This is a genomic window from Bifidobacterium porcinum (assembly GCF_055378475.1).
Genome location: NZ_AP029603.1, coordinates 807,398 through 865,068, shown reverse-complemented (window position 1 = coordinate 865,068; position 57,671 = coordinate 807,398). Strand labels below are relative to the sequence as shown.

Annotated in this window: 47 protein-coding genes and 1 tRNA gene (2 of these 48 running past the window's edge); 14 read left to right on the top strand and 34 right to left on the bottom strand. The window is 61.7% G+C overall.

Translation table 11 applies throughout. The features are described 5' to 3' along the window. Both ACZ41G_RS03205 and ACZ41G_RS03200 read left to right on the top strand, forming a co-directional pair. On the top strand, positions 1–313 hold the 3' portion of the coding sequence (locus ACZ41G_RS03205; RefSeq protein ID WP_276350178.1) for a hypothetical protein. The gene continues 173 nt to the left of window position 1, outside the view; the window shows 313 of its 486 coding nt (coding positions 174–486); its start codon lies beyond the left edge, outside the window; it ends in the stop codon at positions 311–313. Positions 314–467: 154 nt separating this feature from the next. After that, positions 468–878 (top strand): ImmA/IrrE family metallo-endopeptidase, encoded by a 411-nt coding sequence (locus ACZ41G_RS03200; RefSeq protein WP_464145920.1) that lies wholly within the window; start codon positions 468–470, stop codon positions 876–878. Between the two features lie 198 nt (positions 879–1,076). On the opposite strand, the gene ACZ41G_RS03195 is transcribed toward ACZ41G_RS03200, so the two are convergent. From ACZ41G_RS03195 to ACZ41G_RS03175, 5 genes are all read right to left on the bottom strand, one after another. Next, a complete protein-coding gene (locus ACZ41G_RS03195) occupies positions 1,077–1,979 on the bottom strand; it encodes an LAPAL motif-containing putative phage structural protein (RefSeq protein ID WP_464145918.1) in 903 nt (300 codons plus the stop codon). A gap of 134 nt (positions 1,980–2,113) precedes the next feature. Beyond that, positions 2,114–3,349: a tyrosine-type recombinase/integrase gene (locus tag ACZ41G_RS03190; RefSeq protein WP_464145916.1), complete on the bottom strand. Its 1,236-nt coding sequence runs from the start codon at positions 3,347–3,349 to the stop codon at positions 2,114–2,116. A 205-nt stretch (positions 3,350–3,554) separates the two neighbouring features. Continuing rightward, positions 3,555–4,649, bottom strand: a complete 1,095-nt coding sequence (gene ychF / locus ACZ41G_RS03185; RefSeq protein WP_033505381.1) for a redox-regulated ATPase YchF — start codon at positions 4,647–4,649, stop codon at positions 3,555–3,557. 177 nt (positions 4,650–4,826) lie between these two features. Then, entirely contained in the window at positions 4,827–5,624 is a 798-nt protein-coding gene (gene proC / locus ACZ41G_RS03180) for a pyrroline-5-carboxylate reductase (protein WP_033505379.1), read from the bottom strand. Positions 5,625–5,707: 83 nt separating this feature from the next. Then, entirely contained in the window at positions 5,708–7,054 is a 1,347-nt protein-coding gene (locus ACZ41G_RS03175; protein ID WP_464145913.1) for an alpha/beta fold hydrolase, read from the bottom strand. A 159-nt stretch (positions 7,055–7,213) separates the two neighbouring features. On the opposite strand from ACZ41G_RS03175, the gene ACZ41G_RS03170 reads away from it, so the two are divergent. Both ACZ41G_RS03170 and ACZ41G_RS03165 read left to right on the top strand, forming a co-directional pair. Continuing rightward, complete coding sequence (locus ACZ41G_RS03170) at positions 7,214–9,877, top strand: sensor histidine kinase (protein WP_464145911.1); 2,664 nt, start codon at positions 7,214–7,216, stop codon at positions 9,875–9,877. An 87-nt stretch (positions 9,878–9,964) separates the two neighbouring features. Beyond that, positions 9,965–10,732: a response regulator gene (locus tag ACZ41G_RS03165; protein WP_464145909.1), complete on the top strand. Its 768-nt coding sequence runs from the start codon at positions 9,965–9,967 to the stop codon at positions 10,730–10,732. A 105-nt stretch (positions 10,733–10,837) separates the two neighbouring features. On the opposite strand, the gene ACZ41G_RS03160 is transcribed toward ACZ41G_RS03165, so the two are convergent. The 7 genes from ACZ41G_RS03160 to ACZ41G_RS03130 all read right to left on the bottom strand — a co-directional run bounded on the left by ACZ41G_RS03160 (position 10,838) and on the right by ACZ41G_RS03130 (position 21,093). Then, positions 10,838–13,459, bottom strand: coding sequence for an ABC transporter permease (locus ACZ41G_RS03160; protein ID WP_464145907.1), 2,622 nt, complete (start codon positions 13,457–13,459; stop codon positions 10,838–10,840). Between the two features lie 32 nt (positions 13,460–13,491). Then, positions 13,492–14,301, bottom strand: a complete 810-nt coding sequence (locus ACZ41G_RS03155; protein ID WP_464145905.1) for an ABC transporter ATP-binding protein — start codon at positions 14,299–14,301, stop codon at positions 13,492–13,494. Between the two features lie 210 nt (positions 14,302–14,511). Next, positions 14,512–15,321 carry an energy-coupling factor transporter transmembrane component T family protein gene (locus ACZ41G_RS03150; RefSeq protein ID WP_464145903.1) on the bottom strand — a complete coding sequence of 270 codons (810 nt, stop codon included), beginning with the start codon at positions 15,319–15,321 and terminating at the stop codon, positions 14,512–14,514. After that, a complete protein-coding gene (locus ACZ41G_RS03145; protein WP_464145901.1) occupies positions 15,321–16,898 on the bottom strand; it encodes an ABC transporter ATP-binding protein in 1,578 nt (525 codons plus the stop codon). The genes ACZ41G_RS03150 and ACZ41G_RS03145 overlap by 1 nt, the downstream gene beginning before the upstream one ends. Positions 16,899–16,961: 63 nt before the next feature. Continuing rightward, positions 16,962–17,645, bottom strand: a complete 684-nt coding sequence (locus tag ACZ41G_RS03140) for an ECF transporter S component (RefSeq protein WP_464145899.1) — start codon at positions 17,643–17,645, stop codon at positions 16,962–16,964. A gap of 119 nt (positions 17,646–17,764) precedes the next feature. Continuing rightward, positions 17,765–19,420 (bottom strand): peptide ABC transporter substrate-binding protein, encoded by a 1,656-nt coding sequence (locus ACZ41G_RS03135; protein ID WP_464145897.1) that lies wholly within the window; start codon positions 19,418–19,420, stop codon positions 17,765–17,767. 356 nt (positions 19,421–19,776) lie between these two features. After that, entirely contained in the window at positions 19,777–21,093 is a 1,317-nt protein-coding gene (locus ACZ41G_RS03130) for an O-acetylhomoserine aminocarboxypropyltransferase/cysteine synthase family protein (protein ID WP_321047073.1), read from the bottom strand. A 382-nt stretch (positions 21,094–21,475) separates the two neighbouring features. Between ACZ41G_RS03130 and ACZ41G_RS03125 the strand changes: the two genes are divergently transcribed. From ACZ41G_RS03125 to ACZ41G_RS03110, 4 genes are all read left to right on the top strand, one after another. Beyond that, positions 21,476–22,351 carry a bifunctional hydroxymethylpyrimidine kinase/phosphomethylpyrimidine kinase gene (locus ACZ41G_RS03125; RefSeq protein WP_464146209.1) on the top strand — a complete coding sequence of 292 codons (876 nt, stop codon included), beginning with the start codon at positions 21,476–21,478 and terminating at the stop codon, positions 22,349–22,351. A gap of 109 nt (positions 22,352–22,460) precedes the next feature. Next, on the top strand, positions 22,461–22,925 hold the full coding sequence (locus ACZ41G_RS03120; RefSeq protein WP_464145895.1) for a YraN family protein: 465 nt from the start codon (positions 22,461–22,463) through the stop codon (positions 22,923–22,925). After that, positions 22,925–24,457 carry a YifB family Mg chelatase-like AAA ATPase gene (locus ACZ41G_RS03115; protein WP_321047071.1) on the top strand — a complete coding sequence of 511 codons (1,533 nt, stop codon included), beginning with the start codon at positions 22,925–22,927 and terminating at the stop codon, positions 24,455–24,457. Before ACZ41G_RS03120 ends, ACZ41G_RS03115 begins: the two co-directional genes overlap by 1 nt. Before the next feature lie 216 nt (positions 24,458–24,673). Further along, positions 24,674–26,239: a DNA-processing protein DprA gene (locus ACZ41G_RS03110; RefSeq protein WP_464145892.1), complete on the top strand. Its 1,566-nt coding sequence runs from the start codon at positions 24,674–24,676 to the stop codon at positions 26,237–26,239. Here the strand turns inward: ACZ41G_RS03110 and ACZ41G_RS03105 are convergent. Continuing rightward, positions 26,214–26,555 (bottom strand): MGMT family protein, encoded by a 342-nt coding sequence (locus tag ACZ41G_RS03105; RefSeq protein WP_033505354.1) that lies wholly within the window; start codon positions 26,553–26,555, stop codon positions 26,214–26,216. The two genes, ACZ41G_RS03110 and ACZ41G_RS03105, sit on opposite strands and share 26 nt — an antisense overlap. A gap of 88 nt (positions 26,556–26,643) precedes the next feature. On the opposite strand from ACZ41G_RS03105, the gene ACZ41G_RS03100 reads away from it, so the two are divergent. The 3 genes from ACZ41G_RS03100 to ACZ41G_RS03090 all read left to right on the top strand — a co-directional run bounded on the left by ACZ41G_RS03100 (position 26,644) and on the right by ACZ41G_RS03090 (position 30,344). After that, positions 26,644–28,545 carry an FAD-binding protein gene (locus tag ACZ41G_RS03100; protein WP_464145890.1) on the top strand — a complete coding sequence of 634 codons (1,902 nt, stop codon included), beginning with the start codon at positions 26,644–26,646 and terminating at the stop codon, positions 28,543–28,545. Positions 28,546–28,598: 53 nt separating this feature from the next. Further along, positions 28,599–29,555 carry a succinate dehydrogenase/fumarate reductase iron-sulfur subunit gene (locus ACZ41G_RS03095; RefSeq protein ID WP_412171068.1) on the top strand — a complete coding sequence of 319 codons (957 nt, stop codon included), beginning with the start codon at positions 28,599–28,601 and terminating at the stop codon, positions 29,553–29,555. A 102-nt stretch (positions 29,556–29,657) separates the two neighbouring features. Then, complete coding sequence (locus ACZ41G_RS03090) at positions 29,658–30,344, top strand: O-methyltransferase (RefSeq protein ID WP_464146207.1); 687 nt, start codon at positions 29,658–29,660, stop codon at positions 30,342–30,344. 273 nt (positions 30,345–30,617) lie between these two features. Here the strand turns inward: ACZ41G_RS03090 and ACZ41G_RS03085 are convergent, their stop codons facing one another. The 18 genes from ACZ41G_RS03085 to ACZ41G_RS03000 form a co-directional block, all read right to left on the bottom strand. Beyond that, positions 30,618–31,355, bottom strand: coding sequence for an LOG family protein (locus ACZ41G_RS03085; protein WP_464146205.1), 738 nt, complete (start codon positions 31,353–31,355; stop codon positions 30,618–30,620). Positions 31,356–31,589: 234 nt separating this feature from the next. Continuing rightward, positions 31,590–32,999 carry a Na+/H+ antiporter NhaA gene (locus ACZ41G_RS03080; RefSeq protein ID WP_412171070.1) on the bottom strand — a complete coding sequence of 470 codons (1,410 nt, stop codon included), beginning with the start codon at positions 32,997–32,999 and terminating at the stop codon, positions 31,590–31,592. A 606-nt stretch (positions 33,000–33,605) separates the two neighbouring features. After that, a tRNA-Arg gene (locus tag ACZ41G_RS03075) sits at positions 33,606–33,679 on the bottom strand. Positions 33,680–33,798: 119 nt separating this feature from the next. After that, positions 33,799–35,331: an ATP-dependent Clp protease ATP-binding subunit ClpX gene (gene clpX / locus ACZ41G_RS03070; protein WP_464145887.1), complete on the bottom strand. Its 1,533-nt coding sequence runs from the start codon at positions 35,329–35,331 to the stop codon at positions 33,799–33,801. A gap of 107 nt (positions 35,332–35,438) precedes the next feature. Continuing rightward, positions 35,439–36,110, bottom strand: coding sequence for an ATP-dependent Clp protease proteolytic subunit (locus ACZ41G_RS03065; protein WP_033505345.1), 672 nt, complete (start codon positions 36,108–36,110; stop codon positions 35,439–35,441). Positions 36,111–36,113: 3 nt separating this feature from the next. Then, a complete protein-coding gene (locus tag ACZ41G_RS03060; RefSeq protein ID WP_029576452.1) occupies positions 36,114–36,740 on the bottom strand; it encodes an ATP-dependent Clp protease proteolytic subunit in 627 nt (208 codons plus the stop codon). Positions 36,741–36,961: 221 nt separating this feature from the next. Further along, positions 36,962–38,332 (bottom strand): trigger factor, encoded by a 1,371-nt coding sequence (tig, locus tag ACZ41G_RS03055; protein ID WP_441481679.1) that lies wholly within the window; start codon positions 38,330–38,332, stop codon positions 36,962–36,964. 52 nt (positions 38,333–38,384) lie between these two features. After that, on the bottom strand, positions 38,385–39,650 hold the full coding sequence (locus tag ACZ41G_RS03050) for an HRDC domain-containing protein (protein WP_412171081.1): 1,266 nt from the start codon (positions 39,648–39,650) through the stop codon (positions 38,385–38,387). A 242-nt stretch (positions 39,651–39,892) separates the two neighbouring features. Beyond that, positions 39,893–40,687 (bottom strand): DUF3000 family protein, encoded by a 795-nt coding sequence (locus ACZ41G_RS03045; protein ID WP_464145884.1) that lies wholly within the window; start codon positions 40,685–40,687, stop codon positions 39,893–39,895. 182 nt (positions 40,688–40,869) lie between these two features. Further along, complete coding sequence (gene pflA / locus ACZ41G_RS03040) at positions 40,870–41,781, bottom strand: pyruvate formate-lyase-activating protein (RefSeq protein ID WP_464146202.1); 912 nt, start codon at positions 41,779–41,781, stop codon at positions 40,870–40,872. 158 nt (positions 41,782–41,939) lie between these two features. Next, a complete protein-coding gene (pflB, locus tag ACZ41G_RS03035; protein ID WP_412171074.1) occupies positions 41,940–44,315 on the bottom strand; it encodes a formate C-acetyltransferase in 2,376 nt (791 codons plus the stop codon). A 368-nt stretch (positions 44,316–44,683) separates the two neighbouring features. Continuing rightward, on the bottom strand, positions 44,684–45,166 hold the full coding sequence (locus ACZ41G_RS03030) for a hypothetical protein (protein WP_464145882.1): 483 nt from the start codon (positions 45,164–45,166) through the stop codon (positions 44,684–44,686). A 219-nt stretch (positions 45,167–45,385) separates the two neighbouring features. Further along, a complete protein-coding gene (locus ACZ41G_RS03025) occupies positions 45,386–45,574 on the bottom strand; it encodes a hypothetical protein (RefSeq protein ID WP_015450292.1) in 189 nt (62 codons plus the stop codon). 24 nt (positions 45,575–45,598) lie between these two features. After that, positions 45,599–47,296 (bottom strand): NAD+ synthase, encoded by a 1,698-nt coding sequence (locus ACZ41G_RS03020; RefSeq protein WP_321046470.1) that lies wholly within the window; start codon positions 47,294–47,296, stop codon positions 45,599–45,601. A gap of 45 nt (positions 47,297–47,341) precedes the next feature. Then, positions 47,342–48,493, bottom strand: a complete 1,152-nt coding sequence (locus ACZ41G_RS03015) for a M20 metallopeptidase family protein (RefSeq protein ID WP_321046478.1) — start codon at positions 48,491–48,493, stop codon at positions 47,342–47,344. 67 nt (positions 48,494–48,560) lie between these two features. Continuing rightward, positions 48,561–49,268, bottom strand: coding sequence for a methionine ABC transporter permease (locus ACZ41G_RS03010; protein ID WP_321046471.1), 708 nt, complete (start codon positions 49,266–49,268; stop codon positions 48,561–48,563). Next, complete coding sequence (locus tag ACZ41G_RS03005; RefSeq protein ID WP_464145879.1) at positions 49,265–50,401, bottom strand: methionine ABC transporter ATP-binding protein; 1,137 nt, start codon at positions 50,399–50,401, stop codon at positions 49,265–49,267. Before ACZ41G_RS03005 ends, ACZ41G_RS03010 begins: the two co-directional genes overlap by 4 nt. A 119-nt stretch (positions 50,402–50,520) precedes the next feature. Beyond that, on the bottom strand, positions 50,521–51,510 hold the full coding sequence (locus tag ACZ41G_RS03000) for a MetQ/NlpA family ABC transporter substrate-binding protein (protein ID WP_464145877.1): 990 nt from the start codon (positions 51,508–51,510) through the stop codon (positions 50,521–50,523). Between the two features lie 310 nt (positions 51,511–51,820). On the opposite strand from ACZ41G_RS03000, the gene ACZ41G_RS02995 reads away from it, so the two are divergent. After that, positions 51,821–52,645: a Cof-type HAD-IIB family hydrolase gene (locus ACZ41G_RS02995; RefSeq protein WP_321046474.1), complete on the top strand. Its 825-nt coding sequence runs from the start codon at positions 51,821–51,823 to the stop codon at positions 52,643–52,645. Positions 52,646–52,784: 139 nt separating this feature from the next. After that, entirely contained in the window at positions 52,785–53,324 is a 540-nt protein-coding gene (locus ACZ41G_RS02990) for a peptidylprolyl isomerase (RefSeq protein WP_464145875.1), read from the top strand. Positions 53,325–53,448: 124 nt separating this feature from the next. On the opposite strand, the gene ACZ41G_RS02985 is transcribed toward ACZ41G_RS02990, so the two are convergent. The 3 genes from ACZ41G_RS02985 to ACZ41G_RS02975 form a co-directional block, all read right to left on the bottom strand. Then, positions 53,449–55,740, bottom strand: a complete 2,292-nt coding sequence (locus ACZ41G_RS02985) for a RelA/SpoT family protein (protein ID WP_321046479.1) — start codon at positions 55,738–55,740, stop codon at positions 53,449–53,451. Positions 55,741–55,962: 222 nt separating this feature from the next. Beyond that, positions 55,963–56,442, bottom strand: coding sequence for a dUTP diphosphatase (gene dut, locus ACZ41G_RS02980; protein ID WP_464145873.1), 480 nt, complete (start codon positions 56,440–56,442; stop codon positions 55,963–55,965). Next, a complete protein-coding gene (locus tag ACZ41G_RS02975) occupies positions 56,442–56,732 on the bottom strand; it encodes a DUF4193 domain-containing protein (RefSeq protein WP_015450273.1) in 291 nt (96 codons plus the stop codon). The genes dut and ACZ41G_RS02975 overlap by 1 nt, the downstream gene beginning before the upstream one ends. 160 nt (positions 56,733–56,892) lie before the next feature. On the opposite strand from ACZ41G_RS02975, the gene sepH reads away from it, so the two are divergent. Beyond that, positions 56,893–57,671: the 5' portion of a septation protein SepH gene (gene sepH, locus ACZ41G_RS02970; protein ID WP_464145870.1), read on the top strand. It continues 406 nt past the right edge of the window; only the first 779 of its 1,185 coding nucleotides appear in the window; the start codon lies at positions 56,893–56,895; the stop codon falls past the right edge of the window.

Here is a 57,671-nt window from a genome sequence, read left to right as displayed (position 1 = left end):
CACGTGGAAGCAGACCAACTCCGGCAGCACGGATTCCTGGATGGAGGCCGAGATCACGGCCGACACGATCACCGTCCAGTGGGTCAGCGACAACGGCGATACGAAGAGCCTGTATTGGAAGGGCTCCTACAATGCGCCGGACAAGGCCGGTGACTGGAAGTGGACGAGCCAGGGAGACACCGCGGCGATGCAGGCGTCCCTGCTCGGCTCGCAGGACGCCACCAAGGACTTCACCTACACCAAGGCGGACGGCGTCAGCTGGGAGACCACCGCGATGGGCACCACCACAGTGGTGAAGACCGCCAAGCAGTGAACGGCAATCCGACAGGACACTCTAGACGTTGGGAACATTGGCAATAGGCCATTTTGTTGGCGTCAACAAAATGGTCACAACCTCGATGGGGAAAAGATGGATAGAAACGATATCGAGCAACACGTAAACGCGCTTGACTCCATCATGCATATCGATGACAGCGAAGTTGAATGACAGCATCCTGACATCCTTGGCGGAGTCAATGGGCGTGCGGGTGGAGGAACGTCGGCTGGCCGGAGACAGGTGCGGCATCTACTACGATCCGCTCCGTCTCATCATCATCGACGAACGTCTGGCCGGATTCCAACGCCGCTGCACATTGTGTCACGAGCTCATACACGCCAGACACCACGACCCCGGATGCGGCAGCCAATACGGAATCAAATGCGAGCGCCGTTGCCGTAGGGAGACTGCGTTGGCGTTGATCAGTCCGGTGGATTATGGCATGGCCGAGACGGTGTACGAGGGCAATCCGTGGATGATGGCAGTGGAATTGGGAGTCACCATCCAAGTGTTGAACGACTACCGGCAGATCCTGCATGACAGCGGCGTGGTCTGGCTTTAGTGTGGTGTTTTTGCGTCACATGGGGTTCTTGTGGAATATTTTGCGCCCGGAATATAACACCGGTGGGGCACGGGGCATGGTGCCCATGCCGCGATGTCGTCATGTTTGCCGGTTTGATTTTCAGATCCGAGTTAAAGTCTGCTCCCCGAAAATTAATCTCGCAAGCGAGTCGATGGCGAGCGCATGCGGTGGCTGGTGTCAGAACAGTGTTGGCTGGTCGCCGATGCCACGGTGTTCGAGTACTTTCACGATGGATACGTATTTCGTGGTGAGCCTGTGCTGTTTGTCCAGTGACTTGTCGACGCGCATGACGACACGGTAGATATCGTTGGCTCGCATGGCTTCGGTGCCGTCAAGGACACGTTTCTCGAAGTCTTGGTCCTCGAGGGTGACGAATTGGGTCTTGATGCCGTCGGTGATGCGCCATTTCCCGTTCTCTCGGAATGATACGTCCAACGCCTGCACGATGATCTGGACGGTGTCCTCGGTGTGTTCGGTCTTGTCCGGGTCGTATCCGGATATCATGTCGGCTTCCTCCGAGTTCACCGTTTCGCTTCTGGTGCCGGATTCGAATTGCACGAGATCCACGCCGTCGTTCAACGCCGGGGCGATGGCTTCCTTGACGGCATCGACGAGCTCCGAATTGTTCAACGCTTCGACCGATGCTGCTCGTTCAGTTATCCGGGTGCCGTCCGAGAATGCGATCTCCACGAGTGCGAGACCGTTCTCATCTGTTCCGGCCTCCTTGGTCGTTACGACGGTCACATGGTTTGCCGCCTTCTTCGCTACTTTTATCACGCCGAAGAAGATGCCGATCAGGCCGGATGCGTTCAGGACCGAGTTGACCGGCGTACCGTTCAGGAAGCCGCTGACATCGTTGGCGAGGTGGACAAGCAGATCGACCGCGAAGGAACCTTCTCGAGTTGCCTTCACATTGAGGCTGACGCGAGCATCTGGCTCGACGTCTTTCTGCAGGGCTTCGAACGCCCTCGCCATCGCGAGCAATGCGGGGGCGAGCTGCTTCACTTCCATCTCATGCGAACGCATGGCAGGACCATCATAGCGTACATAAAGAGTGTCGGTGCTTCCGGTGTTATCCACGCCTGTCCCTCCTGCCCATTGCCGATGACGTGATCATCATATCCACGCGAGCCGGCGAGCGCCACCTGTTGGATGGTTTCGTCACAGTGGGTTCACTGTCGATAGCCAATGCCTGGGGCGCCGGTCCGGGCTGTTCACTCGTCGACGATTTCGGCTTCCACTGTCTCGTCGTCCAATGCGGGGATGGCGTTGGCCATCATGGCGGCGAGCGCTTTTGGCTGCCAGTGGGTGTAGCGGGCGGTCGTGGTGATGCTGGTGTGGCCCATGATGCTGGTTCTCGCGTCATCGGGCATGCCGGATTGGGCGGCCATGGTGGCTGTCCAGTGGCGTGCGCTGTGGATGCGCACCTGTGGGAGTCCGGCCGCTTTCAATGCCTGGTTCCAGTGGTAGCGTTCGGTGGATTCGCGGATGGGGTTGCCGAGGTTGTTGGTGAAGATGAGGTCGTGCGGGCCGATGCCGAGCCGGTTGATCCGCTCGTGCAGGCGCGTCCACAGGTCGGGGCTGATGGGGATGAACCGGTCGGCGGCTTCGGTCTTCGGTGTGGTGAGCCACAGGATGCCGTAGAGGTGTTCGGCGTGGAGCCATTTGGGGATGACGGCCTCGCCGGGGAGCCCGTACTGTTGGATCTGCTGGGTGACGTGGATGCCGGGCACGCCGTCGCGTTGTTCCAGTTCGAACGGCATGAGGGCGTACCGTTCACCGGCGCGCATGCCGGCGGCGAACGCGAGCTCGAACAGGAGCGCCCACATGCAGGCCATGTCATGCGGGTCCGCCGGCCCGCGCCGGACGGGTGTCATGCTGCGCGCGGTCTCAATCAGGATGCGTGGCTGTTCCTCGCCGAGGATGTCAACGTTGCCGGTTTCGACGCGCGGCGGCTTGACCCTGCGGCAGGGGTCCACGGGGATGAGCCCCTCGAGTTCGGCCTGGTCGAGCACCATCTTGAGGCTGACGTAATGGTCCTTGAGCGTGCTGGGCGCGAGCCGCTCCCCCAGGACGCGCATGCACCGGCGGATGTGCTCCGGCGTGAGGTCCTTGAGACGGATGTGCCCGATGACCTCGTTGCACGCCTTGAGCCGTCCTTCGCGGGTGCGGTAGGTTGTCGGCTTGACCCGTGTCCGGTAGTCGGCGAGCCAGCGTTCCGTGTAGTCGGCGAGCTCCGGTGACTTGCCTCCGGGAAGCAGTCCGGTGCGTTCGAGTTCGGCGAGTTTCACGTTGAATCGTGCGCGCGCATCCGCCTTGGTGCGGCCTTTGGCACCGACGGTCCTTCGCCTGCCCGTGGCGGGGTCCCGCCCCAGGTCCTTGCGGTAATGCCAGACGCCGTTCGCGTCCTTGAACACGCTTCCAGATCCCTGTGTGCGTCGCTTTGCCAAGTCTGCTCCCTTCGGTGTTTTGGGAGCGCCCGAGCATGTCGGCGAGCGCCCTCGAAAGGGTACTCTAAAGGCACTCTATCGATGGCGACAACCGCCCGGAACGTGTCAGGAACGGCCTGTTTCCGTGCATTCAAAAACGGCGCGATTGCAACGTTTCACAGCTTGGAATCGTTGGAATCGCGCCGTTTTGGCGGGGTGTTGGCGGTTACTTGGATACGTTGAACTTGAACTCGACGATGTCGCCGTCCTGCATCACGTAGTCACGTCCTTCAAGGCGGAGCTTACCTTCCTCCTTGATGGTGTTCATCGAGCCGTTGGCTGCGACGAAGTCATCGTAGGAGACGATTTCGGCCTTGATGAAGCCACGCTCGAAATCGGTGTGGATCACACCTGCTGCCTGCGGGGCGGTCCAGCCCTTGTGAATCTGCCAGGCGTGTACTTCCTTCTCACCAGCAGTCAGGAAGGTCTGCAACCCAAGGATGTCGAATCCGACGCGGGCGAGCTGGTCAAGCCCGGATTCTTTCAATCCGGCGTCCTCAAGCATCTCACGCGCATCCGCCTCGTCAAGCTCGGTCAGATCGGCTTCGAACTGGGCGTTGAGGAAAATCGCCTTCGCAGGGGCCACCAAATCGGTGAGCTTCTTGCGCAGCTGCTCATTGGACAGTTCGGCGTCGTCAACATTGAACACGTAGATGAACGGCTTGGCGGTCAGCAGGTGCAGGTCGTAGATGTCGTCCTTGTTGATCTTGCCTGCCTGGGCCGCGTGGTCGATGGTCTCGCCCGCCTCGAGAATCTTCTTCGCCTCGTTGACTGCGTTGACGTATTCCGGCGTGACCTTCTTGCCGCGCAGTTCCTTCTCAAGCTTCGGCAGCGCGTTTTCGATGGTCTGCAAATCGGCGAGGATGAGCTCGGTGTTGATTGTGTCGATGTCGTCGGCGGGATCGACCTTGCCGTTGACGTGCACGATGTCATCGTCCTCGAAGGCGCGCACGACCTCGCAGATCGCGTCGGCTTCACGGATGTTCGCGAGGAACTTGTTGCCCAGGCCCTCGCCCTCGGACGCACCCTTGACGATGCCGGCGATATCGACGAAGGTGACGGTCGCGGGCACGATCTTCTCGGTGTGGACGAGCTTGGCGAGCACCGGCAGCCGGTCGTCCGGCAGGGGCACAATGCCGGTGTTCGGCTCAATGGTGGCGAACGGGTAGTTCTCCGCCAGCACATTGTTGCGGGTGAGCGCGTTGAACATGGTGGACTTGCCGACATTCGGCAGGCCGACGATTCCGATAGTTAAAGACATGCTTTCCAGTGTAGAGGCATGATGGACGTAATGCATGCCGACGGCACGTCATCGCCCTTGCATGATTCGCGCCGACCGGGAGAACAGCCGTCGGATGAGCCGCCGCGACACGAGCGGCGGCCGGTGCCACGATTTGCATCGTCAACACCGGCCGCCACCGCAAACATCAAGGAACCGTCAGCCTTCCACAGCTTGCACCGCGGAAATCACATCGCCACGGAACCCGTGCTGTTCCAACGCGACCACGCCGCGGATGGTCGCGCCGCCCGGAGAGCAGACCGCATCCTTCATGGCCGCGGGCAGCCGCCCGTCACTGACTTGCAACGCGCCCGTACCCTCGACCATTTTCGCGGCGAGCCGGTACGCGCTGGCACGCTTGAGCCCATACTGCACGCCCGCGTCGGCGAGCGCCTCGATGTACATCGCGGTGAACGCCGGGGCGCAGCTGGAAATGGTGCCCGCTTGGGACATGTGCGCGGTGTCGACGGTCTCGAGCATGCTGACCGGCTCGAGCAGCGCGCGGACAAGCCCCGCCTGATAGTCGGTGAGATTGTGCTTGTCTTCGACGACGCTGACGCCTTGGCCGACAGCGATCGGCGTGTTGGGGATGATGGAGATGTGCGGAGTATGGTCCTCGAGCACGGTTTCAAGGCGGTCGAAAGTCCACCCCCAGGCCACGCATACGATGATGCTGTTGGCCAGTTCATGCAGGATTGGGGTCACGACCTCTTCGATGAGGTTCGGTTTGACGGCGAGGATGACAATATCGCTTGCCGCGGCGACCTCGGTGGCGTTGTGTAACGGACGCACACCAAGCGCGGACGTGCTGTCCACAAGCTTGTCGTAATGTCCTGCGCAGGCGAGAATCTGCCCGCCTTCGAGGACTCCCCCGTCTACAAAGCCTTGGGCCATGGCCTGCGCCATGGCGCCGTAACCGATGAATCCGACGGTGATGTCGCTCAGTTGCTGGGTCATTGGGGTTCCTTTCTTGGGTTATTCGCCGGCGCCATGCCGGCCACGGATGCGTTCGGGCGCGGTTGCGGGCCGCGCCGGGCTGGTCACTTGATGCCGGCGAGGTCTCCCCGCCCCAGGGCTTCCCGGTATTCGCGCGTGAAAACCCGCGGGTCGGTGCGCAACCCGTCATGCTCATACTCGTTGGTCGCCCAGTAGTGGCTGTTGCCGACACGGGACAGGGTATCAAGCTGGAGTGTCGAATCAACGTACATGTCGTCCACGTAGACGGTCGCCTGCAGCGGCACCTCGTTACGAGCGAGCTGGTCGGCGTCATAGATCTTGCCGAAATGCGTGTCCTGCATGAGGATGTCCATCGCTGCGGCGAATGGGCGCAACGCCCGCTCCTGCCGGAACATCCACGGGAAAATCGCCTCCCCGGTGAACAGCAGCGGCCGCGCGGACACGGAGAATTGCGGCCGGGCGTCGTAGGCGCGTTGGGCAGCCCAGTTGACCAGATGTTCGAGCTCGCCGTCGGCGTAAATGAATTCCTGAAGCGGCCAGTACAGGGGGCGGGATGCGGTCGTGTCCATCACATGGGTGAGGAATTCGTCGGACAGCGGTGACGAGCTGTCCGCGGAACCATCGCCGTCAACGAAAGCCTCGTCGAACAGCCAGTGAATCTGTTCGAAACTCGGCTTCATGCCGAACCCGCCGCCCAAAGTCTGCATGCGTTCGACGGTCAGCGGATCGCCGTTGGGCAACGCCACTCCCCCTTGGGCTACCCGGTCGGCAACGGCGGCGACACGCTCGCGGTCCTGCGGATAACGCGCGTAATACTGCATGGTCTTCGATTCCATACGCGGGAAGGTGTGCGCGTACACGTCATCCGGGTCGGCGGGCACATGTGGGATGCCGCCGTTGGTGAAGCATGCAGCCAATCCTTGCGGGAACAGGGACAGGTAGCTCAAGGTCAGGAAGCCGCCGTAGCTTTGCCCGAGGGTGACCCACTTGCGTCCGCCGAACGCGGTCAGACGCAGATGTTCGAAGTCGCGGATGATCGAATCGGCGAGGAAACGCTTGAGATACTCCGCCTGTGCCGGTGCGCCCTCAATACGCCGCATCGCATGCGAATCAACGCGCGAGGAACGGCCGGTGCCACGTTGGTCAGGCAACACAACCCGGAAATGCTTCAAAGCCTCGGCAAGCCACGCGTCCCCGCCGTCATAGCCCATCGGGCGCGGGCCCGCACCGCCCGGGCCTCCTTGCAAGAACAGCAGCAGCGGCAGGTCCTCATGCTCGTGACCCGCCTCGCACACCACCCGGTAGAACAGCCGGATCGTCTCTCCGGACACCGTTTTGCCGGGCGTGTCGCCACGCCAGTCCAGCGGCACATCAATCGCATGATCTTCGATATACCGCCCCGGAACGTAATACTGCGCCAATGCCGTCATCGTGCACCTCCCGACCGTGAATCCGGCCCATCAATCCGTTATGCCCACCATAGCGCCACCCCGGCCTTACTCCGTCTTTCCCCGTCTTTGCTTCGTTCTTCCCGCTTTCATCCTCACGCATGATGGCCGCGGTGCCCGCCCGACGCTAGGGTGAATGACATGCATTGGATGACACGGATGACCTCATGGGCCAAAAGCCACGTTCTGGCGGTGGATACCGCCATGACCGTGCTGGTTGCCGCGCTGTTCCTGGTGATTGTGACCACCACCGGCTCCATTCCCGGCGTGTTCTTCTCCTGCCCGGCAACCGCGTGTGCCCTGTGGCAGATTGCCATCCTCATTCCTGTGGCTACCCGCCGGTGGCATCCGGAACCGAGCGCCTGGGCGATCACCGCAGTTGCGGTCGCCCAGCTCATCATTGGTCCGGCGCTGGTGCCCGCGGACCTGTTCGCGTTGAGCGTCCTGTACGCCGTCATCGTGTACGGCAATCCGAGCCGAAGCCGCCTATTCGCGTGTCTTGCGCTGGCCATCGGCATCCTTGCCTCGCTCGCGCTGGCAATATCTACCAGTGTCGGGCCAGTGTTCGGCGACCCCGGGTCCCCGTATACCGTCTCCCTGTGCGAAGGCAACGACCCCCACACCTGCGCGCAGAATTTCCTCTCAGCGTTCACAGGCGGACTGATTGTCATCACCCTGTGCATCGTCACCGCGATTTTCCTCGGTTACTGGCAGCGTGCACGCAACGTGACTATCACGATGCTGCAAGAACGCAACGAGGCTTTGCAGGCCGGGGAAGACGAGCGACGCCGGATTGCCGCGTTGGCGGAACGAGCCCGGATCGCTCGCGATATGCATGATGTCGTCGCGCACACCCTGTCGATCATCATCGTGCAATCCGATGGGGGCAGGTATGCCGGGGCTTCGAACCCGCAGATCGCCAAACGCACGATGCACACCATCGAACACGAGTCACAGCGTGCGATGCGCGATATGCAGCATCTGCTGGGCGTATTCGGCGAACCCGACCATGCCGACTACCGGCATGTCTCCGCACTGGTCGGCGAAGCCAGACACTCCGCGGCCGACACGGACATCAGCTACACGATCATCGGGGAACCGCATCCGGCGCGGCTGAGCGAAACCGCAAGCACGGCAATGTACCGTATGGTGCAGGAAGCACTGACCAATGTGCGCAAATACGCCGGCCCCGACGTGCACGTGGATATCGAGGAGGCGTGGTCAGACACCGGGTTGACTGTCCGTGTCACCGATGACGGCCGGGGTGCGAGCGCCGCCGCGGACGGACATAAACCCGGCTTCGGTTTGCTCGGCATGCGCGAACGCATCGCGATGGCACATGGCAGTGTCCAAGCGGGACCAAGGCTCAGCGGTGGTTTTGAGGTCGTGGCGAGTGTGCCGTACCAGGACACCGAGCATGAAGCCGAACTACGTGCCACCGCTTCGACCGCAGCTTCGCCGGCACCGGTCGCGGCCGTACCTGCGGCCCATCAGTCACAAGAAGCTCTGACCGGCGCAAGCGAACCAACCATGCCGGCAATTGATCTACAGCACAGTAGTACAGTCGGCGACGAGCTCACCCCCGTCCGGCAGCCACGGCAGAACACAATCGGCGGAGGAAGAACATCAGTGCGACAAAGCATCGCACCCGCATCACTACCGTTGCAGGCGCGCCCTACGCGGATTCCTGACATGCTGCGGCGGTGCTTCAACGACCGCCGTCCGACACTGCCTACTGCGGAAGATCGCACAGACGGCGCCACGAATACGGTCGAGCGCATGTCCATGTGGTGGGAGCGCCACTATCTGGCGTCAGACATCCTGTCTGGTCTCATCTTCATCGCGTTCTTCGGCCTGTCCGGGGTAAACGTGGGCAACAATCTCGAATTCGTGCTCACCGGCAACCAGACACATGCCATCGGCCAAGCCGTCATCTGGGCAGTGACGGTACTGGCCATCCTGCCGTGGATGTTCAGACGCCGTTTCCCACAGGCGAGCGCCATATTCGCCTTCGTTTTCGCCATACTCCAACTGCTGGTTATGCCGTGCATCCTATTCGTCAACATCATGTCTCTCGGCGTGCTCTCCGCCGCAATCCTCTATGGCAATAGGCGCTCCACCAACCAGGCAATCGCCGCGGCCTCAACCGCCACATGCATGTGCGCGCTGTGCGTGTTCTCCGGAGCCATGGGGTATACCTCCCTGCTCGCCATGCTCGCTAATCTTGCACAGCTGCAACGTCCCAGCGGCGCCATACTGATTGAAACGGGCTCCGCCTTCGTCACCGTCGGGCTTATGTGCCTGATCGCCATCGTCGCAGCGATATGGAAACGCACAAGCGGCAACGATGCGCTCGTCTTGCAGGCGCGTGAACAGGCGCTTAACGAGGAGGCCCGCCGGCAGCAAGTGCTCGCCGCGAACGTGGAGCGTGACCGGATCAGCGCGAATATCCAAAGCGAGGTCACCGAAACACTGCAATCCGTGATCGCACGCACTCACGAAGGTCTGTCCATGTTCCAACACGCCGAGCAAGAGGGATCCGAGCCGGATGCGACAGAAGTCGCAGAAGCATTCAGGCAGATCGGGGAACAGGGACGCACCGCACTCGCCCGTATGCGAGAGCTGCTGGGCGTGCTGCGGGAAACCGGGTTCAGCGATGATGGACATGACCGTTCAACGGATATCGCCCCGCTCTCCCCGGTCGTTCCTGCCGCTTCGACCGCCCTGTCGGACGCACCCGCGGACGGCGAAACCGCCGCCACAGACCATCACGACGCCGACCACGATGCCGACGAATCCGTGTAACATCGCGCCGACACGATCATCACTGCAATCGCACGCCAACGGTCTCACATCTGACGCACGCCCCTACCTGCGGTTACAGTGGAAGCCATGCATGAACAGCAGCACATCCGCGTGGTCATCGCCGACGATCAGGAACTCGTCCGCGCAGGATTCGCCATGGTCATCGGCTCCCAACCCGATATGGAAGTCGTCGGGCAGGCCGGCGACGGCGACCAAGCAGTCGCACTCGCACGCAGGCTGCACCCTGATGTCGTCCTCATGGATGTGCGCATGCCGGGTATGGATGGGATTGAAGCGACCCGACAGATCACTGCCATGGAATCAGATCCACACCGCACAGAACACGGCTTCGACGGCGACGACAGCGACTATGCCGCCGGTGCCGGACGTGTCACCCGTGTCATCATCCTGACCACGTTCGATTTGGATGAGTATGTGATGTCCGCGATCAATGCGGGTGCGTCGGGCTTCCTGCTCAAGGACACTGAGCCGGAAACGCTGCTGGCCTCCATCCGTACCGTGTATCAGGGCAACGCGATCATCGCCCCGTCCGCAACCAAGCGGCTTATCGAGAACATGGTCGAAGGCAAGCTCGCCCCCACCGAGCAACCCGAGGTTTCCGACGGCACCGGAACGCAGTACACCGATCCGGAACTCGCCGAATTGACCGAACGCGAACGCGAGGTGCTCATTGAAATCGCGCACGGATTAAGCAACCAGGAAATCGCCGATAAGCTGTTCATCAGCCTGCCGACCGTGAAAACACATGTCGCGCATATTCTGGCGAAAATCAACGCCCGCGACCGGGTGCAGGCCGTCGTGTTCGCCTACGAGAACCGACTGGTCCGCCCCTAGGCACGGCACGCCAAGCCACCCGATACGACTGGGCCCGCCACTGCTCAATGCAATGGCGGGCCCCAGCATGCGCCGGTCGTACCGACCGATCAGGCGCCTTCCAGATCAGGCTTCAGCGAGCGCCTCGACCGGCGGCGTCTTGACCGCGCGCCGTGCCGGGAAGACGCTGGCGAGCAGGGCTGCCGCCGCAGCGACCACCAGCACGATCAGATCGAGCTTCCATTCGCTGATGAACGCGACCTTGCCGTAAGGACTGAGCACCATGTAGGAGCCGACCCAGCCGAAGGCGATGCCCAGAATCTCGCCTGCGATGCCGGCGACCAGTGAGATGACCAGCGATTCGACGGCCAGCGACCACCTCAACTGGCCGCGAGTCATACCGATGGCTCGCAAGGTCGCGGATTCGCGGGTGCGTTCGATAACCGACAGGCTCAACGTGTTGGCCACGCCGATCAGCGCGATCAGCACGGCGACCGCAAGCAGCGCGACCAGAAGCGTGAGCATCGTGTCGACGATCTGGTTCCACCGGACGCGTTCGGCGATAGGACCGGACAATGAGGCACCTGCGCTTGTGCCGATGGCGGTCTGCGCGTTGGTGAGGATGTCCACGGCGGAAGCCTTCGACGTGTCGACCGCGGCGAGGACGATATGCCCGTCCGCCTGCACTTGCTTGTTCTGGAAATAGGATTCGTTGACGAACAAGGTGACGATGACATCCGGATCGACATTGCGGTAATCCCTCTGGGTGACGATGTAGGTCAGCGTGTTGGCGTCGGATGCGCCATCGCTGCCGTCATCGTGTGAAGCGCTGAAGCTCACTTCGTCGTTCTTGAACGAGAAGACCTTGCCGGTGAACGACGAGTATGTGGGAGCCAAGGCCTTGCCTTCGTCAAGGCTGACCCCGCTGAGATTCGCGTGCAGCACCTTGGACAGCGTGGCGGTGTCGGGCACCCCGATCAGGGTGGCGCTGCGCTCTTCACCCTCGATGATGACGCTGCCGCGGGCGATGGGCGCGTACAGTGTCGTTGTCACGCCGTCGATTTTGCCGATCTTGTCGGCGACGGACTGGCTCAGTGTGCTGCCCTTGGCGATCATATCGACGCTGTAGTGCGTGTCGAGCGTGTTGTTCATCGTCTGCTTGGCGCAGGCGGCACCGGTCCCGATGCATGAGACGAGTGTCACGCCGATCAGCAGGGCGACACCGGTGGATGCGACACGCCTCGGGTTCTTCTGGATATTGGCATGCGCGATTTTCGCGGCAGGACCGAACAATGCGGCGAAGGCACCGCCGAGACGCATGAGCAGCGGCATCCAGAAGGCCGCGGTGACCACCAGACCGATAAAGATCAGGGCGCAGCCTGCGATGGCGGACAGCAGCATCGTCGGATAATCGTCGCTCAGATTCGAGGAGGACATGGCCGAGCGGAGCGTCATCACCGCGCCGACGGTCAACGCTGCACCGAGGGCGATCAGCAGGAAGCCGATGATGCCCCGGGCGATGCCGGCACGCTTGTTGTCACTGATATCGATGGGCCGCAACGCTTCCAATGGGGTGACTCGCGTGGCGGAACGCGCGGACCCGATCGAGGCGAGCACGGTCATGATGACACCGAACGCGAGCGGGATCACGAAGACCTGCCATGTGAATACCAGTCCGCCGGTCATGCCCAGGCTCTTGAGCGCGTGGCTGTGGACGACGATCGCCATGATCGCGGAGCCGAACGCGATGCCCAGTATCGAAGCAATCACGCCGAGGATGCCCGCCTCGCCGGTGACGGAACGGTACAACTGGCCTTTTTGCGCGCCGATCGTGCGCAGCAACGCCAAGGTGCGGCGGCGTTGGGCGACCAGCACTTGGAAGGTGTTGGCGATGACGAGCGCCGCCACGAACATCGCGAGGATGCCGAAGCACATGAGGAACACCGTGACGGCGTTGGTACCGGATTGGCTGAGCGCCTTGAGCGCCTCATCCCCCGCTTTCTGCCGGGTTTCGATGCTGTAGCCGTTCGGCAGTTCCTTTTTGATCGATGCGACGGCGGTATCGGCCTTGGTTTCGTCGATGTCCAGGGTCATGCCGGTGAACATGAGGTCGGATTCGCTGTCCGCTCCCTTAAGGTTCGCCAAGGTTTGCATGCTGATGACAGCGGCACCGCCATAGGCGCCGAATGCGCCCTTGGCGTCTTCGGTGAAGCCGCTGACCGTCAACTCGACGGAATCGCTGCCTCTCATGCCGGAACCGTAGTTCGCGGCGAGGGTCACCTTGTCGCCGATGTTCACCGACAGCTGGTCGGCGAGTTTGGCCGGCAGTGCTATTTGCTTATCCCCCGTCGGCTGATGGCCTTTGACCATGGTGACCGGCAATAGGCGGTCATCGCTCGACGCGTTGATGGCGAGCAGCGTGGCGCTGTTGTCTCCCGTTGACGCGTTGACCGGAATGTTCTGCTGGATGTACGTGGATTTCACACCGTCGGTGGAAGTGATCTGTTTGGTGTTCACCTCACCGATGGTGGGCGGTATCGAGCCTGATCCACTCATCTTGGACGTGCTTTGGATGATGTAATTCGCTTGCGCATACTGGGCGGTCAGCTGGGTGCGCAGGGTGTCGTTGAGTGTGTTGCCGAACAGGAAGGTGCAGGCGATGAACGCCGTGCCGATCATGATGGCGATTCCCGCAGGAATCAGCATCTTCATGTTCTTTTTCATCATTTTGATCGTTATCGACCACATGGGAATGTCCTTGCTTGTCTCGTAATACTCGTTCAGCGATTGAGACCGTCATCCATGGCGGCAGCAGGCGGCAGCGGCACGCCTTCGGACAGATTGAGTGTGGCGCGACGGCGTTCCTGCATGAGCAGCTCGCTCATCTGGTCGGCGCTGGGATGTTCGACATCCGCGACGATCTGGCCGTCAGCGAAGACGATGGCGCGATCCGCATAGGAGGCGGCGACAGCATCATGCGTGACCATGATGATGGTCTGTCCCAGCTCCTTGACCGAACGTTTGAGGAAGCTCAGCACTTCCGCGCTGGAAACCGAGTCGAGATTACCGGTCGGTTCATCCGCGAACACGACCGACGGCTTGCTGATGAGGGCTCGTGCGATGGCGACTCGCTGCTGCTGGCCGCCGGACAGTTCGTTCGGACGGTGGCCCAGGCGCTCACGCAACCCGAGTGTGTCGACCAGCATGTCGAACCATCGGCGGTCGGGCTTCTCGCCTGCGAGGGTCAGCGGCATCACGATGTTCTGTTCGGCGGTGAACATCGGCAACAGGTTGAAACTCTGGAAAATGAAGCCGATCTTGTGCCGGCGCAGCAGGGTTAGCTGCTTGTCGTTCATCGTCGTGATATCGGCGCCGTCAAGCAGGATATGGCCGCTGGTGGCGGAATCGAGGCCGGCGAGGGTGTGCATGAGCGTGGACTTGCCGGAACCGGACGGACCCATGATCGCGGTGAACTTCCCTCGTTCGAATGCGACATTGACATGGCGCAGCGCGTGGACCGCGTTCTCGCCGGTACCGTAGATCTTCACCAGGTCGACAGCTTCGACGGCTATGGGATTCGGGGTTGTCATGGATCTTCCCTCCACTCGTTTGTCCGGAACCTTTCCTGGACGTATATCCTCAAATCTATCGGAGTGCAGGCGGAAAACCCATCATGCGCGAGATGGAAAACGCGTCTGAGGCGGTATCATCCTCGAGAATGATGCATCAGTGGAATCCCTGAGCATGCCGGCGACACGCCGGAACATGGGGTCGGGGTTGCTGTAGGCCGCCGGCGCGACTTAGAGCAGGACCATCGCGGCGATTGCGAGGACGGTGAATACGATGGTCGCTACGAGAATCGCCCAATCAGCCGGACGCATCGCCAGACGCACCCGGTAGGAGCGCTTGACACCGGGCAGTCCCAATCCGCGCGATTCCATAGCCCAGCCGACGCTGCGGCTCATCCGGTAGGCGCGGATCAACACGGCGACGATGACCGGAACCCATGCGCGCGCCCGTGCCAGCATCAGCGAAAACGGGTTGTGGATGCCTCGCATCCGTGCGCCTTCCCCGGACAGATCAAGGCCTCGCGCACGCTGGGCGTCACGCACCTGAGTGACAATCCGCGCGAAAACCGGGATGTACCGCAAAGCGGTCGCCAGCGTCAGACCAGCGCTGTACGGCATGCCCAAAGCGACCGCCCCGCGGATGAGTTTCGCCTGGCTGGTGGTGAACAGGGTGAGGAAACAGGCGAAACCGAGCGCAGGAATGCGCAGACCCATCACCGCGGCCATGAGCAGGTTCTCCCGGGTCAGCCGCAGCCACCCCCAGTCGACGAGCACATGCGTGCCGGAACGGTCGAATATCGGCCACAGCACTACAATCAGCACGATGATGACGGCGAGAATCTTCCACACCCATGCGATGTTTTTCCGCGGAATATGGTCGGTGAGGAGCATGAGATGTTCAAGAATCAACGCCGCGAGCATGAGCGGCCAGCTGCGCCAGATGAGGCACAGGACAAGCAGGACGAGCGAGATGAGGAATTTGACGCGCGGGTCGACGCGATGCAGCCAGCCGTCGCCGGGAACGTACAGGTCGGCGTCCATCAGCGGCCCTCCCCGTATTCGTAAGGTTCCGGCAGCCCGAGTTCCGGCTGTACATGTTCCAGTTGGCCGTTTTTTTGCGGCTCGATCCGCCCGGCGGCGCGCACATGCCCGTCCTCGAGTTCGATGAGATAGGTGCAGCGTTGGCGCACCGTACGCATATCGTGACTGATCATCACGATGGTTGTGCCTTGCCGGCAACGTTGCGACGCCGCGTCAAGAATCATGCCGGACAGTCGGCGGTCCAGTCCAGCGGTCGGCTCGTCCAGCACGAGGATCGGCGTGTGCATGGCCAGAACGGATGCGAAGGCGATCAATCGGCGTTGGCCGTAGCCCAAAGTCGCCGGCGATTGCCCTGCGATATCCTCGAGACCGAAGCGGCTGAGCAGCCGGTTGACGCGGCGGCTGATTTCCTCGCGCGGCACACCGAGGCACAATGGGCCGAAGGCGATTTCCTCGCGCGTGGTGGAGCAGAAAATCTGATGATCGGGGTTTTGGAACGCGTACCCGACATGGGAGGCCATCTCGCCGACACGGCGTCCGCCCACATGCAGCCCGTCAACGGTGACAGTGCCGGCGCTGGGTTGCAACATGCCGTTGAGATGACGGGCGAGGGTGGTTTTGCCTGAGCCGTTGCGCCCAATCAGGCCAACGAACGCACCGCGGTCGATGGCAAGGTTCACGTCGTCGAGGGCGGCGGAACCGTTGCCTCCCTCGGGATACCGGTAGGTGACGTGCTCGAAGCTGATCGCGGGCTGTCTCTCCCCCGTCCGTACGGCAGCATCCGTGACGATCGCCGGTGGGCCGGGTTCTCGCCCCGGCAGGGCGACCCCCAGCTCGATCAGCTTGTCCCGATGTGTTGTAAACAGCGTGGTATCGCCTTGCGCTGCGATGCTGCCAGAATCCAACAGCATGATGTGGTCGGCGTATCGGGCCAGCCCGTCTGTATCCTGCTGGGCCATGACAATCGTCAACTCGCGGGCTGCGCGAATCGTGTCAAGCGCTTGGAATACTTCCCGGGTGCCTTCCGGATCGAGCGCCGCCGTCGGCTCGTCGAGCACAAGAATGCGCGGATGGCAGGCCAAAGCCGCGGCGATCGCCACCCGCTGCATCTGCCCTCCTGACAGGCTAGTCGGTACACGCCGGCGATACCCGTCCATGCCGACCAGGTGCAGCAACCCGTCGATGCGCTCGTCCATACGGCCGGGATCGACACCGCGGCTTTCCATTGGGAAGGCGAGTTCGTCTTCCACACTGGCACAGAACAGTTGGGATTCCGGGTCCTGTTGGACGTATCCGACATCGCTTGACAGTTCGGCGATGCTGCATTCGGCGGTGTTGCGTCCGGCGACGGTCATCGTACCGCGCATGGTGCCGTCGTCCGGATTCGGGATGATACCGGCGAGCGCCATGCACAGCGTGGATTTGCCGGCCCCGGTCGGGCCGATGATGCCTGTGAATGATCCGGGCAGGATTGAGAAATCCAGCTCGTTCAATGCCTTGACCGGTTCACCATCGTCGGTTTGCGGGGTATACCACCAGCTGAGGTGGTTCGCCGTGATGATCGGGGCGTGGTTCATATCAGGTCGTTCGATTGTCTGTGCCGTCAGTGCCGTCTGTGCCGTTGTCGCAGTCAGCGGGCGTCAGTTGACGTTGCCCGATGGACGGTCGGAATCCGGCGTTTCGGTCCGCTCTGCGGCATCGCTACCGGCATCGTCAACGGTGTCGGCACCAACATTTGCGCCGGTACCGGTGTCAGCGGATGCCCCAGTGTAGTCCTGAGGAATCGCAACGGCGGGCTGCACGCCCAGATTGCCCATGCGCACCAGCGGCGGATAGGCCGTGCGGACCGCGGCGAACAGGGCGTAGGCGATGACCAGGCCGACAACCATCTGGCCGGTGTTGCCCAGGACCTCGCCCAAGGCCGGACCCCAGCCGGACAGGATGCCTCCGGCGATGAGGTAGCCGAACACTTTCCACACGCCGGCGATGACGGAGCCGGCGATGATATTGGCCGGACGGAACTTACGCACAATCAGTCCGACGAGCACGGCTTGCAACCCGTCGATGACGAAAGTGAACGCCGCCCACTGCGGATAACCGGACAGCAGGTCCGACAGTGCCGGTCCCAGTCCGCCGATCACGCCGCCGACCCACGGGCCGAACGCGTAGGCGGAGAAAAAGATCATTGCATCAGACAGGTTGAGGTATCCGCGTGTCGGTGTCGGCAGCTTCACCAGCATGGTCAGCACCGTGGTCAGTGCGGTCATGATGGCGATCAGCGGAATCATGCTTGCTTGGAATTTGGCTTTGGTTTGTGCAGCCATATTTCCTCTCTTCTTGAACATCGATCCTGTGCACCCGTATGTGGATGCGTCAGGCCAATATCTTACGGATGACGGCGGCGCGATCGGCCCCCACGTCCATATCGCGTGAGCCCTGTGACTCAGCCTTTCACGGTCAGCTTGTAGTAATCAGGCAAGCCCATGTAATTGAAGGACAGCGAACCGACTTGCTTGCCGGAGGCCGCCGTCACATTCGTATACCACAGCGGAATCACAGGAAGATCCTCAAACAGCAGTTCCTCGGCCTTGTGATAGTAGCCGATCGCCCCGTCGAGCGTGGTCTGCCGGGCTGCCTGATCGATCAGCGCGTCGAACGCCGCGCTCTTGTAGTCGCCGTTGTTCAGGCCCTTGCCGTCCGCCGACGCGGAGTCATACGCCTGTACCAGATACCCTTCGGGGTGCGGATAATCGGATTGCAGGCCTTGGATGAACGCGGCGCCGACCGTTCGGTTATGAATCGCGGTGCTCAGCTCCTTGGATGTCGAGAAGATCAGCGGTTGCGCGTCGATGCCGAGCGCATTCGTGATGGAATTGCAGATCGCGTCGATCCACGGCTTGTTGCCGCTGTCCGCGCTGTAGGCGAGTCGGAAAGTCCCTTCCCATGGGCTGATGGCATCCGCCTGTTTCCACAGTTTCTTGGCTTGTGCCGCATCATAGTCGAGTACGGATGCCCCGGCGAGGATTTTGCTATACCCTGCGATGGTCGGCGCAGTGAAGTCAGTCGCCTTGGTGGCGGTACCGTACAGGACTTTCTTGATAATCGTCTCGCGGTCGACCGCATGGGCGATCGCGGCACGCCGCAACTTGCCCTCCTTGCCGGAGAAATGCGCCATATTCTGCGGTATCGTGAAGGATTTGAAGCCGGGGCCGGGCTTGCTGACGGTTTGCAGCTGTTCGTTGCTGTAGGTTTTCAGCGCGCTTGACGGAATGGAATCCAACACGTCGAGGTTGCCTGCCAGCAAGTCGGAGTATGCGGCGTCGAGGCTCGTGTACAGTTCGTAGGTCACTCCCCCGTTCTTCGCCTTGCGCGGACCGGTGTACCTGGGGTTGGGCACGAGTTTGATTTCCTTGTCATGCGACCAGGATGCAAGCTTGTACGGCCCGTTTCCGACCGGGTGTTCACCGAATGCGTCGATGTCCTTGTACGCGCTGGCAGGCAATGGCAGGAACGCCACATCGCCGACCTTGTAGGGGAATGAGGAGTCAGGGGCGGCGAGCGTGACGTCAAGCGTAGTGTCGTCGACAACCTTCAGGCCTGACAGCTGGGCGTTCTTGTCGCCGTTTTCGTCTTGCAGCGCGTCGTAGCCCTTGATCGTGGAGAATATGGCGGCCCCTAGCTGCCCGTTAGCAGCGTTGGCGGCGAAGGACCATGATTTCGCGTAGGTGGAGGCGGTAATCTTCTCGCCGTCGGAGAAGACGAGTCCCGAACGCAGTTTGATGGTGTATTCCGAGGCGTCGGCGTTCGGGGTGATGGATGTGGCGTCCGCGTAGACCAGTTTGCCGGCAGCGTCGAAGGTGACCAAACCTTCGTACAGCTGTGTAACCACCTTCCAGCCGGCAAGGTCGTCAGTGTTGCTCGGAATCAGTCCTGCGGCAGGCTCCACATTGTTGACGGTGACGATATTCCCGGCGCTCGATGACGCTGAGGCGGATGCGCCCGCGGACGGCCCCGAAGAACACCCCGACAGCGTCATCGCGGATGCGGCGAGGACCGCGATGGCGGCCCGTTGCAGGAAGGTACGACTGCTGTTCTTCATGGTCGGCTCTTTCTCTCTCGTTCGATGTGGTCTACCGCGCGGTTGCAGGACGAACAGGTCGCGCAGGCACGGTCAAGGACGTGCATGGCGCGCGAGCGTCGGCATGCGAAGTCCGATATCAACATTCCATAGTGTCGAGGACATTGTGCTCAGAACGCAATCCGCGGACCGCCCCGATCACGAGTGCACGCACGACGTCACGAAAAGCCCGACAATCAGGTCGCGCCGATCATGACTTGACGACACCACCACAACAGCAGCATTGCGAAAAACGCGGGCGCGACGATCGTCACTCGCCGCACCCGCGCAACCAATCACACAAGGCTATGCTTGCATTTGAATGTGCTTACTTGGCGTCACTTGGCCAGACCGGACTCGCGCAGCGCCTTGAAACCGCCCTCGAGGTCTTCGATGATGTCGTCGATGTTCTCGAGGCCGATGGACAGGCGGATCGTGCCCTGGTGGATGCCCTGGTCCTCAAGCTCCTCCGGGGATTCCTGGGAGTGCGTGGTGGAGGCCGGGTGCACGACGAGGGACTTGGCGTCGCCGACGTTCGCGAGCAGCGAGAACAGGTGCAGGTTGTCGATGAACACGCGTGCCGCGTCCTTGCCACCCTTGATGTCGAAGGTGAAGATGGAGCCGCCGCCGTTCGGGAAGTACTTCGCGTACAGATCATGGTCGGGGCGTCCCGGCACGGCCGGGTGGCTCACGGACTCGACTTCCGGCACGGTCTGCAGGTATTCGACCACCTTCAAAGCGTTCTGCACGTGGCGCTCGACGCGCAGGGAGAGCGTCTCGGTGCCCTGCAGGAGCAGGAACGCGGCGAACGGGGACAGCGTGGCGCCGGTGTCGCGCAGCAGGATGGCGCGGGCACGGGTCACGAAGGCCACCGGGCCGAGGGCCTCATAGAAGTTGAGGTTGTGGTAGGAGGGATCCGGTTCGGTCAGGGTCGGGAACTTGCCGGGAACAGCGGCCCAGTCGAACTTGCCGCCTTCGACGATCACACCGCCCAGGGTGGTGCCGTGACCGCCGATGAACTTCGTGGCGGATTCCACCACGATGTCGGCGCCGTGCTCCAGCGGGCGGAACAGGTACGGGGTGGCGAAGGTGTTGTCAACGACGAGCGGCAGGTTGTGCTTGTGGGCGATGTCGGCGATGGCTTCGATGTCGGCCAGGTCAGCGTTCGGGTTGCCGAAGGTCTCGATGTAGACGAGCTTCGTGTTCTCCTGGATAGCGTCCTCGAAGTTCTTCGGATCGCTCGGCTCGACGAAGGTGGTGTTCACACCGTCACGCGGAAGCGTGTGGCGAAGCAGGTTGAAGGTGCCACCGTAGATGTGCTTGGAAGCCACGATATGGTCGCCGGTCTGCGTGATGTTGCGCACCGCGTATTCGACGGCTGCTGCACCGGATGCGACGGCGAGTCCGGCGGTGCCGCCTTCGAGCGCTGCGATGCGGTCCTCGAACACGCCCTCGGTGGTGTTGGTCAGGCGGCCGTAGATGTTGCCCGGGTCCTGGAGGCCGAAGCGGGCCTCAGCGTGATCGAAGTTATGGAAGACGTAGCTCGTGGTGGCGTAGATCGGGACCGCGCGGGAATCGGTGGCGGGATCCGCCTCTTCCTGGCCGACGTGCAGCTGGAGGGTCTCGAAACGGTAGTGGTTGTTCTTTTCAGCCATGGTGGTGCTCCTTGGTTCGGTGGGTGGTTGTGTTTCCGTCTTGCCCTCGCCGCCGCGGCCTTGCAGCCGGTTGGTGAGGTGTTGATTGAGAGATTAAGCCACCCACGCAAGCCCTGCAACCACGCCGTTATCGTGCTTAGCTATAACCGTTTAATGCGCCTTGCGACCAGAGGGATTGACGGCCTCGGTCGAATCGGAAAATCTTGCCGCGAAGCACGCGACACGCCGGACATGCGACATGCATACGACACCGATGTGCGGACAGGTGACGGCTTGAACGCAGGCAGGACAAGGCCGCAGACTACAGTCGTTGGCGACGCCGCCACAATGCCGGCGAGAAGAAAGGCTTCCCATGACCCAAAACGTAAACGAAGATGCAACAATCCAGGATGTGACGCTCTACCAGCGGGATCCGAAGTACATTCCGCGTGTGGCCGCGGTACATGACATGTGCGGGTACGGCAAGTGCTCGCTGACGGCGGCGATTCCGATTCTTTCGGCCGCTGGGTGCGACGTGTGCCCGGTACCGACCGCCTTGTTCTCAGCGCACACCAGATACCGTGTGTTCACCATGCATGACACGACCGATATCCTGGACGACTACTTGGACGCGTGGCGACAGGAAAACGTCGATCTCGACGGGGTGTACAGCGGTTTTCTGGGTTCGGCAGATCAGGTCGCGATCATCAAACGGCTGTATCGGGAATACCCGCATGCCTTGCGTCTTGTGGACCCGGTGATGGGCGACGGCGGCGAGATGTATCCGACGTACACGGACCAGCTGTGCCAGGCCATGGGCGATCTGGTCGATGGCGCCGACGTGCTCATGCCGAATCTGACCGAGGCGAGCATCCTGACCGGCCGGGACTATCCGGGGCAGAATCTCGACGACCGTCAGGTCGACGACTTGCTGGAGGCGCTGCTTGCTCTGGGCGCCAAGAACATCGTGCTCAAGGGCATCGATCGCGGGGACGGCACGCTGCGCAACTATGTGGTGAGCGCTTCCACCGGCATCGCGGGCAAGCGTGAGCTGGTCCACGACAAGCTGCCGTATATGACGCATGGCACCGGGGACGCTTACGCCTCCGCCATGTGCGGGGCGATCATGGCGGGGCGTGGTCTGGCGCAATCCGCGAAAATCGCCGGCGAATTCGTCCGCCATGCGATGATTCACACCGCCGATCAGCCTCATCACGAGGAGCGTGGCGTGAATTTCGAGCTTGATTTGGGCGATCTCACCGGGCTGGTTCGTCGCTGATAGTCTGTCTGCGGCTTACGAACGGGAGCTTAACCGCTCCCGTTCATCTTTTGACCACATTGTCCCGTCGCGCTGGCACCGGACGGTCACGGCATGGTGCAATAGGCCCATGAATGACTATCAAGCACCACAGCCATGTAGTTTTCCGCACGCCCATGAGCAGGCTTCGAGCATGCTCACCCGCTGCCGGGCGGTCATGCTCGACCCCTGCACTTCAGCGAAAACGCTGGGTACCGCCGGGGAACAGTACGCCGCATACTCGCTGATCGGACGCGACTGGCATCTCATCGCCTCCAACTGGCGGACCCGTTATGGGGAAATCGACCTGATCATGCTGGCCGACGACCTCACCCTGGTGTTCGTCGAAGTCAAAACCCGGCGTACGACCCGGTTCGGCGCCCCTGAGGAAGCCGTGCACGCAGTCAAACAGGCGGCGCTGCGCAAGGCGGGACGGTTGTGGCTTTCCCAACGGCAGGAGAACACGCCGTATTACCGTGGCATACGGTTCGATGTGGTCAGCATCCAGGTTCGCGGCTCGGATGTGGATTTGCGGCATATCCCGGGGGCGTTCTGATGGCGAGGATCGGCAGCGCTTCCTCCATCGGATTCCTTGGCTTGCGCGCGTTCACCGTGCATATGCAGGCGTTCGTATCGCAAGGATTGCCGTATTTCTCAATCATCGGGCTTCCCGACGCCTCCTTGAGCGAGGCGCGGGAGCGGGTCCGATCGGCATGCCAGGCTGCGGGATTCACATGGCCGCAGACCCGGGTGACGGTGAACCTCTCCCCCGCTTCGATGCCCAAACGCGGTTCCGCGCACGATCTGGCGATTGCTGCAAGCGTGCTCGGCGCGGCCGGGAAAATCAGCAGTGAAGCGCTGGAACGGACTGTGGTGCTCGGCGAACTCAATCTCGACGGTAGCGTACTGCCGGTCCCCGGGGTGCTTCCAGCCGTTGTGCACGCGAAATCACAAGGCATGTCACGTGTCATCGTCCCGGCGGCGAATATCGAGGAGGCCGAACTCGTCCCCGACATTGCAGTGACCGGCGTGCGGCATGTCGGCGAGCTCATCGAGTTGTTGGGCGGCCATGCGAAGTACACGCTGTCGCCGTCGCATGGTGACGATCTGTCTGATGGCGAACGCATGGACGCGCCCGCGACAGGCGATATGAGCGAAGTCATCGGGCAGGATCACACGAAATGGGCGTTGCAAGTCGCCGCGGCAGGCGGCCATCACGCGCTGCTGGTCGGCCCTCCCGGGGCGGGCAAGACAATGCTCGCCTCACGATTGCCCGGCATCATGCGGCCGCTCAGTGACGACGAGCAGCTTGAAGTCGCGTCGGTGCGTTCGCTGTGTGGGACGCTTCCACGATTCGGCATCACCGATGTTCCACCATATGAGGCGCCACACCATACCGCATCCTCGGCCGCCTTGGTCGGCGGCGGATCAGGCGTCGCCGTCCCCGGGGCGATCACCCGCGCGCATCGCGGCGTCCTGTTCATGGACGAAGCCCCGGAATTCTCCACACGGGCGTTGCAGACGCTTCGTGAACCGTTGGAATCCGGGTGTATCGCCTTGTCCCGGACCAAAGGCACCGCTTGGTATCCTGCCCGGTTCCAGTTGGTCATGGCCGCCAATCCGTGCCCGTGCGGGTACGCCTTTGGCGACGGCGAGCGCTGCACGTGCAGGGAACGCGACCGTATCCGCTATTTTTCAAGGCTGTCCGGCCCGATTCTCGATCGCATCGACATCCAAGTGGAAGTCCCGCCCATCAATGAAATCACGCTCGGCGATCAGGGTGCAAACGGCAAGGACAGTGCGACCATGCGCGCTGAGGTCAGCAAAGCCCGCGATTGCGCCGCGGAACGGTTCCAGGGGTACGGCTGGACATGCAATGCGCAGGCGGACGGCGTGTGGCTGCGGGAGCATACGTCACGGCAAGCCGTTGAACTGGTCAATCGCGCCTTGGATTCCGGGCGGTTGAGCCTTCGCGGTGCCGACCGGGCGATGCGTCTGGCGTGGACGCTTGCGGATATGCGCGGCGGGACGTCGCCAGACAGGCAGGATATGGCGCAAGGTATCGCGCTCAGGACCCGCATGCGGTAACGGCTTTCAGCGACGCAGCCCGTCCGATCTGCCTTCTGGTTCCGTCCGCATGGTTCTGCCAGCTTGGTTCCGTCACACGTTTTGCCGCCCACCTGATTGCACTCACCCGGCGGCGCAGTCCGTCCGATACCGTCCATTCAGTACATCCGACAGCATCCGTTCATCCCGACACGCCGCATTCCGAGCGGATTCGATTGCTCTGAAAGAGAGGCATCCATGTCATCAGTACATCCCTCCTCCATCACGTCGGCCACATCGACCGCGCCGGCCGCGCCGCCATCATCCCCGACCGGGGAACACGACCATGGTTCGGCCCGGCCGAGCGACGACACACTTGCGCGGGCGGCTCTCACCTATTGCACCGACAGCGCTGACGCCTTGATGTTCGCAACACTCAAAGGCGCGCCCGACGCGTGGAGTGTGCTGTCGGCGATGTATTCGAGCGCCTCATGGATGCCGGAACGCATGCAATGGCAGCGACCGATGGCAGCCAGCCGACTGGAAGAATGGTTCGTCACCGGTGCGGCGCGGTGGGGGCTACGGGCGGATTCCCGCGCGTTGACCACCTTCCGCAAGTCCTTGGAGGGGTGGCAGACCCGTCTGCACGACCTGCTCACCAGTTTGGCAGTCATACACCACGATTTCGGGGTCAAGGAGATGCCTTGGCATGACCGGCATGATAACGGGGAAGGTGACTGTTGCCCGATGCCCCACACACTGGCCGAAGCGATATGGTCGCATGCGACGGCGGATGGGCGGTACTGGCTGATTGGCCCGGACAGCACGCTGTGGCCCGAGCAAGTCGGCGATTTGTGTGTCCGCAAGGATTGGGCGGCGCCGCTGTGCCTGTGGGGTCTGGGACATGCTCCTGCGCTCAAGGCCTGTGACAGGCCGCTGGCCATCGTCGGTTCACGCGGTGTCAACGAATACGGGCGCACCGTCGCATACAGCCTCGGACGTCATGCTGCCGGCGACGGGCACACCGTGGTCTCTGGTGGGGCGATGGGCGCCGACGCCGCCGCCCATTGGGGAGCGATCCGGGCAAGGGAACAGTATGGGGATTCGGCCGGGCCGACCATCGCCGTATTCGCCGGCGGGCTAACCCATATCGGCCCGCGCAGCAACCAGCTGCTGTTCGACGCGATCGTAGCAAATAGGGGTGCCCTCATCAGCGAATCATTCCCCGGCACCGTGCCGCAACCCCACCGGTTCTTGCTGCGCAACCGCATTATCGCCGCGCTCGCGTCCACTGTGGTCGTGGCGCAGGCCCGCCGGCGATCAGGCGCGCTCAACACCGCCACATGGGCGACGGAACTGAACCGTGACATCTACGCCGCCCCTGGGGATATCACCACGCCAAGCAACGGCGGATGCAACCGGCTAATCGCGGACGGCAAAGCGATGCTGCTGTGCAGCTGCGAGACGGTGTCCGACATCTGCCATGCCGCCCACCGGCCTGCCACGAGCGGTGTCGCAGACCTCGCAGGCACCGCGCAGGCAGCGGAATCCGCAGAGACACACCTCGTCGAACCGCCAGACATTGAAACTGCCGGCGCGCCGTCACCCGAAGGTCATGGTCTGCGTGAGCGTCTGATCGCCATCATGCGCGCACTGCGTCGCCCGATGCCGCCAGAACGCCTCGTTGCAGCGATAGCGCAAGATGATTCGTCGGCGAGCCCGCCTCAATCCCAGGATGTCCTCGCCGAACTGGGGCTGATGGAGCTGGACGGCGTCGTCACCTGCGGGCCGGAGGGATTCAGGCTTGCCACTGGCAGCGGCTGAGATCGACTCGCGGGCCGTCCGCGCCGGCATTGCCTTGTTGACTGGCTTCGGTGAACGCCACGCCTTCGCTTTCAAGGAGCGCACGCTGCCGGTCTGGTCCGCCGAATGCGAATCCGGGAGCGAGCGAGCCATCCCTGAACACGACCCGATGACAGGGAATCACTCCGGGTTCGGGATTGGAGTGCAACGCATAGCCGACCATGCGCGCATTGCGTGGTCTGCCGGCGAGCGCGGCGACCTGCCCGTATGTGGCGACGCAACCCGCGGGAATCCGTCTGACGATGTCATACACCTGAGTATTAAACGTTTGGCCCATACCACCATTATCCGGCCGATACCCGCCGACTCGCCCCGTTGCGCCGAGAGCTGGGCGCTTCGTCCTGCCTTGTGCGAGAATCGAAGGTATGAGTCCGAAACATGTGGAACAGATGTACGATGCCCTGATTGTTGGAGCGGGTGCCGCCGGATTGTCCGCGGCGCTCGGATTGCTGCGTTCGGAACGCATCGCGCAGATGACGCAGGAGGGGCGCGCGCCGAAGATCCTGGTGGTCTCCAAGCTCCAGCCCTTACGTTCGCACACCGGTTCCGCGGAAGGCGGCATCGCAGCGAGCCTCGGCAACGTGTCCGAGGATGATTGGCATTGGCATTATTACGACACAGTCAAAGGCGGTGATTGGCTGGTCGACCAGGATGCGGCGAAGCTGCTCGCACAGGAGGCGCCCGCCACCGTCATCAATCTCGAACGTTCGGGGGTCGCGTTCTCGCGCACCGCCGACGGGCATATCGCGCAACGCAAGTTCGGCGGCCATACCGCACACTTCGGTCAACAGCCGGTGCCGCGCGCAGCCTATGCGGCGGACCGCATCGGCCATCAGATTCTGCATACCCTGTGGCAGCAGTGCATAGCGCAAGGTGTCGAGTTCGCCGAGGAATGGTATGTCACCGATCTGGTACTCGACGAGCGCCACGAGCGTGTGGAGGGCGTCGTCGCCTACGACACGCACACCGGCAAGGTGCACGCGCTGCATGCACGCAATGTGCTGCTCGCCACAGGCGGCGCCGGGCGCCTGTTCCATACCACGTCGAACTCGTGGGATCTGACCGGCGACGGCATGGCGCTCACCCTTGAAGCCGGTCTGCAGCTTGAAGACAGCGAATTCGTGCAGTTCCACCCCACCGGGCTCGCCCATACCGGCATCCTCATCTCAGAAGCGGCGCGCGCGGAAGGCGGCGTGCTGCGCAACAGCGACGGCGAAGCGTTCATGCAGCGCTATGCGCCTGGACACGCCGACCTCGCAGCGCGTGACGTGGTGAGTCGCTCCATTATGGCGGAAATCGACGCCGGCCGCGGCGTCGCCGATCCGAAGGACCCGCAGGGCCCGCGCGATTGCGTCTGGCTTGATATGACCGGCATCGACCCGGAGCATATGCACGCCGTACTCCCCCAAGTCGTGGAAACCATTGAGGATTACGCGGGCATCGATCCGACCAAGGACTATGTGCCGGTCAAACCGACTGCCCACTACACGATGGGCGGTATCCCCATCACCACTGACGGCGAAGTCTACACTTGGGCGGACGGCGCTCGGCATAAGGTCGCGGGCCTGTATGCCGCGGGTGAATGCTCCTGCGTGAGCGTCCACGGCGCGAATCGTCTCGGCGGCAACTCCCTGCTGGACGCCTGTCTGTTCGGACAGCGCGCGGGTGCTGCCGTGGCAGCGCGTATCGCCGATTCTCATGCCGTTGCGAGCCCGGATGATAATGCCGTGGCGGCTGAGGACCCGTCCCAAGACGCCGTCGAAACCACCGCGCAAACGCGCCGAACGGAGCTCGCCGGCCTGCTCAAACCGACCGGACAAGCCGGTGAAAACACAGGAAGCGAAGCGTCACCGCAACCGCAAACCCTGCAAGACGACAACGCCTACCAGCTACTGGCAGACCTCGGCTCCGCCATGGAACGCGCACTTGCAGTCCGTTGCAATCATGACAGCATCGCCGAGGCCTTACAACTGGTGGACGAGGATTTCGCCGAGCGGGCGCGCACACTGCATACGCACAGCGACTCACCGGCGTTCAATCAGGAGGTCACAGCCATCTGGGAAGTTCGTCATCTGCTGGAACTCGCCAAGGCGATGCTGCGTGCCACGGACGCGCGGCATGAATCCCGCGGATCGCTCAAACGCACCGACTACCCGGACCGCGATGACAAGCAGTACCTCGCCCACTCGATGGTCGCCAGCACAGGTACGGTCACCTGGCAGCCCGTGCATATTCTCGACATGCCTCCACAGGCACGCGAATACTAATCGGGCACCGCTCGTGGCACACTATATTCGGTTTTGACAACAGGAGGCTGGCAATGAATGGCAATGACGGGACCCGTGTCCAAGTGACGCTGCGGGTGCATCGGTTCACCCCGCGCCCCGAACGCAATCGCCCTCGCTCCGGCAGCCCGTTCGCGAAACAGGGATCTCCCTTCGGCTCGGGGACGGCACGCAGGCGTCCTCGCGGCAAACAGTGGACCCAGGACTATCTGCTCTCGGTACTACCGGACACCACAATCCTGGATTGCCTGCTTGATATCAAACGCACGCAGGATCCAAGCCTCGCGTTCCGCTATTCCTGCGGACACGGCATGTGCGGTTCGGACGCCGTCGCCATCAACGGCACCCCGACGCTGCTGTGCACGGCGAAAGTCAAGGACTGGGCGGTTGCCCAAACCGCGCAGAACACCACCGACGCCGAGGGTTTCCGTAAGACGACGGAAACGGATGCCAACCCCGCCGACAACGCCGCGTACATCTCAGGTACTTCAGGTGTCTCAGGTGCCTATGATGGCTCACCTCTTGTCATTGAATTGTCGGCACTGCCGGGATTCCCTGTGCAGCGTGACTTGATCGCCGACATCGACCCGATGATCGAGCAAATCAAGCGTCTGAAACCGTATCTGCAGGCGGACGGCAAGCTCGCCACCACGAAGGACGGCAAAATCGACGTGTTCGAATACCTGCAACGGCCGGAACAACTCGCCGCGTATGAAACGCTGAGCAACTGCATCGCGTGCGGCGTATGCGAGGGCAGCTGTCCGGTGTTCGCCGGCGGCGAAGCGTTTATCGGACCAGCCGCCCTGATTACGGCTTCACGGTTCATCAATGATTCGCGCGATACCGCGGCCGACGCGCGTATGGACGCAATCGACACCGCGGATGGCATCGCGGCATGCCAGTCGGTACGCGCCTGCTCACGTCATTGCCCGCGCGGTATTGATGTCGGCGAGGAAATCTGGCAGCTCATCGCCAAAGTCAAGGAACGCTGAGCGTCCGGGAACGCCGGGACGCGGCACATTCCGCAATCCGCATCCGGCGGCGGCACACCCCATGCCGTCACCGGCACCATCCATCTCATGGGGACAAATGTCATGGAACACACACCACAGTCACCACTCACCGCTATCTGGACCAATGTCGAAGACCACGCTCTTGAGCGTCAATCCCCCGGTCTCGCGAGAGCCAGGGCCGATGCGACCGAAGCTGGCATTCCTCAAGGGTCGGCGGCGCAAGCGGAGCTGCTGCGAGCGCTCGAGCATATGGTGGGCGCGACATCCGTGATTGTGGTCGGCACCGGCGCGGTGGTGGAAACCTACCAGCTGCTTGACGGATTGGACGGGCACGGCCAGCTGACCGCCGTTGACTCGTCGGCGCAGGGCATCGCCATGATCCGCAGCCTGCTGCGCGAACTGGCCGACAGTACGCAGGCATCCTTGCGGGCGGTCAGCGCCCCCGCCAAGGTGTTCCTGCCGCGGCTGAATGCCGCTGATTACCATCTCATCGTCGTGGCCGGCGATGTGGACAACTATCGTGCGACCTATGAGCAGGCTCCTCGTCTGTTGAACAAGGGCGGGATCATCGCGTTCACGGATATCCTCGCGCTCGCCGGGCAGACGGCTGACTACGCTGCGGGTGACGGCGTGGGCATGGATGACGCGCCTGACACGAGGAAAGCCGGCGCCATGCGACAGCTTCTTGCTGATGTCGAGGAGGACGAACGGTTCGAAAGCACGCTCACCCCCAGCGGTACAGGCCTGCTGCTCGCCGTCAAACGCTGAAGACGCAGCTTGGAAGCTGCCGTGATCCAGGCTGAAGAACGGCGCGCTGGACGCCGACCGGCTGAGTTGAACTGTCCGGCTGATTGTCAGCGTTGCCTGTTGCCGGTAGTCTGTTGTAGGTTATTGCCGCCGGCTAACATCGCTGCAGGTTAGTTTCCGCAATCGGCAGCAGACGTGACCTCGCGCTCCTGTACACGCCGCTCCTATACTCCACCGTCTTTCGCAGAAAGCCAAGATTGCGCCATTGAAAGATCTTACGGGATTCCGGGGGCGTTATTCGCTTACCGTCTCGTCCGCCCGCTCGACGCCGAGCGCGATACGCACGGCCTCATCAGGGTCATCGGTGAACCGCACCAGATGCGGGTCGAGCGGCGAAATCATCCGTCGCGCCTCGACCGTGGTCGTGACCCAATCGAATAATCCGCGCCAATACGCCGTATCGAACAGGACAATCGGAATGGATTTGACTTTGTGCGTCTGTACGAGGGTGAGCAGTTCGAACATCTCATCCAAGGTGCCGAATCCGCCGGGGCAGACGATGACTCCGGACGAGTATTTCATGAACATGGTTTTACGCACGAAGAAGTAGCGGAAGCTCATGCCGAGGTTCACCCATTCGTTGAGCCCCTGCTCGCGTGGCAGTTCGATGCCGAGCCCCACCGATTTGCCGTTCATTTCGCTGGCGCCGCGGTTCGCGGCTTCCATGATGCCCGGTCCTCCCCCGGTAATCACCGCATACCCGGCCTTCGCGATGCCTCGGCCCATCGCGCGTGCCGCCTGGTAAGCGGGATCGTCTTGCGGCGTGCGGGCGGATCCGAACACGCTGATCGCCGGGCCGAGTTCGGCGAGCGCTCCGAATCCGTCGACGAACTCGGCTTGAATGCGCAACACACGCCACGGATCCATATGCAGCCAGTCGGTCGGCTGGTTGTCGCGCAGCAGATTCGCGGTCGCGCTCTCTTCGGGAATCATACGGCCACGAAGCATGACAGGGCCGGACATGTACGTCATCTGCTCGTCTCCGGCCTCATGGGCTGGCTCGTGCACAGGCTGCCCATGTACGAGCTCATGTGCGGACTTGTTCCCAGTGCTGGATTGAGTGTTGCGCCCGTGACCTTCGTCACGTCCAGTCTCAGTTCTGGATTCAATCCCATTATCCGGCTCATCTCCGGTTTGCTGATGCCCGATTTGCTGGAATGATGATACCTGCGACGGTTCCTTCCGCATGTCTGTCATGATTGCTCCTCAGTGTCCTGCGCGCGGGTGGCTCTGCCGGTACGCGCGTATCCGCTCTTCAGGGAACACCCTGCTGCTGACAATCTCCGTGCCGTCAGGCAGCAGACCCGGCTCCTCCACGGCAACTGCCGGCGTATGGGCGCCAACGGCCTCAGCGCTTGATTGTGCAAGACGCTCGTAACGCTTCGATTGCCGGCTGAGCAACACGCTCGACACCGCCGCGGCGAGCAGCGAAGCCAGCAGCACGCCAAATCGCGCTTCTGCGGACAGCTCGGCATCGGTATAGGCGAGCGTGGCAATCAGGAACGACACAGTGAAGCCAATTCCGCATGCACAGGCCGCCGGGAACAGGTCACGAACCTTGAGCTCCTTCGGCATGCTCAGCCCGCCGAATCGCGTCGAAAGCCAAGCGGTAAGCATGATGCCAAGCGGTTTGCCGACCACGAGGGCGACCACGATGCCGACGACAATCGGGGAAACAAACAGCAGCAGCGACAGCGATCCGATATGCACGCCCGTGGCGAACAGGGCGAACACCGGCAACGCGAGCAATGCGGAGAAGGGTTGCAGTTTGTCATGATAACGTTCGGCGCGCGGCGTGGCCTCGCCGTACATCTCGCGCGACGGGGTCAGCAAGCCGACCAGTACACCCGCGAGCGTGGGATGAACGCCAGCTTCGAACATCATGACCCATGCGAGGATTCCGACAGCACCGACCGCCAGCCACGGCACACGTTTGCGGCGGACCAGCACGTACCAGATGGCGGCGCACACGGCGATGCCGACGAACCAATACCAGGCGTTGAGCGAGGAGAAGAACACGGCGATCAGAATGATGGCGAGCAAATCGTCAACCGTCGCAAGTGTCATCAGAAACGCCCTGATCGAGCCGGGCAACGCCTTGGCGAACAAGGCGAGAACCGTCAGGGAGAACGCGATATCGGTCGCGGTCGGAACCGCCCAACCGTGGGAAGCGGTACCGAATGGTACAACCGCGCCGGTTGCGATGGTCATGCTGCCGGGCGCCGGAGGGGCGAATTGCGAATACAGGCCAATCACCGCAACGAACAGGATGGGCGGAACCAGCATGCCTCCCACCGCGCACAGCATCGGGACGGCGGCGGCTTTGGGATTCGCGAGCGAGCCAGTGGTCAGCTCCTGTTTCAAATCAAGCCCGACCATGAGGAAGAAGACGGTCAGCAGGCCGTCCTGCGCCCAGTGGCTGATTGGCAGCATGAGATTAGTTCCCGGAATGCCGATGGTGTATTCGGCCACCGCTTCGAAGCCGTGCATCGTCCACGGCAGATTCGCCAACAGGAAGCCAAGCAGGGCGAATCCGAGCATAATCAAGCCGGATATCCGGTCCGAGGCGGCAATGCGCCTGATAGTCGTCCATACTCCCCTGTTGCGCTGTGTCATATCACTCCCGTCGTACCATGATGCCTGTGGCATGCGGAACACATATGCATCCATTGTAAAAAACGGTATGTGAACTGTTCCGCCCGGAGCTGACACGCCATGCCGTGTCGGATACGCGGGCGCATTAGGAGAATCGGCGTATAGGAAAAATCGTGGTGCCGATGATGTGACTGGGCGGGCCGTATGCCCGGACATGCACAATCTGACAGATGCCGCCGAATCCCAGCGTCCTCCGCGGTGTTTCCTCCGTTTGCACGTACCCAGACATACACAATCCATAGAATGCTGCCCCCGCGCCGCCGTTTCGGCCAATCTTTCTACAAACTGTCTACGCGAACCAGCCTCTCAGCGTAACCAGATTGCGAAACAGCACAAACTGGTTACGCAAACAACTTCCCCGACACAACCAGATTCAGAAGCCATACAAACTCTCAACCTCTCAACGCTAATGGCTCTTCCAGCGTAGACAGTTTGTGAGAGGAACCGGTTTCTGGAGTATTGGGGTTATTGGCCGGGTACACCCCCGACACCGCCTGTTTGGCCTATATTCCTCGGCCGATACCCCTACAACGCAAAAGCCCTCGGACGAATCCGAGGGCTTGTTTGTGCGCCAGACAGGATTCGAACCTGCAACCTGCTGATCCGTAGTCAGCTGCTCTAATCCATTGGGCTACTGGCGCATGTGCTTTCTTCTCACTGATTTCTCAGCTCGTTTCCGGCAACTCCATTAATATACAACAGGGTTGCCAGAATGCCAACTTTCGGCGTGTCGCCTTATAACAGTAGGGCTTTCGTCCGTTCAAGCACGACGCGAGCCGGACTGTTCCCCACGATGTTCTGGACGAATAATCGCGATATCAGCCGTCGGCGCGGCATCCTCATTGCTCAAAGCTCCGGTATCGTCCGAACTACGGGAGCCACCCGCACCACCGGAACCGCCAGCGCCACCGGCATCACCGACACCAGCCACACCACCGGCCACCTGATCGTCCAGTGCAACACGAGCGTCCTCAAGGCTCTCCCCATCCGCAAGCAACACCGGTTTACCAGTCCCCGCAATCGCGTCGGCATCCACCACAACCCGGGCAACACCCTGCATCTGCGGCAAGTCATACATCGTACCCTCAAGCGCATGCTCGATGATTGAACGCAGTCCCCTGGCCCCTGTCCCCTGCCTGATGGCGGTTTCTGCAATCGCCTCAATCGCCTGAGGCGTGAAATCGAGCCGCACCCCGTCCACCAAGAACAACTTCTGATACTGCTTGACCAACGCATTCGCCGGATCGGTGAGAATCCGCTCAAGATCCTTGCAGTCCAAGGCGTGCAGGGTCGTCACCACCGGCAGTCTGCCGATAAACTCAGGCAACAGCCCGAAGGCCTCCAAATCGTCTGCATTCACCTGCGCCAGCAATTCATCCTGTGTAGGCTCATGGTCGTGCCATGACGCGCCGAAACCGCTCTCATGCGCGCCTACACGCTGCGCAACAATATCAGCCAGTCCGACGAACGCACCGCCGCAAATGAACAGGATATCCCGCGTGTCGATCTGGACGCTTTCCTGCTCCCGATGCTTCCGCGCACCCTCCAACGGCACGGTCGCAACCGTCCCCTCGAGGATTTTCAACAGCGCCTGTTGGACGCCCTCCCCGCTCACATCACGGGTGATGGACGTGTTCTCTCCGCTTTTACGCGCGATCTTGTCGATTTCGTCGATATAAACAATGCCGTGCCGCGCGTGTTCCAGATCTCCATCGGCCTCCTGGATAAGCCGCTGCAACACAGTTTCGACATCATCGCCGACATACCCCGCCTCGGTGAGCGTGGTCGCGTCCGCGATGACGAACGGCACATGCATGACATCGGCCAATGTCTGTGCCAAATAGGTTTTACCGACACCAGTAGGGCCGAGCATCAGGATGTTTGATTTCGCGACGCGAACATCAGCGAACGGATCTGGAGCAGCGTGTCCTTCTCCCGCGTTGTGCAAAAGTTCCAATTGCCGACGTTCCGTTCCGGCAGCGGCCTCCTGAAGCTCCATGTTGACGCGCTTGTAATGGTTGTAGACCGCCACCGACAGCGTGCGTTTCGCCTCCGTCTGACCAATGACATGCGTGTCGAGATAATGCATGATCTGCGCGGGTTTTGGCACGTCCAGCGCATTGTGCTCGGCGTCGCGACGTTCCTCATCGCCGATCATCTCAACACACAACGCGATGCATTCGTCGCAGATGGCGACCCCGGGGCCGGCGACCAGTTTGCGGACCTGACGTTCGGTTTTTCCGCAGAACGTGCACTGCCGAATATCGTCCTGATAGCTGATGACCCGGCTCATGAAACCTCCTTTGGTGCGGCCGACGCGATGCGACACATACGGCACAGCGTACCCCAGTATACGAGAATACCCCCGACGCATTGCCGCCGGGGGTATCGTCCGTCACGCTACTTGCGTGGAGAAAGCACGGCATCGACCATGCCGTACTCCTTGGCCTCTTCGGCCGTCAGGAAGGTGTCCACCTCGATGTCCTTGCGGATCTTCTCGACATCCTGGCCGGTGTGCTTGGCGAGCGTGTTCTCCAGCCATTCACGCATGCGAAGCATCTCTTTGGCTTGGATCTCAATCTCCGTGGCCTTACCGAATCCTTGGTCGATGGACGGCTGATGGATGAGCACGCGCGCGTTCGGCAGAATCATGCGCTTGCCCTTGGTGCCAGCCGCCAGCAGGATTGCCGCCGCGGACGCCGCCTGCCCCAGGCACACTGTCTGCACGTCGGGCTTGATGTACTGCATGGTGTCGTAAATCGCGGTCATTGCAGTCATGGAACCACCCGGGGAATTGATGTACATCATCACATCGCGGTTCGGGTCCTGGCTTTCAAGCACCAGCAGCTGGGCCATGATGTCGTCCGCGGACGTGTCATCAACCTGCACACCCATGAAAATGATGCGATCCTCGAACAGCTTGGTGTACGGGTCCTGCGTCTTCATGCCGTACGGGGTGCGCTCACCAAACTGCGGCAGTACATACCGGTCCTGCGGCTGATACCCGCCGAAGCCCTGCGGGCCTGCGAGACGCTGCGCGCGCTGAACGAATCGTGCCTCTTCACTTGCCATACGTCACTCCCCCTTCACTGCGTCAGAATTCATCGTGCCCGGCGTGGTCACGATCTTGTCGACGAAACCGTAGTCCAGCGCCTCCTGGGCGGTGAACCAATGGTCGTATTCGTTGTCGCGGTAGATTTCCTCGACTGTGTGGCCGGTCTGCTTCGCGGTCAGTTCCGAAAGCGTCTTCTTCATATCCATGATGAGTTCGGCGTTGATGCGCACATCCGTCGTCGTGCCGCCGATACCGCCGGACGGCTGGTGCATGAGCACACGGGCGTGAGAGGTGATGAAGCGCTTGCCCGGCGTACCGGAGCTCAGCAGGAACTGGCCCATGGACGCCGCCATGCCAACAGCCACGGTGGCGACATCGGGCTCAATGAGCTGCATGGTGTCGTAAATCGCCATACCGGCGGTGATGGAGCCGCCGGGCGAATTGATATACAGCCAAATGTCCTTCTTCGGATCTTCGGCCGCGAGCATGAGCATCTGGGCGCAGATGATATTCGCGTTGTCGTCCTTCACTTCCGAGCCCAACCAGATGATGCGCTCTTTGAGCAGCCGGTTGAAAATCGGGTCGGTTGGTCCTGCGGGCGCGTCATCTTCGGCCATGACGGGCAGGATTGCACTGGAATTGCTCAACCTTGTCTCCTTCGGTAAATCGTATGTCCTCAGCCTACCGCTTCGAATCGACGCCGGCCGAGGATTGCGCGGTCAGCGCATGGCATCGCCCGGGTACGCAGATGCGGCGGTCCGGATTGTCCGGGCCGCCGCATCATTCACAGCAACAAGGCCACACGCTGGCGCGCATGCTTCAAGCGATGCCTCGCTCTCGACGGTGCCTCACGCACGCGTGCGTGTTGTCACTCAGCGTCCTTATCGTTGGAAAGTTCGTCCGCCACTGCGGCAGCTGCGGAAGCCGCCTCGACGCTTTCCTCTTCCTCGTTCTCCGGGGTGTCGCCGAGGAACTCGCTCAGGTCGAGCGGCTGGCCGTCAGAGGTGAAGGACACGGCGCGCATACCGGCGAGCATGCCCTTGGAACGGCCGACTTCCTGGACAGCGGAGCCGAGCTGGCCGTTGCGCACGATCGCGTTGATGAAGGCGCTCGGATCCATACCGTACTGCTGGGCGATGGAAGCAAGGAAGTTCGTGACGTCCATCTGGGAGACCTTCACGTCAAGCTTCTCGGCGAGGGTGTCAAGCACGATCTGGTCGCGAAGTTCCTTCTCGACTTCCTTCTCAGCTTCGTCCTTCTGCTCCTTGGTGGCCTTTTTGGCGTCCACACCGTTGTTCTTGAGCTGCTGCTCGAGCAGTTCGGCCTTCACGCCCTTCGGCACCGGGATGTCGAGACCGTCCTGCAACTTGGCGAGGAACGCGTCGCGAGCCTCGGTGGCCTGACGGCCCTTGGCGTCCTGCTCGGCGGCCTTGCGCACGTCGGCCTTGAGCTCGTCGAGCGTGTCGTACTCGGAGGCTTCCTGAGCGAAATCGTCGTCCAGCTCAGGCAGTTCCTCAGCCTTCACGGAGTTGACCTTCACCTTGATCTGAGCCTTCTCACCCTCATGCTCGCCGGCTTCCAGCGTGCCTTCGAAGGTGGTCTCCTCACCGGCGGACAGGCCTTCGAGAGCCTCGTCCAGACCGTCCAGCATGGTGCCGGAACCGAGCTCGTAGCTCACGCCCTCCTGGGAATCCACGGACTTGCCGTCGATCTGGGCGTCGAGGTCGATATTCGCGTAATCGCCCTTCGCAGCCGGACGATCAACGCCGACCAGCGTAGCGAAACGCTGACGCAGGGAATCAAGACGCTTGGCGATGTCTTCGTCGGTGACGGCGGCAGCCGGCACGTCGATGGTCATGCCGTCGAGCTCAGGAAGCTCAATGTCCGGGCGGCGCTCCACGGTCGCGGTGAACTTGAGCTTGGTGTCGTCCTTGGCGGAAGCCGGGACGTCCTGCACGTCAAACTCCGGCTGGGCCATCGGGCGGATCTTCTTCTCTTCGAGGGCCTTGGAGTACAGCTCCGGCACGCCCTGGTTGACGGCTTCGCCGGCGACGGCACCGAAACCGACGCGGGTGTCGATGACCTTGCCGGGCACATGGCCCTTGCGGAAGCCGGGGACGTTGATCTGCTTGCCGATTTCCTTGCGGGCTTCGTTGAGATACGGGTCGAACTCTTCCGGATCGACGGTGATGGTGAGCTTCACCTTGGTCGGCTCGAGGTTCCTAACGCTGATTTTCACGCTTGCGCTCCTGATTGACGAGTATGCATTCTTCTGCCGTATAAGGCAACCGTTACATGATAACGCGACTTACGGACGCTGCAAGCAGCCGCACCTGCCAGTCGCGCGCGCCCTGCTCAGTGAAGAAGCGGGCCACGTCACGGCGTTCTGGATGATCCGTCCAGCACAGGTTGCGCACGATCTGCGGTTTGATGATGACATCGGCCGGGGTGTGGGTGTCTTCAGCAATCTGCTGAATCACACGTCTGACCTGCTGCAGCGTGTCATAGCGGCCGGGATGGTGGATCTGCCAGTATTTCATGGAACGCGGTGCGTTGGTCTGCGCGTCATGCTGGGGCTGCGGCATGGTTGGCCACTGGCTGGCGGGCAAATCGAGCGCCTGCTGGATCGTGGTCTTCCACAACGAGGGCTTGATGGACCGCTGGATTGGCGCGTACCGTTCAAACATCTTGTCCTGCTCGCTGCCGGTATGGATACGCACCCGTTCATTGAGCGAACGAATGGCCCGGAATTCACGGTTATTGTGCGGTTTCTTACGGGCTGCCTCGATGATGGCCGAATCGGGCAGTAAAAGCGCCGGCTCGATGTCATACTGCCGGGCGAGCCGGTCGCGCTGTTCCCAAAGCGCCTTGGCGACCGCCTGGCCAAGCCGGTCATGGCTCAGAACGTTGATATGCGAGATCCGAAGCCACGGCACCGGGTGGGGTTTACGCGGCTGAAGTCCTTCGCGCAGGGCGTAGGCGAATTCCTCCCGCGCCCACTCGTCCTTACCTTGGCGCACGAGGTCACGGGACATATGGTCCATCAGCTCGGCGAGCAGCTCGACATCGAGCGCGGCATAGTTGCGCCAATCGCGCGGCAGCGGACGATATGACCAATCCGCGGCGGAGTGTTCCTTCGCGAGCGTCATTCCCAGGTAGTATTCCGTCACCGCGGACAGACCGAATCGGTGCAATCCCAGCAATCTCGCGGCGATTTCCGTATCGAACAGCCGCTGGGGGCGCATGCCGATGTCATAAAATCCGGGCAGATCCTGCATGGAATCATGGAGAATCCATGTCACATCTCCTACGGCGTCATTGAACTGCGACCAATCCGCCCCCTGCTCGGCCAATGTCACCGGGTCAAGCAAACCAATTCCCGCGCCTTCGCGTTTGAACTGAACCAGCCAGTCCTCGTGGCCGTACCGGTATCCCGAAGCGCGTTCGGCATCGGCAGCCAACGGGCCGGAGCCTTCAGACAGCAACTCACAGTAGCGCTTAAAGCCATCCAAAGTGTCGATGATGTCGGGCACGCCCGCTCTTGGTTCAGCCAACAGATGTGGTTCACCATGGAACCGTGGGTCGCCGCTGGCCGTCACCGCCCATGATGGGCCGCCCACTCTGGTGGTATCCGTCGGTCGAACGCTCACTGCGTCTGCACTCCTTGTCGTCGTACGTTCCGGTGCAGCGGGCCGCCACCCGCGCGCCGATACGACATAGTACCGTCACCGTTGACCGTAGGATGCAGCATAGGTTCCGCACGCGGCCTCAGCACCGGCAACGACATTGAATCAACGAATCAACGCTGAGCCATCGGTGCCCGGCACAGCCCTTCCATCAGCAGTCTCGACCACATGGAGATCTGGAAGCCCGCATCGACCGTGTCGAGCGCAGTACCCGGTCTGGCAGGCGGGGTCCACGACACACGGAATTCGAATCGTGACGGCACTTCGCTGTCCGCCGTGCCAAAGGACGTGTCATGACTGACTGTCACCGTGCCGGCGATGGAATCTGCGTCCGTACCGGCATCGACCAGTCGGCCTTTGACCGTCTCCCAACACCGTGTGGTGTGATGCTCTGCGAAACCGCCGTCCCACTGGTTGATTGGCATGCGGCAGAATCCCACGCAACGCCAGTGCGAGTTCCATCCGCGCGGAGGATTGTCGAAATACAGCAAAGTGATCCAGCCCCATGCCGTGTCCTCGGCAAAACGATGCAATCCCAATCCATAGGAGAAACCGCCTATATCGCGCGAACTACGATCACCACCGGCATAGGGATCAGAATCCGAAGCAACGTGCCGAGCGGCGGTCGAAGGCTGCGAATCCCCACGACCGCCAGCAGGTTCTGAGGCATCGGCAACGCAGACGATGCCCACGCCAATCCCGTAATCCGCGATGGAGTGCGGCACCGGCACCTCATGCCAATGGACGCCGGGTATCTGCGGAGTGCCATAGACCGACAACACCGCTTCCCACACCTGGTCGGGTATTCCGTCGGGGCGTCTCGGCGGGCGACGGGTATTTGACCGTCCAAAGCCGCCTGAAGAACCGCGGCCGGAAAATCCACCCGGGAATGAGAAAATCTGTGCCATGGCTACAGGTTAGGGCGTTTCATGCGATTGCGGTAAACGACACCCCGTACCGAACGAGGTCACGAAACAACGCATGCACGGAACAACGCAGTCACAAGCAACAACAAAGTCACGCACAGCAACGACGTCAGCTCAACACGGGGGTCGCGCATACCAACGACACCCGGCACGCATCAACGGTGTCAGTACACCTTGAAGCCGTGATCTTCGAATTGCCTGGCGACACGGGCGCGGAGCTTCGCGTCCGGTCCCTTGGCATCCTCAAGCGGGTATGGGATGCGCAATTCGTGCCATTTCGGGCGTCCTAGCTGGTGGAACGGCAGCACATCGATATGTTCAACGGCATCGCCGAAAGTCTCACAAATGCGCGCCACATTCTCCACGTTCTGCGGGTCGTCGGTAAGGCCCGGAACGAGCACAAATCGCACCCAGATCTTCTTGCCTGCCGCGGCGAGCCGCTGCCCGAATTCGATAGTCGGGGCGAGCACTCCCCCAGTCACCCGGTGGTAGGTCCCCTCGTCACCGGATTTGACGTCTAGCAGGCACAGGTCGATATCCTCAATCATTTCGTCGGTGTAGTTACGGTTGAGGAAGCCCGAAGTATCAAGGCAGGTGTGCACGCCCATCTCCTTGGCTGCGCGGAACACGCGTGACACGAAGGCCGGCTGCATCATGGATTCTCCGCCCGAGAAGGTGATTCCGCCGCCGGTGGACTTGAACAGGTCCTGATAGCGGTCGATCTTCTTGATCATCGCCTCCAAATAGACCGGCTGGCCGTCACGCATCTTCCAGGTGTCAGGGTTCTGGCAGTACTGGCAGCGCAGCGGGCATCCACTCATGAACACGGTCATCCGTGTGCCCGGACCGTCAACGGACGTGTTGATATCCCACGAATGTACGAAACCGATATCGCCCGTATGAAGCGCCTCGATACGGTCTCGACGATCCAAGCCGATCGGTGACTCGAAGCCGGACAATCCGCCCATCAGGGTCTGACTCGCATACTGCTTGGACGTCTTGAGCATATGTGGCGTGGTCGTATGAAATCCCTGGGAACCGGTGGCCGTGGGCTCTGTCCGCGATTGCGATTGCATATCTGTCGATGACATCATTGTCCTCCTTGTCATGACCCGTGCCGCATATGGCACCGGGAAACGGCTGGGGGCGGAACCTTTCGGCCCCGCCCCCAGTCATGCGGCTCGTGCGGTCATGCCACACACGCCTGCTTCAGCCGCCCGAGGGGCGAACAGGGTCAGTCGACGACAGCGCCCTGATGGAAGGTGCGCGAAATCACGTCGAGCTGCTGCTCACGGGTGAGCTTGACGAAGTTCACCGCGTAGCCGGAGACACGCACGGTCAGGTGCGGGTATTTCTCAGGATGCTCGACGGCGTCCTCAAGCTGCTCCTTGCGCAGGACGTTGATGTTCGCGTGGTACAGGCCATGGCCGTTGCCCGCGTCGAGGATGCCGACGAGGTTGTTGATGCGCTCGTCCTCATCGCGGCCCAGGCCTTCAGGCGTGATGGTGTTGGTCAGCGAAATGCCGTCAAGCGCGTCGTTGTAGTCGATCTTGCCGACCGAGAACATCGACGGAAGCATGCCGTGGGAATCCATGCCGTTCTCCGGGTTCGCGCCCGGGGCGTACGGGGTGCCCTTCTTGTGGCCGGACGGGAAGGAACCGGTGTTCTTGCCGTACTCCACGTTGGAGGTGATGGTCAGAATCGACTGGGTCGGGACCGCACCGCGGTAGACCGGCAGGCGCTTGACCTGGCCCATGACCGTGGAAACGACCCACTTGGCGAGGTCGTCGGCGCGATCGTCGTCGTTGCCGTAAATCGGGAACTCGCCTTCGGTGCGGTAGCCGACCACCAGGTCGTCATCGGCACCTTCGACATATTCCTTCTCGTGGCCCGGGGTGTCCTTCGCGTCCTTGTTGTAGACCGGGTACACCTTGGCGTACTTGAGCGCGGACAGCGAGTCGGCGGCAATGGACAGGCCGGACATGCCGCAGCCGAGGGTGCGGTACACCTCCTTGTCGTGCAGCGCCATCTCGATGGCCTCGTACGCGTACTTGTCATGCATATAATGGATGATGTTCAGCGCTTCGACGTAGGTCTCGGACAGCCATTCGAGGGCCTTCTCGTAGTTGGTCTTGACCTTCTCGAAGTCGAGCGTGCCGTCGGCCTCGGGCTTGATCGGGTCGATGACGCCCTTCTCGATGACCTGCATACCGGTCATCTCGTCGCGGCCGCCGTTAATCGCATACAGCAGGGCCTTCGCGGAGTTGACACGAGCAGCGAAGAACTGCATCTGCTTGCCGACGCGCATCGGGGACACGCAGCAGGCGATGGCCGCGTCGTCGCCCCAATGGGAGCGAATCTCCTTGTCGGACTCATACTGGATAGCCGAGGTGTCGATGGAGATGCGGGCGCAGAAGCGCTTGTAGGCTTCAGGCAGCTTCGGATCCCAGAAAATCGTGATGTTCGGTTCGGGGCCAGGTCCAAGATGCTCGAGCGTCAGCGTGTTAAGCAGGCGGAAGGAGGTCTTGGTGACCATGCAGCGGCCGTCGTCGCCGAAACCGGCGTCGGACCAAGTGGCCCAGTACGGATCGCCGGAGAAGATCTGGTCGTAGGCCTTGGTACGCAGGAAGCGCACGATGCGCAGCTTCATGACAATCTGGTCGATGAGCTCTTGGGCGCCCTGTTCGTCGAGCTTGCCGGACTTCAGGTCGCGCTCGATGTAGATGTCGAAGAACGCGGAGTTGCGGCCGAAGCTCATGGCAGCGCCATCCTGGCTTTTGACGGCGGCGAGATAGCCCATGTACGTCCACTGGACGGCTTCCTGCGCGGTCTGCGCCGGGCGGGACAGGTCGAGGCCGTACTCGTTGCCGAGGTTGATGAGCTTCTTCAGTGCCTTGATCTGGTCGTCATGCTCTTCGCGGAAGCGAATCCAGTGCTCGATCTCCGGCTCGGTGAAATCGTTGCGGTACGGCACGGAATCCTTGTCGCGCTGCTTGAGCTTGATCAGCGTGTTCACACCGTACAGGGCCACACGGCGGTAGTCGCCGATGATGCGGCCGCGGCCGTAGGCATCCGGCAGACCGGTGAGAATCTTGTTGTGGCGGGCGATCTTGATGTTCTTCGTATACACGCCGAACACGCCGTCATTGTGGGTCTTGCGGTACTTGGTGAAAATCTTCTTGACTTCCGGATCAGGGTCCTTGCCGGCTTCCTTGATGGCCTGCTCGACCATGCGCCAGCCGCCGTTCGGCATCATCGCGCGCTTGCAGGGCTCATCGGTCTGCAGACCGACCACCACGTTATCGACTTCCGGGCTCTCGATGTAGCCGGCCGGGAACGCGTCGATATCGGCCGGGGTGTGGGTGTCCACGTCGTAGACACGCTGGCGGCGCTCGACGGCGAGATAGTTGTCGTCGAGGTACTTCCACATGTGCTTCGTCTTGTCGGTGGCATCAGCGAGGAAGGACTCATCGCCCTCGTACGGGGTGTAGTTCTTCTGGATGAAGTCGCGAACATCGATGTCCTGCTGCCAATGTCCGCCGTTGAAGCCGTCCCATGCCTTGGCTTCAAGTTCCTCTTGGGAGAGAGCGGTCTGGTCAACTGCTGTCATATCCACTCCTTGGTGTCTGTCGGCGCAACGCACCGTTACGCTGCGTTTGACTTCTATTGTAGTGCCATGATGATGGCGTCGTGTCGGGCGGGGACGTGACTTATATCACAATCGGGTGGAGCGGCGTCGGCTTGTTTCGAGGCGATCAGACGGAACGGCGAGCATGGCGGTATTGGCCATCCGACGTGTCTTGTGCGTGCCGGTACGGGAATCGCTCGGCGGACGATAAAGTCTCGAATCAACGTGGGAGTTCCCGCGCACATCAGGCGAATCCGGCAGTTCTCCCGGACGAGCCAAGCACGACATCCGACAGGCGTGCAATCGCACGGCCGTCAAGGTATGATGCAATGCATTCAGCTCCTCGACGGCTATGCGCCAAAACTGCCAAAATCCGCAACGTGACTGAATCGTACAAACGTGTCTGAATTGCGCAGCACAGCACGTGTGACGACTTCGACGTCGCGTGCAGGCCAGACTCTTCGCGCTCTCTCATCCCCATCCGTGCCGCTTGCGTCGGCGGCAGTTGCGCGCGGGTCACGATCTTCGCGCTCACCCATCAGGAATCTCAATATCTCTTCCCCCTCTTCCCCGGACCCCGATCCAGAGAGTTTTTGAGGAAAAAGTCTCAAAATCTCACTTCCAAGGGCGGATTTCAAGAGAAATTGAGATTCAACGACACCGAGGCACCGAAGCCCGGCCCCGAAAAAGCTTGGAATTTCAACGATTCTGGACTGATGGCCAGATGAGGGGGCCGTCGCGAAATCTGAAAAAATCTCGGAATGATGCTTTCGAAGAGAGATTTCGTGACTTTGCTCTGCCGTCTCGACGATGTCGACAGCATCCAATACCACCCCGCCCTGTTTCTGCCGACGCTCACGAACCAGTCAACGTCGGCACAACCTTCTACCGACGCATACAGGTCACCAGTGTCGGTAGAGAAACAGGAATACGACCCACTACCGACGCTCACCACAGTCCCAACGTCGGCAGAAACAGGAACGGGACCGGCTGCCGACGTCCGCAGCCGACGCTCACGAATCACTCAGCGTCGGTGGCGGGCGCAGATGCGGCTACTTGCCCCAGCGTTTCCACTGGCGGTCCTGCTCGTTCCACGTGGCGTTGCGTTCCTTGACGATCTTCCACGCGTCGAGCGCGTCCTGCCGGGTCCGGTACGGCCCCATACGTTGCGAATCAGGCGAGATCATACCGTATTCCGGTTGCCCGGTGACCATATTGAAATACCATTGCTTGTCAGCCATATGCATCCTCCCGATACGAGTACCTTACTCGCGGAACGCGCTCGTCACCGGCAAGCGGCGGTCGCGCCCGAAGGCGAGCGCAGTGACTTTCGGGCCGAGCGGGTACTGACGGCGTTTCCATTCGGCGCGGTCGACGAGCCGCATCACCGTATCGACGGTCTTCTCATCGAAGCCGTCGGCCAGCAGATCGGCGCGGCCGTGGGCGTGTTCGATGTATGCGGCGAGCACCTGGTCGAGCAACGCATATTCAGGCAGGGAGTCGGAATCCTTCTGTCCCGGGCGAAGTTCAGCACTCGGAGCCTTGGTGATTGAATTGACCGGGATAATGATGTCGTTCGGGGCGGGCTTGCCGTGCTCCCCTGCTTCGTTCCCGACGATATGCAGCCCACCGATGCCCATGCCGTGCGCGCAAGCCTCGTTGCGCCACCGGGCGAGTTCCCATACACGGGTCTTGAGCAGGTCCTTGATGGGCGCGTACCCGCCGACGGCGTCGCCGTAGATGGTCGAATATCCGCAGGCGAGTTCGGATTTGTTGCCTGTGGCGAGCGCGAGCACACCCTTTGAGTTGGAATACGCCATGACGATGACACCGCGGATGCGCGCCTGGAGGTTTTCGGCGGCTACACCCTCGAGATGCAGCTGGTTTTGGTAGGCAACGAACAGCGGCTCGATCGGCTGGATGTCATAGTGGGCGCCGATGTTGGCCGCAAGGTCAGCCGCGTCGTCCTTCGAACCGTCGGAGGAGTACATGCTGGGCATGGAGATGCCCCATACATTCGCCCCTCCGCAGGCGTCCGCGGCCATGGCCGCTACGAGCGCGGAATCGATGCCGCCGGACAGGCCCAGGCACACGCCGCTGAAATGGTTCTTGCGCATGTAGTCCTTGAGCCCGAGCACGCAGGCGGTGTAGACCTCCTCGTCCTTGTCTGGCGCCGGGGCGATGCCCCCAGTCGTCTGACGCTCGGCGTCGGTGTCGAAGTCGAACAGGCCCAGATCCTCCACGAACATAGGCGAGCGTTGCAGCAGCGTGCCGTCGGCGTCCACGGTGAAGCTGCCGCCGTCGAAGACAAGATCGTCCTGACCGCCGACCTGATTGACGTACACCACCGGTGCTGAAACTTCCTTCGCGCGCCGGACGGCCAGATCGAAACGCGTGTGGGTCTTGCCTTCCTCGTAAGGCGAACCGTTCATGGTGACCAGCACGTCGATGCCACGGCCGGCAAGCTCGGCGACCGGGCCTCCGTCCTGCCAGATGTCTTCGCAAATGGCGAATCCAAGCCGCACGCCATCGACTTCGACAATGGTTGAATGATCGCCCGGAGAGAAGATGCGGAACTCGTCGAACACGCCGTAATTGGGCAGGAAATGCTTGTCGTACCCCGCCCAGACCACGCCATCGTGCAGCACGACGAGCCGGTTGCGCGGTTTGTCGGACGCATGGTCGGTGCCGACCGTGCCGACGACCACATACACATCGCCCAATCCGTCGGCTTCAAGTTCTGTGGCAAGCCAGTTCGCCTTGTCCCACGCGGCTTTGCGGAAGGTGCGTCTGAGTGCGAGATCCTCGATCGGGTACCCGGTCAAGGTCATCTCCGGGAATACGACCACCTGCGCATGCTGCTTTGCCGCGCGGTGCGCGTACTCCAGCGTCTTCTCGGCGTTGCCTTCAAGGTCGCCGACGCAGGTATCGATCTGAGCGAGTGCTATGCGAATCTGTGCCATACCCCCAGCATAATGAGGGTATGGCACAACGAGATGTCCTGTGGATCAAAACGCTACTTCGTCGAGCACGCGCAACGCGGCGTTGATATAGAACTCGGCGCCCGTTTTGACGGCTGCGTCCTTGGCGATGAACTTCGGGCTGTGCAGGCCGTGATGATCCGGACCGCCGTTCGAGCCGACGAAGGCGAAGACCACCGGGCAGACCTTGCTGAACTCGACGAAATCCTCCCCTGCCATGGACGGGTGGATCGGCTGCAGATCCGCATAGTTCGGCACATCCTTGGCGACGGCTTTCGCCAGATACGGGTCGGAGACCAGCGGGTCCTGGAAATCATCCCAGCGGAAATCGGCGCTGATGCCGTACGCGGCGGCGGTGTGTTCCACGATCGCGCGCATCCGGCGTTCGGCGAGCTGGGAGTCCTCCTTGTAGAAGTAGCGGACGGTTCCGAGGAATCCGGCTTCTGCGGGCACGACATTCCACACGTCACCGCCGTGGACTTCCGTCACGGAGACGACCAGCGGGTGGAACGGCGTCGCATTGCGGCTGACGATGGTCTGCAAGGACAGGATCATCGACGCCATCGCCTCCAGCGGACCGGTGCCCAGATGCGGGTATCCGGCGTGCGTGCCTTCGGCGTGCAGATCGACGTAGAATTTCACGCATCCGGCCATCATCGGCTCAACACCGACCGCCAGCTGGCCCGGCGTATAGTCCGGATTGTTATGCGTGCCGATCATCGCGTCGAGATCGTCCACCGCGCCGGAATCGACGACGGATTTCGCGCCGCGCCCGGTCTCCTCAGCGGGTTGGAACACGATTTTCAGGCTGCCGTTGATCCGGTCGCGGTGGGAGACGAACCATTCGACCGCTCCGAGCAGGCTGGTCATGTGGATGTCGTGCCCGCAGGCGTGCATGACGCCCGGATTGCGCGAGGCGAACTCCACGCCGCTTTCCTCGGTGACCGGCAGGCCGTCGATATCGGCGCGCAGACCGACACGGGGACCGCCGTACTCGCCTTCGATCAGACCGATGACTCCGGTGCTCAGCGACGTGTCCAGCACTTCGACGCCCAGCGAACGCAGTTTGTTCGTCAAGAATGTGGTGGTGTTGACTTCCTTGAAACTCAATTCCGGTGTCTCATGCAGATGACGTCTGATCGCGACCAGATCATCAGTGAGCTCGATCTGCTCGTTCATCGGTTCATCGCTGTGCAATGCCATGGTTCCTCCCCTTGATCGTGAATCCTTCCGTGCCTCGTACCGCTCAACGCTGACGTTTGAGCACATGCTTGGCGAGCGCATTGGCGATCGCCTGCACGACCTGTACCAAGACAATCATGATGACCACCGCAGACCAGGTGACTGTCTGGTCGAACTTCTGGTAGCCGTATGCGATGGCGAAGTTACCCAGGCCGCCGCCGCCGATGTACCCTGCCATCGCGGACATGTCGAGTACGCCGATGAACAGGAACGCATACGCGAGGATCAGGGGCCCCAGGGCTTCGGGGATGAGCACGGTTCGGATGATGGTGAATTTCGAGGCGCCCATCGCCCGTGCCGCTTCGATTACGCCGGGATCGACTGGTACGAGGTTCTGTTCGACCAGTCGTGACGTGGCGAAAGTGCACATGACGACCATCGGAAAGATGGCGGCCGCCGTGCCGATGGACGTGCCGACCACCTTGATGGTCAGCGGCTGCATCGCGGCGAGGAAGATGATGAACGGAATCGGCCGGATGATGTTCACGATCACGTCCAGGATGTGATACACCACGCTGTTCTCGAACAGGTTGCCGGGACGTGTGCCATACAGGATCACGCCAAGGACAAGCCCCAGGAATCCGCCGATCAGCAGGGTGACGAGCACCATCTCCAAGGTTTGCGCCACGGATTGCAGCAACAGGGGTTTCAACACCGTCCAATCGGATGTGCTGGCGAGACTTGTCGCAGCGTCAATCGTCCATGCGTTCATCGTGTCTCTCCTTCATCCGCCGCGACCGCCCGGCCATACTCCACCGGGTGGCTGGCGGTACCGAAATCAATGACATCGCTGTCTTCGCGCAATGCCGTGAGGAATTCACCGAACCGCGGGTTCGTGTCGTCGAACACGTAGGTGATCGCGCCGACCGCCGAGCCGCCCACGGTGTCCATACCGCCGTAGACCAGCCCGCTGTGGATGCCGTATTGGGCGATGAGGTCGGAAATGTTCTGTCCGGACGCTTTGACCGCGGGACGGCCGTCCGCCGCGGGAATGTCCTTCTGCCGTACCAGGACGCTGACGAGCCTGCCGTCCCACTCCTCATGCAGTTTCGCGACACGCGGGGCGTCCGGAAGCCCGGACAATGCGGTGGCGATGAACCGTCGCGTCACGCTGCGCTGCGGGGCGGCGAATACGTCGTACACGTCGCCGCGTTCCACGATTTTGCCTGCACTCATAACCGCCACCTTGTGGGCGATCTGCTGGACGACGTTCATCTGGTGGGTGATGAGCACGATGGTGACACCGAGCTGCTCGTTGACTCGTTTGAGCAAGGCGAGCACTTCCGCCGTGGTTTCGGGGTCGAGCGCGCTGGTCGCCTCATCTGCCAGCAGGATCTTCGGATTCGTGGCGAGCGCCCGTGCGATACCGACCCGCTGTTTCTGCCCGCCGGACAGTTGCGAGGGGTATTTGTCTTTGTGTTCGCGCAGCCCGACGAAGTCAAGCAGCTCGTCCACGCGCTTGTCCTGATAATCTTTGCGCCAATGGTCGAGTTGCAGCGGGTAGGCGATGTTCTGGGCGACCGTTTTGGTGGAGAACAGGTTGAACTGCTGGAAGATCATGCCGATTTTCTGGCGGATCGGACGCAGCTTCGACTCGCTCAGCTGGTCCACCCGCGTACCGAGCACGGTGACCGACCCCGATGTGGGGCGTTCCAACGCGTTGACCATGCGCACCAGCGTCGATTTACCGGCGCCCGAATACCCGATGATGCCGTAGATGTCTCCGGCGTCGATCTCAAGACTGACATCGTCCACCGCGCGTGTCGTCCCGCGCTCCTGCCCACCGCCTGCACGACGGCGATACTCTTTGACCACATGGTCGAAGGTGATGACTGCTTCTGCCATCGTTGCCTCCTTGGTATGCCTTCCGCAATATGTCTTCCACCGCTCTAGGCCCGGCCCAAGCTTTCGCCTGGCACCGGGCCTAGAGTTTCAGGATAATCGCGGGTCTGCCATCGGCGAGGTCACTGCTGAGCCTTGGCTTCCTTTTCGATGGTCGCCAGGTAGCTTTGCAGCTGTTTGGCGGTGAACTTGCTCGCCGAGACGGCGGTGCCGTCGGACTGCGCGTTGAGCTTATCGAAGACCGTCTTCGACTGGGCGATCTTGACGAGCTTGAGATAGGTCGCGTTATTCACATCAGCCTTGCGGGCTACGAAGGCGTTGATGTACGGGCGGGCCTCCTCGCTTTCAGCATCATCCTGGTAGATGGCGTCCTTGGCTTTGAGCCCCGCGTCCGCGACATAGTCGTTGTTGATCACACCGGCGACGACCTGCGGGTCCTTGAGCGAGTTGGCGACCTGCTCGGCCTTCAGCGGAGTGACCTTGACCTTGGACTTGGCGGTGTCGATGTCGTTCGGCGTGGCGAATGCGGTCCACTTGCCCTTGAGCGTCACCAGCCCTGCGGACTTGAGCACGCCGATGGCGCGCGCCTGATTGGTCTCGTCGTTCGGGATGGCGACCGTCTGGCCGGCCTGGATGTCATCGACGCTCTTGACCTTGGTGGAGTAGACGCCCAGCGGGAAGATCGCAGTGCCGCCGATCGGCTGCAGGTCCTTATTGTTCTTCACGTTGTAGTTCGCCAAGTACAGCAGGTGCTGGAACTCGTTGAGGTCAAGATCGCCGGAGTCAAGCGCCGGGTTCTCTGACGTGTAGTCCTGGAAATCAACGATCTTCACATAGATGCCCGCCGCTTCGGCTTCCTTCTGGAATTCCACCCATTGCGGGTCGGTCGCACCGACCACGCCGATTTTCACCGGGTTGGACTTGGAACCCTTGGCGGCGGAATCACTGCCGCCCTTGGCCGCGCGGACGCCGAAGAACACCGCGACAGCGATCAGCGCGATGACGATGACGGCGATGACGATATTACGGCCGGTGTGGTTGACGCGGACCGGTTCCTGCGGGTCGGACAGCGGCGCTGCAGGCTGGTTGTGCTCGGATGATGCTTGTGCCATGATGTTCCTCTCTCTTGTGCGATGCCATGCACCGCGATCCATTCGCCGGATCCCTCCGGCTTGCCGTATCCAACACCATAGCCGCAGTTTGGCGTGGTTCCGCCCGTTTTGCGCCAATTGCCCTATTCGTGTTCGTTATAGCCTGCATCGAAACCCCGTGGATTCAAGGATTTCTCAGTTGGCGCACATCTCGTTGCTTCCCCTATCGCGTTGCCGCCGGTGTCGTACCGCGCTCCCCGTTTCACGCTCCGGGCGCGGACAGGCGTGCCGCGTACACTGGTGGCAGATACGAACAAGGAGCGACACCGACATGACTTTCCAACTTTCCCCCGAGGCGGCCGCGCAGATGAAAGCCGCGTTCTTCGACATCGACGGCACGCTGACCAGCTTCGTCACGCATATCGTGCCGCAGTCGACGATCGACGCGCTCCATGCGCTCCAGAATCGCGGCATCCGCGTGTTCATCTGCTCGGGGCGCGCCCCCTCGCATATGCGGGTCGTACTGGACACAATCCCTGTGCATTTCGACGGCATCGTCGCGCTCAACGGCCAGTACTGCTTCGATGACTCGGGATATCACGAGAGTGAGTCGCTCGACCCGGACGACATCCACACCATCGTCTCCTGGCTGGACGCGCACCCGGACGTGGTCGCGAATTTCTGCGAGCGCGACTACGTGTATTTCAACCAAATCACCGACACCATGCGCGAAACATGGCGTCAGCTGGGTAAAACCGCGCCCAAGGTGTTCGTCGACAACCCGCATGAGCGCATCGGCAAGCATGTGACCTACCAGATCAGCCCGTATATCACCCCTGAAGCCGAGCGCGAACTGACGGCGTTGTGCCGGCACACCACGGGCGTACGCTGGCACCCATCGTTCACGGACCTGATTCCCGCAGACGGCGGCAAACCGCGGGGCATCCAACGTTTTTGCGACCATTACGGCTTCACACGCGAGCAGACAATCGCGTTCGGCGACGGCGGCAACGATGCGACCATGCTCGCCTACGCCGGGCTCGGCGTGGCGATGGGCAACGCGACCGATGACGCCAAGCAGGCGGCGGATTGGGTGACCGACGACGTGGACCATGACGGTATTCTGCACGCCTTGGAACATTTCGGCATCCTGTGATACCGACTGTGGGGTTTCCGGCGTGGCCTGCATCGAATCCGCCAGGCAGCGCAATGTCTGGGCAACGCCGCCGACCGGCGCTTGGCGCGGGGAGCGTAACAGCCGCTCCCCCGTCCCCTCGCTATGAGACGATGGAGACATGACCACAGTTATCATGCATACCACCGAGGGCGACATCACCCTCAATCTTTTCGACGAGCAGACCCCGAACACCGTGGCGAACTTCCTCGGTCTCGCCACCGGCGAACAGGCGTGGCGCGACCCCTTCACCGGCGAGGAGAAGCACGACCCGTTCTATGACGGCCTGACTTTCCACCGCATCATCAAGGATTTCATGATCCAGGGCGGTTGCCCGATCGGCAACGGCACCGGCGGCCCTGGCTACGAGTTCGATGACGAGATTGTTCCCGGTCTGGTCTTCGACCGCCCGTATCTGCTGGCCATGGCGAACGCCGGCCTGCGCCGCGGTCGCGACGGCCAGCCGCACGGCACCAACGGTTCGCAGTTCTTCATCACCACGGTCCCGACGCCGTGGCTCAACGGGCATCACACCATTTTCGGCGAGGTCGCCGATGACGCTTCGAAGGCGATCGTCGACAAGCTCGACGCCGTGGCGACGGACCGTTCCGACGCCCCGCTGGAGCCGGTCGGCATCACGTCGGTGGAAGTCGTGAAGTAAGCCGTCGGCTTGGCGCGACCCACACTGGAGCGACGCCCCCGCACAGGTAGTGCGGGGGCGTCGCCATATGTTACAGGGTATCGTGGCAGTCTTGTCCAGCAGCCTTGGCGTTCACGGTATGCTGCTACTCCTGCATGCGGCGCAGACGTGGTTCAGCGGAATCCTTCGCACCGGTGATGCGGTAGACGTCGAAGACGCCGTCGATCTTGCGCACAGCTGCCAGCAGCGTGTTGAGGTGCTGCGGCTCAGCCATCTCGAAGGAGAACTGGCTGGTTGCCACGCGGTCGGATCCCGTGGAGATCGAACCGGAGATGATATTGACCCCGTGATCGGACAGCACACGCGTCACGTCGGACAGCAGGTGCGGACGGTCCAGCGCCTCGACCTGAATCTTGACCATGAACAGGCCCTTGGTGCTGGTCCATTCCACCGGGATTACACGCTCGGGCTGTCGCTTCTCCAGGTCGAGCATGTTCTGGCAGTCGGTGCGGTGCACGGAAACACCCTGGTTGCGGGTGATGAAGCCGATGATGTCGTCGCCTGGCACCGGCGTGCAGCAGCGTGCGAGCTTCACCCACACGTCGTCCACGCCCTTGACGGAAACGCCGATCGAGTTCGAATGCTTCTTGCTACGTTCCACCTGCCGCAGCGGCAGCACCTCTTGCTCGACCTCCTCGTTGACTTCGGAAGGTCCGGCGTCCTTGACGAGGCGGGCAATCACGTTCTGTGTGGAGATCTGGCCGTTGCCGATCGCCGCATACACAGCGTCGGGGTTTGGGAAATTGAGTTCCTCGGCCACGCCGACCAGCGCCTCCGGGGTCAGTAGCGTGGAAATCGGCAGATTGCGCTTACGCATCGCACGCGTCAGCTCGTCCTTGCCTTCCTCAATCGCCTCGGTGCGGCGTTCCTTGCTGAACCATTGGCGGATCTTGTTGCGCGCCTTCGGACTTTTCACGAAGCTCAGCCAGTCGCGTGACGGGCCGGCGGTGTCAGATTTCGAAGTGAGCACTTCAACCGTGTCGCCGTTTTCAAGCTTCGTATCGAGCGGGACGAGCCGTCCGTTGACGCGGGCACCCATGGTGCGGTGGCCTACCTCGGTATGCACGGCGTACGCGAAATCAACTGGCGTGGCGTCCGCGGGCAGAGAGACGATTTTGCCTTTCGGTGTGAACACGTACACCTCGGAAGCGCCGAGGTCCTCCTTGAGCGAACCGAGGAACTCGTTGGAATCCGGCGTTTCGCTGGTCCAGTCGGCCAGCTGCTGAATCCACTTGAGGTTGTCGGCCTCGTCGAGGTCCTTGCCGTCCTCGCGCTTGCGGTCGTCCTTGTCCGGATCGCTCAGCGCGCGGCCCGCCTGACCGTTCGCCTTGTACTTCCAGTGCGCGGCGATGCCGAATTCCGCCCGCCGGTGCATGTCCCAGGTGCGGATCTGGATCTCGACAGGCTTACCGCCAGGCCCGACCACCGTGGTGTGCAGACTTTGGTACATGTTGAGTTTCGGCATGGCGATGTAGTCCTTGAACCGGCCGGGGACCGGGTTCCACCGCGCATGCACGGCACCGAGCGCCGCATAGCAGTCTTGGATGGTGTCGACGATGATGCGCACGCCGACCAGATCGTAGATATTCGAAAAATCGTGCCCGCGCACGATCATCTTCTGATAGATGGAGAAGTAGTCCTTCGGGCGTCCGGTGACGGTCGCCTTGATATTCAGATCGTCGAGATCCTCATTGATTTCGGCGATGATCTGCTTGAGGTAGACGTCGCGCTGGCCCGCCCTGCGCGCGACAAGCACAACAATCTCGTTGTAGATCTTCGGGTAGAGAACCTTGAAACTCAGCTCCTCGAGCTCGGTTTTGATGGCGTTCATACCCAGCCGGTTGGCGAGCGGCGCGTAGACGTCCAGCGTCTCGCGCGCCTTGCGTTGGGCGTTCGCCGGCTTGACATAGCGCCACGTCCGGGCGTTGTGCACGCGGTCGGCGAGCTTGACGACGAGCACGCGCACGTCACGGCTCATGGCGACCACCATTTTGCGGATGGTCTCAGCCTGTGCCGAGTCACCGTACTCCATCTTCGAAAGTTTGGTGACGCCGTCCACGAGCCCGGTGACGGTATCGCCGAATTCGGCGCGGCATTGGGCGAGCGTGTAATCGGTGTCCTCAACCGTGTCGTGGAGCAGCCCGGCCGCCACGACGACCGGCCCCATGCCCAAGTCTGCAAGAATCTGCGCGACGGACAGCGGGTGGATGATATACGGTTCGCCGGATTTGCGTCGCTGGGTGGAATGCTGGACGACCGCACGCCGATAGGCGCGCTCCAGAATGTCCATATCCTCGTCCGGATGGTGGGATTGGCACATGCGCAGGATGGGCTGGAGCGGATCGAGCGGATCAGCGCTGATCTCGCAGCCCAGCATATGGGCGGAGGCGAAATCGTCGTCTTGCGATGTCTGACCGGATGCGCCCTGCCCAGCCGGGACACCTGCCTTCGTCCCCTGCGTCTGCCGTGGCTCGGTGTCCTCGCCGTCGTGCGATTCGTTGAACTCAGTCATCGCTCCACCTCCCTGAACGCGTACGCCTGCCATCAAGCGGCATAACAAGCCCGTTGTACCACGGATAGTACCACTTCGACGCGCATGTCAGGAACGGGACAGCCCTGTGGACCCGAATCCGCGTTCCGCGCGGTCTGAACCGGGCAGCCGCTCGGCAGGCACGAATGTCGCCTCGACGTACCGTTGGATGACCATCTGCGCGATGCGGTCCCCCGCGTGCAACGACACCGTGTGCTCTGGGTCGAGGTTGATCAGCGGCACCTTGATTTCGCCGCGATACCCTGCATCGATTGTGCCGGGGGCGTTGAGAACCGTGACCCCCTGCTTGACCGCGAGCCCGGAGCGCGGGTGGACGAGCGCGACATACCCGGCGGGCAGCGCGATCGCGATTCCGGTGGGCACCAAGGCACGCTCGAATGGACGGAGCGTGACGCCCTCGGAGGCGGTCAAATCAGCGCCGGCGTCGCCGGCATGCGCGTATCTGAGCGTGTCGGGATACGGCTGACGCAAGTACTTGACCAGTACCTCGGTGGTTTCCGGCTCGACATAGCCTTCATCGACCGCCATCAGGCCGCGCACTCCTTGCACACCGGCTGGCCGTCCTCGTCCGTATAGGCGAGCTGGCTGCGGTGCTTGACCAGGAAGCATTCGGAACAGATGAATTCGTCGCCCTGCATCGGGATGACGGTCACCGAAGCGTCCTCGTTGCTCAAATCGGCGCCCGGCAGCTCGTAGTCCTCAGCGATGGCGTTCTCGTCATCGTCCTCGTTCGACGTGTTCTGCGTGCTCTTGCCGAGTTCCTGGAGCGACTCCTCATCCTCGTCCTTGCCGCGTGGGGAATCATAGTCCTGGGCCATCGCATCCTCCTCATGAGTTATGTGTTACGCGCCATAGAATACATGACCTGTACCCCGCATAGGATACACGTTTCCAAAACATCGTAAAATACGACACGAAGCCGGTGTTTTCCGGGGTAGTGTAGGAAGTGTTCCCAAAGACGAGGAAAGTGGTGCGCACATGCCTGAAAATCCTATACAGGAAGCCAAGTTCGACCATGTCGGACGCAACGGGGAGCTCGTGTTCTCCTTGCGCGGCATGCTCTTCGGCGTCACTGTGGACGACACACTGGAACACGCCATCCTCGAAGCCAAGCAGCTCAAGGCCGAAAAACAGCGGTATCAACAAACCCCGCCGACTTCCAGTCTGCCGATTTCGCAGATCCAGTCGCTGATTCGCGCCGGCGCGGAACCCGAGCAGGTCGCGCAACGCTACGGCCTGAGCGAAACGCTGGTCAGGCGCTTCTCCAGCGGGGTGGAGACCGAGAAACAGTATGCAATTGAGCAGTTCTTCATGCTGCCCGCCCCCAAGGATTCCCGCGTGCACACCGTCTCCGAGCTCATCGAGCGCACGCTCGCGGCGGCGGGAATCGGCATGGAATCGGTATCCTGGAGCGCGACACGCCGGGGGTTGGAGCCTTGGAAGATCACCGCTCGGTTCGAATCGGCCGGCAACCGCGTCAGCGCGTCATGGTCATGGAATATGCATGACAACGCCATGGTGTGTCTCGACGCCACGGCCAAGAAACTTGTCGGTGAAAACCGCGCCAGCGATGACGGCGACGAGGGGCCGAACTTCCCCATTTCGCTGAACATCCCTGGCGATTCGGTCCGTTCGGCACGCATCGAACGCGCCGTTTCCGCGTGGAGGGCGCCGCAATCCGATTCCGCGGCTTCACCGGTCCGGCCAGCGCCTGCGACGGCATCGTCTGCCGCAACCCCCTCTGCCGCAACCCCGTC

Bases quoted from the DNA above. Each gene is read 5' to 3' on its own strand.
- ACZ41G_RS03200 (WP_464145920.1), top strand. From the start codon at position 468: ATGACAGCGAAGTTGAATGACAGCATCCTGACATCCTTGGCGGAGTCA.
- ychF (WP_033505381.1), bottom strand. From the start codon at position 4,649: ATGTCTTTAACTATCGGAATCGTCGGCCTGCCGAATGTCGGCAAGTCC.
- proC (WP_033505379.1), bottom strand. From the start codon at position 5,624: ATGACCCAGCAACTGAGCGACATCACCGTCGGATTCATCGGTTACGGC.
- ACZ41G_RS03175 (WP_464145913.1), bottom strand. From the start codon at position 7,054: ATGACGGCATTGGCGCAGTATTACGTTCCGGGGCGGTATATCGAAGAT.
- ACZ41G_RS03170 (WP_464145911.1), top strand. From the start codon at position 7,214: ATGCATTGGATGACACGGATGACCTCATGGGCCAAAAGCCACGTTCTG.
- ACZ41G_RS03165 (WP_464145909.1), top strand. From the start codon at position 9,965: ATGCATGAACAGCAGCACATCCGCGTGGTCATCGCCGACGATCAGGAA.
- ACZ41G_RS03160 (WP_464145907.1), bottom strand. From the start codon at position 13,459: ATGTGGTCGATAACGATCAAAATGATGAAAAAGAACATGAAGATGCTG.
- ACZ41G_RS03155 (WP_464145905.1), bottom strand. From the start codon at position 14,301: ATGACAACCCCGAATCCCATAGCCGTCGAAGCTGTCGACCTGGTGAAG.
- ACZ41G_RS03150 (WP_464145903.1), bottom strand. From the start codon at position 15,321: ATGGACGCCGACCTGTACGTTCCCGGCGACGGCTGGCTGCATCGCGTC.
- ACZ41G_RS03145 (WP_464145901.1), bottom strand. From the start codon at position 16,898: ATGAACCACGCCCCGATCATCACGGCGAACCACCTCAGCTGGTGGTAT.
- ACZ41G_RS03140 (WP_464145899.1), bottom strand. From the start codon at position 17,645: ATGGCTGCACAAACCAAAGCCAAATTCCAAGCAAGCATGATTCCGCTG.
- ACZ41G_RS03135 (WP_464145897.1), bottom strand. From the start codon at position 19,420: ATGAAGAACAGCAGTCGTACCTTCCTGCAACGGGCCGCCATCGCGGTC.
- ACZ41G_RS03130 (WP_321047073.1), bottom strand. From the start codon at position 21,093: ATGGCTGAAAAGAACAACCACTACCGTTTCGAGACCCTCCAGCTGCAC.
- ACZ41G_RS03120 (WP_464145895.1), top strand. From the start codon at position 22,461: ATGAATGACTATCAAGCACCACAGCCATGTAGTTTTCCGCACGCCCAT.
- ACZ41G_RS03115 (WP_321047071.1), top strand. From the start codon at position 22,925: ATGGCGAGGATCGGCAGCGCTTCCTCCATCGGATTCCTTGGCTTGCGC.
- ACZ41G_RS03110 (WP_464145892.1), top strand. From the start codon at position 24,674: ATGTCATCAGTACATCCCTCCTCCATCACGTCGGCCACATCGACCGCG.
- ACZ41G_RS03105 (WP_033505354.1), bottom strand. From the start codon at position 26,555: ATGGGCCAAACGTTTAATACTCAGGTGTATGACATCGTCAGACGGATT.
- ACZ41G_RS03100 (WP_464145890.1), top strand. From the start codon at position 26,644: ATGAGTCCGAAACATGTGGAACAGATGTACGATGCCCTGATTGTTGGA.
- ACZ41G_RS03095 (WP_412171068.1), top strand. From the start codon at position 28,599: ATGAATGGCAATGACGGGACCCGTGTCCAAGTGACGCTGCGGGTGCAT.
- ACZ41G_RS03090 (WP_464146207.1), top strand. From the start codon at position 29,658: ATGGAACACACACCACAGTCACCACTCACCGCTATCTGGACCAATGTC.
- ACZ41G_RS03085 (WP_464146205.1), bottom strand. From the start codon at position 31,355: ATGACGTACATGTCCGGCCCTGTCATGCTTCGTGGCCGTATGATTCCC.
- ACZ41G_RS03080 (WP_412171070.1), bottom strand. From the start codon at position 32,999: ATGACACAGCGCAACAGGGGAGTATGGACGACTATCAGGCGCATTGCC.
- clpX (WP_464145887.1), bottom strand. From the start codon at position 35,331: ATGAGCCGGGTCATCAGCTATCAGGACGATATTCGGCAGTGCACGTTC.
- ACZ41G_RS03065 (WP_033505345.1), bottom strand. From the start codon at position 36,110: ATGGCAAGTGAAGAGGCACGATTCGTTCAGCGCGCGCAGCGTCTCGCA.
- ACZ41G_RS03045 (WP_464145884.1), bottom strand. From the start codon at position 40,687: ATGGCACAGATTTTCTCATTCCCGGGTGGATTTTCCGGCCGCGGTTCT.
- pflA (WP_464146202.1), bottom strand. From the start codon at position 41,781: ATGCAATCGCAATCGCGGACAGAGCCCACGGCCACCGGTTCCCAGGGA.
- pflB (WP_412171074.1), bottom strand. From the start codon at position 44,315: ATGACAGCAGTTGACCAGACCGCTCTCTCCCAAGAGGAACTTGAAGCC.
- ACZ41G_RS03025 (WP_015450292.1), bottom strand. From the start codon at position 45,574: ATGGCTGACAAGCAATGGTATTTCAATATGGTCACCGGGCAACCGGAA.
- ACZ41G_RS03020 (WP_321046470.1), bottom strand. From the start codon at position 47,296: ATGGCACAGATTCGCATAGCACTCGCTCAGATCGATACCTGCGTCGGC.
- ACZ41G_RS03015 (WP_321046478.1), bottom strand. From the start codon at position 48,493: ATGAACGAGCAGATCGAGCTCACTGATGATCTGGTCGCGATCAGACGT.
- ACZ41G_RS03010 (WP_321046471.1), bottom strand. From the start codon at position 49,268: ATGAACGCATGGACGATTGACGCTGCGACAAGTCTCGCCAGCACATCC.
- ACZ41G_RS03005 (WP_464145879.1), bottom strand. From the start codon at position 50,401: ATGGCAGAAGCAGTCATCACCTTCGACCATGTGGTCAAAGAGTATCGC.
- ACZ41G_RS03000 (WP_464145877.1), bottom strand. From the start codon at position 51,510: ATGGCACAAGCATCATCCGAGCACAACCAGCCTGCAGCGCCGCTGTCC.
- ACZ41G_RS02995 (WP_321046474.1), top strand. From the start codon at position 51,821: ATGACTTTCCAACTTTCCCCCGAGGCGGCCGCGCAGATGAAAGCCGCG.
- ACZ41G_RS02990 (WP_464145875.1), top strand. From the start codon at position 52,785: ATGACCACAGTTATCATGCATACCACCGAGGGCGACATCACCCTCAAT.
- ACZ41G_RS02985 (WP_321046479.1), bottom strand. From the start codon at position 55,740: ATGCTGGGCTGCGAGATCAGCGCTGATCCGCTCGATCCGCTCCAGCCC.
- dut (WP_464145873.1), bottom strand. From the start codon at position 56,442: ATGGCGGTCGATGAAGGCTATGTCGAGCCGGAAACCACCGAGGTACTG.
- ACZ41G_RS02975 (WP_015450273.1), bottom strand. From the start codon at position 56,732: ATGGCCCAGGACTATGATTCCCCACGCGGCAAGGACGAGGATGAGGAG.